Genomic DNA, 57,671 nt, shown 5'->3' with positions numbered 1-57,671 from the left:
TCAACTAATACCACTATTAGAGGATAATAAGTTATCACTTTTAGGTGTCTCGAAATGGGAGCAACAGGCAATTGTTGAGGCGATGAATGAGCCGATGAAAGCATTATTTTCCAAATGGAGATAAAAATGAGCAAAAAAGTGTTTTTGGTAGTGTTATTTGGATATACTACCTTATTTATATACTTAATATCATTTTTATTAAGAACACCGTTTATCGGTATTGAAATAGTGCAAGTGCAGCAAGATTGGAAAATTCAAGATTTTGCTCATCCTGAATGGGCCGAGAATTATAATATTGAGCGCGGAGATATCATACTGGAGATTAATCACCAGCCAATAAAAATTGCTGATGATGCCACGCAATATGTAATAAAGGGCGCAAGCAGCATACTTACCCAAAGTACACAAGGGGACAGTAAGCTTATCAAAATTTCATATCGCGATTTTCCGATACAATCGTTTTATTGGGTATTATTACCGATTGTTTATTTTATAATGAGTTTAATTATATGTATTTATTTGAAACTATATAGAAAAGAATCCTTTCAATCTATTAATATCTTTGTATTATTTATATTAACAGTAGCATTAACATACGGTGCTATAGGACCATCAGGATACTTGGGGAATATAAGTGTTTTTATTATGAGTAATGGAGCTATAGCAAGTATTATTTTATTACTACATTTTTTAATTAACTATCTACAATTATTAGATGTTAACCATAGATTGATAATTAAGCCTACTTACTTGTATGGGATTCTTATTATTAGCTGCTTGTTGACGTTATCAGAGAAAATTATTCCAACTATCTATGAATGGAATACAATTTTTATACTATTAGGAATAGCGTTTCTTATTTTTTATGCATTCCTAATGCTATTAATTGTCTACTTGAAATATCGTAAACAACAGCTATTAGTATTGCTCTTTTGCTTAGTAGGGCCCTTTTTACCGATGCTCTTACTATACTTGTTACCGATGCTGTTATTTCAACAGCATGTACTAGCTATGGCTTATTGCACCTTGTTTTTACTTTTGATTCCCATTTTGTTAATGCTCACACAGCTCCCAGACTATTTATTCGATGTCGATTATGAAATTTCAAAAATACGCTACTATAGTATGCTATCATTAGTTGCCTCTAGTATCGTTGTAATAGGCCTTTATTTTATACTGGATATAAAGCGATTAGATGCTTTTAAAAGCTTTCTTTTCTTATTTATTGTTATTTTTGGTTTGTTCTACGTAAAGGAACGAATCGATTATGCAAGCCGAAAAGTTTTATATTCTCCTAAAGGCGATTACGTGCATTTTGTGTATAAAACCATTGAACAAATTACGCATATGCCTTCAGTTGATAAGTTATTAAAGCATTTTAGTGAGGCATTGGCTCAGCAATTATCTGTGAGTCATGTTGAGGTACATACTTATTCCACTGCTAATCGGGTGGCAAATCCTAAAATAATTGAAAACTTAGCGTTAGGTACTGTGAAAAGGGTGGATGGTCGTTATATTGGCTGTTTGCATGAAACATTGGATAAAAAGTATATTGTGACGATTGCTAATGAGGGCGGTCTATATTTAAAAAAAGAAGAGCTATTATGCTTGGAATTGCTCATTATGTATGTTAGTAATTTCATTGATAACACGCAGTTTGTCGAAGGGCTTATTGAGCAACTTGATACATCGCAGCAAGGCAATCCAGCATGGCTGAAGAAATATATTTGGCTGCAGCTAGAAAATGAAAAATCCCAGCTTGCACAGGAACTACATGATACGATTTTACAGCAGCAACTTTATTTAATACGTGAGCTAGATGTAGCGCAAATAGATAAGCAGTTAATTAAACGTCAGCGGGAATATTTAATCCAATTAAATGTCGATTTGCGTCATTATTGTGAGCAATTGAAGCCACCTTTACTAGAGAAGCAAGGTTTACGGGTTGCATTGAATAAATTATTTGCGGAAATAGAGCGACAGGCGAACTTTACAATTATCCATGCAATAGAAAATGTCGTATTGGACTCCCCTGAACTACCACTATTAATTTATCGTACAATCCAAGAGATGTTGAATAATGCATTAAAGCATTCACAGGCAACCTATGTCAAAATTACACTAACCGCTTCGACGCAAGGTTTTGAATTAGTTTATTTTGATAATGGGGTTGGCTGTGATTTATCTGAAATTGATGGGAAAAATTCGATGGGATTACAAGGAATGAAAGAACGAGTGTATGCATATAACGGCTCGTTTGAGTTAACATCAGCCTTAGACGAAGGTATGCATATTGTTATCAAAGTTAAGGAGTAATGTAAGGATGATTAAATTATTATTAATAGACGACCATCCATTGATTTTAGAGGGAAGTAAGCAAATTTTTAGCAATGCACCTGATATAGTAGCTGATACGTTAGAAGATATGAAATCATTCTCAAAGGTGCTCACAGAAACACAGTATGATGTGTTTTTAATTGATATTAATTTAGGTGAGAGCAGTGGATTAGAGTTTGCGGAGCAGGTAAAGGCTAAGTATCCAGCAGCTATCATTATATTGTATACAGGTGAGCAAATAGAAGATTATTATTCACTTATTTTAGAGAAAAAAGTGGATAATGTCATTTCGAAAACAGCAACAAAGGATACTATTTTAAAAGCGGTATATGCTGCAGTGAATAATGAAGTGCTGTTGCCTAAAAGCTTTATTGATTACGTACAACAGAATCCAATGAAAAAGCAACTACAATTAAATCAGCGAGAAAAACGAATTCTAGAGCTAGTGAAAGAAGGCTATACGAATAAGGCAATTGCGTTAGAGTTAAATTTAGCGCAGCGCACAGTAGAAAGTTGTTTATCCCAAATGTATATGTTGCTAGATATAAATACACGTGCCGATGCTGTGCTGAAAGCTACGGAATTGAAGTTGATTTAAGTAGTTTTTTGAAAAACACCAAGTAGCTTAAACCCCTTTATTCTATAGGAGTTTAAGCTACTTAATCTATTTTTATTGAAATAAAACTAATCCTTTTTTAAAAAAAGTGATATAACGCCTATCGTTCCGGTGAAGGTTTGAATTATTCCTAAAAAAAGATAAAAATGGTTTTGGTTATTTGCGATATTCGTAAGACCATTTAAAATGAATAAAAAGTCACTAGTATCGCATAAATAACGTCAGAATCTTCAGATTGCGTTTCCCCCGATTTTAAAGAAAAATCGAAAACACCAAAACTGAGGTAGCGAACATCCATTTTTTTACTATAACCTTTGACGAGTGCAACGGAGACGAGAAAGCTTTTCGTGGCTTACGCCTTATGCAAGGAAAACCGTTCGCGCCACAAACCTATTACGACACTTTGCCTTTTCTATGAGCTGCCTAGTTGCGGCGAAGCTAGCCAAAGTGGCAGGTTTATCTATCAGCCACGATACATTATTACGTATTGTTTATCAAACAAATGTCACGCCACGAGCGATTTCAACCGTGATAGGTATTGATGAGTTTGCTTGGTGTAAAGGACATACCAAGTCATAGTTGACGTCATAAGAAAGTCAATCAGCATTACTAAACTATGAATAGAACTTCCAATACCAAACAAAAGACAAATAATAAATTTCTCTTTATATTCCATCAAATTCCCCCTACTCAAAACTATACACATTCACTACCGCATGTCTACTACGGGATTCCGCATTCACTATATGCGGAATCCCGCAATTGTTATTTAGACAGGAGTAAGAGTATTATGAAGGTGGCTCGAGTGTAAGTTTTCTTTCTAGAGTTGTGATGAATTAAAATTTGGGAAATAAAGGGGTAGTGAAAATGAAATCTAAGGAACTTTGGTGTAAGGTTTTATCAATGGTACTAGTTATTACGCTAATATACAATTCTACGGGAAGTATTGTTACTGCAAGTACAAATGATATTAGCACTACTGATGAACAAATATCAGAGAACGATGTTGAATTATTAGCTAAAATGTTGGAGTTGATTTATGAGTCCGGACAAATTACAGAAGGGAATAACATTATCGGATTTAATAGGGAATTATTTGAAGTAGAGTTGCAAGGATTAGAAGGTTATGAAGAAATAATTACAGAATTTGAAAAGAATGAACTATTTGTTGAAATGATAAGCCCTACTATGTCAACTTATGTAGCTGCATGTGGATGGTATTTAATGAAAGATAAACCTGAATATCTTGCAGCAGAAAATGAATGTATAATGGAAGGATTACAAGCAAACTACGGACCCGTGACAGTGCTTGCAACCATAGCCAATTTGATAGCAGATAAGGAATTTAAGTTAGCCGCTAAGAAGATACTAGCATTAGGTATAAAAAGCAATATAGCAGGTATTGTAGTCGTTTTGGCTTCTATTTTGGGGGAGTGCGGTAAGGAAATGGAGAAAAAATTCCCAGGGAAATCTAATTGTTATTAGAGGAATATTATAAAAAGTCTACAGAAAACTAAAAATGCTTTTCTGTGGACTTTATAAGTACAACTTGATTTTGGTTAATTGTACTTTTTTTGTGATACAAAAAGTTCTGTAAAGTTTGCTCATTGTAATAATCAGGGCTAGCAAATCAAAAGAATTTAGTTGGGATAAATCATAAATAAAAATTATATTGTCAATTAAGGATTTGTAGGGATTTAGTATGTTTATAATTACTTCTATCACAGGGAAGCAATTATTACTTTATGGTGTGGAATAGTTCAAACGGAAATCTATCGATAAAGTATAGAAAGTGGGGTGAATATTATAATTCGCAATATTACCGTTTTTGTAATCGGCTTTATATCAACATTTTTAGTGTTCAACAATATATTTAGTGAATATAATTTAGTTTTAAGCTTACTTTTCCGAGTTTTATTTGCTTCTTTTTTCCTTTTTGTTATTTATTTGATTAACAATCCTATAAAAACAAGGAAATAATACCATTTTGAGTGGAGATTTGGGTAATATTGTTCATTTGTAAACGCTAAAATATAATTAACAGTACGACCATCCATTGTTTTTAGAGGGGAGTAAGCAAATTTTTAGCAATGCACCTGATATAGTAGCTGATACGTTAGAAGATGTGCAATCATTCTCAACCCATTGCTTAGGGGCATTCTTAATTAGGATTTCATTTTCTTTCGAAATCTTTCTGCTTCTAATATTTAAATAAATGATAGAAACAATGAAACCAATACTAACACAAATCATTGTAATTGTTAGATTACCCAAATTACGGGACATGTTTTTCCATCCAATTTACTACAGTATTTTTGATTCTGACCTGTTTGTTGACTAGAATGATTAACGTTTTAAACACCTTTAATCTTTTCCGAATTATTTTATTAGAGCTTTAATACAGGTGTGTTGATTATTTATATAAAAATTTACGCGGCGCTAGTGGTATTAAATATATACATAATTTAGGTAATTTTATTATCTATGTGAAAGAAAAGATTTAGCATATATTGCTGCGTTCTTCACATTAGATAGAGGTTTGATTAGTAGTTTCATTTCAATTGTTCAGAATCTTCTTGTATACAAAATTTTTCTGAAAGACGAGTTTATTGAAACTACACAATAATGGATATACAAGTAAAGGAGTAGGTAGTTTATATGATTCAAGTAATGATAGAAGAAGCTGGCTATGAACAATCTAAAATTATAATTGAGAATATTGATTTTTCAATTCCTAGTGGTCAAATGGTAGGTTTGATTGGAGGAAATGGTGCGGGGAAAAGTACAACAATTCAAACTTTACTAGGAGTAATCCCATATTATAAGGGAAATTTGTCTGTCCCAGAATGTGGATTCGTTCCTGAAAGACCTATTCTGTATACATACTATACTTTAAGAGAACATATACATTTGCTAGTTAACTTAATTCAAAAAGCAGGTTTATGGAACCGTGCATTGGAACTTTGTAATCTATTTAGATTAGATAAGCATTTAGATGAATATCCAACTAGTTTTTCAAAAGGCATGCAACAAAAAGTAATGTTGATTTTGGCATTTACACCGAAATATGATTTTTATATATTGGACGAACCGTTTATGGGGCTTGATCCACAAGCAATAAGACGTTTATTGATTTTGCTTGAACAGGTAAAAACAGATGGTGCAGCAATTTTAATATCAACGCATGCATTAGATACAGCTCAACAAATATGTGATAGCTTTGTTTGCTTACACGAAGGAAGATTGATTCGTCGAGGAACACTTAAAGAGATGCAAGAAAAAGAGGGACAAACTTTACTAGAAATTTTTGATGAGCTTATTGAAGGTACAAGCGATGCAATTATTTAAGGAACGCTTTAACAGGCAATGGCTTGAAAACACAGATTTTATTAAAAAAAATATGGATGGTGTCACTTGGCTGTATCTATTAGTACCTAGTATTTTATTTATTACCTTCTTTTTAAGAGAAACTGTATTTAAATTAGAGTATGGAATCCTAACAGATATGAATCCTTATATCTTAATTCTTCTTATTTTATTTTGTTGTAGTCTATTGAAAAGTAGGTTATTTATAGAACCAGCAGACGGAGTTTTTCTTATTCAACATACGGCAGTGTTCACTAAGTTGAAACGCACTGCATTTTGGTATTCTTTATTTAAAAATACAGTATTAATATTATTGATTTATACTATATTGTTTCCCTTGTTCTATATTCTTCTGAATTTTACATTTTTACAAATCTCATTAATAATTACTGGGATGTTCTGTTGCTATTTACTTTGCGATTTAACAGATTTATTACAGCGTAAATGGCTACGTAATATAGTAAAAGTGCTTACTATATTATTATTGACGATTGCTTTAATGATGGTATATTGGTGGATGTTGGTGATTTTAAGTCTTTTAGCATTAATCTGTATATATTTCTTTGAAATATATGCAATCCGTAACCACCGGTTGTTTCACCATCAACTAGAATTAGATATAACTCGAGCAAATAGAATTTACACTTTAATATTTAAACTAAATAAAGATATGAGATCAGTGAAAATTAGACATTTTAGTAAAAGGGCTCCAAAATTGTTTGTTTTACCACTTTCTAATAAAAAGCAAAGCACCTTAGTTGAGTTAGTTTTAAAGACGATATGGCGGAATAAGGGGCATTTATCGGAATTTTTAATACTTATAACAATTATGTTGCCATTATTAATAATTTTTCCTCTAGGGATAAATATCGTTCTCATCATCTTTTTTTACTTTGGGATTAATAGTTATTTAAATTCCTTAGTTATAAAATTAAAGGATAGCCCTATTTTCATCTTGATTAGATATTCGGATCATGATTGGATATCTGCTCTTAAAAAGATAAAGCAATATGTGGTAATACCTACTATTACTTTATATATTTTTGTACTTTTTATAAAAGTTATATTATTTTAAATACTAAACACTAGTGTCGCATTAAAATAATTCAACGTAAGTGAGGTACTGTATTCAGACGACCTACGAAAAGCTACGGACTTAGAATCGATTAGCTTTTCGCAACGTGGACGCCGGTTAAATCAAGTGCCGACAGAGATTTTTCAACAGGTATTTCTTGATTTAGTTGCCCAAATTCACAAGAAATCGCAGTATGAGCAGCGAAGAAACACGACGACACCGCTGAAAATCATTGATTCGAGTACGTTGCCGTTGAATTTGAACAATCACAAATGGGCAGAATTCCGCAAAACGAAGTCGGGCATTAAGCTACATTTGCGTCTTGTTTTCGCAGAAAACGCCTTTCGTCTCCTCAAAGTGCTCGATTCAAAAGGAAACGAACTACATTTGATCACCAATCGATTTGATTTGAGTGCGGATGAAATCTCGGAGCTGTATAAATCACGTTGGGCAATCGAATTGTTTTTCAAGTGGATGAAGCAGCACTGAAATATCAAAAAATTCTACGCGCAGAGTGAACAGGGCGTGCATAATCAGGTGTACATCGCAATGATTGTGTACTGTCTGTATGTGCTGGCACAGCTGAACACGAATAGTTCAAAAGCGTACTTGTAAATCAGTCGTTTATTGAAGGCAGCCTCGTGGAAATCGGCTCGGCTCTGGATTCGTAAAATCGCAGGGAAAGCTGTTCCAGTGTCTTCGTTTTTCATCTGAAACGGAAAAACAAAAAACAGAAAATTGCGTCAAAATTTATGCGACGCTAGTGAATAGAGTAAAATAAAGAAATTTTTGAAAGAGGGTGAGAGAGTTTATGAAAATGAGTATAAAACAGGAGTTTATGGCTACTGTTGCTATTGTTTTGGCTATATTATTATTTGGTTTCTTTGCATTACCGAAAATGGAAAGCCTTATGCTTATTGTACCGATTGTGCTGGTGATGGTTTTAGCAGGGGGCACTCTTCTAGGTAAAGTTTTAACGATGAGAGCGACGTTGAGGTAAAAATGGTTGTCTGAAAGTAGGCTAGCACGCTACTGCCAGACAGCCGTTTGTTTTTTACGTTAAAATTTTTACATAATTACTTGCTTTGATTAGTAAATATTCAAGCCGTATGTACAAAATAGTAATTATCTGAAAAGAAATTTCAATTAGGGGCTGTCCAAAAAGCCGTGCATAGCCGGCATTTTGGACAGTAGCAATGATGTTTCACAAAATGTTGATTCATATAAACAGAAAGCGCCTCTTTTAAAAATGGGATGAACATTGGCTTTAGCAGTGTTAGCTTTCAGTAAAAGTGAAGCGATGAAAACATTGATTTCAATGCGGTGGCAAAACAAAATGTACTTTTCGGACAGCCCCCGTAAAGATATGCTATTTTTATATTATGGATTCGTATTTTTCATTTTCTTAGGATTTTTTTATTATATTTGATTATGAAATCAGATGGGGGTGTAAGAAAACATATTAAAGTGAAGTATGGAGTTAAAGGCGAAGATTTAGCTCTCAATGAGATTATAAGGGCAATCAACACGCTATAAATATTGCTATCTGGCAGTGACATTTTGCTGTGCTCCCTGTTCGATGATGTAGATTATCTAACTAAAGGTATTCCTTTAATTAAGAGCAAAAGACATTACCAAAATAAAATTAGGAATCACTCTTTTATTTTTGAAAGTAGATAGGGGATATTTACCTGTAATGTCTTTGCCTTTACTATAAAACTATAGCGCGTTACTTACCGCAAAAACAATTGCGTGATTCCGTATGAATTTTATGCGGAATCACGCAATTGCTTTTTTAGTAAAGGTCATGTTTTTCTTTCTATGCTAGAATTAATGAAAAATAATTGATATTTTAGTCTGATATTTTTCAGTTACATATATACGAAAATTCTTACGAAAAGGTTGGTGAACGGTTCTAGAATCATGGGCGGCAACTTCATAGTAAAATAATCGAACTACAGTGGTTACTTGATGCGGTGAAGGAATTAAATTCAAATTTGGAGCTTCGAGATGCATTTCATAATATTCTTTATCAAATGATGTATGTGATGAAAGCGGAGACAGGGAGTTTATGGGTTATTGAGCAGGGGAGTGGCGATGTGGTTGTGAGTGCGGCGAAGCGGAGCTCGTTAGTGATGTACGCACACACCCAAATTGGGCACAGCGCATAGATGAATCAACGCAGTTCACAACAACCTCGATGATGACCGCCCCCCTTAATGCAAAAAGTAAGGTGCTCGGGGTATTGCAATTGCTAAATAAACAGGGGGCAAGTTTTTCGATGATGATATAGCATTGGCGACAACTTTTGCGAATCAATCAGCGCTTGCTCTACAAAATGGGCAAATGTTTGAGGAAATTCAACAAATGTTTTTAAGTATGATTCAAACGCTTGTCAAGTCGATAGATGCGCGCGACCCATATACAGCAGGCCATTCGGAGCGTGTTGCGATGCCTTCACCGCTATTTTACTAGAGAAAAACTATGAAATAGATGCCAGCGCTATAAGCGCAAGCAGGGGAGCCGTAAGCACCGCACTATATGCGCTGAATATGTGAAATAGAGGATAGCTGAAAAGGGGAAGAAAGGCAATAAGCATGTCTAGCATTCCTACTTTTCGGTTATCACCCTTCTTCAGCTTTAAAAACATATAAATAAATTAAATAGCCAAAACGAAGAAATAATGTTTAGCTGGTGCTTCTGTGGCAATGGCAAGGTAACTACATGGAATCGTTGCTAGCAAAAAAATATACGGTGTGTAATTCTTCAATATTGCTTCGCTCGGCTCTTTTGTAAATTACCCCATTGCTCAATAGCATGATGCCTAGAAGCGTTGATAATATAAAGGATGTTTTATTAATTTCGGCTTTTAAAAAGATTGCCGCACTGTTATTGATAAAAATGAATGCGCATAAAATAAAACTTAAATTGCCAGTAAATTTATTATTTTTCATAGCTATTTTGACTGTTTTCCTTCCTTTCATTTACTCTTTTGCGAGTATCGTTCGTATACCATAAAAAATAAGCTGACGATAAAGCTAAAACAAAAGGGGGACCAATTAAATTTTCCAGCTAAAATTGCTGTATATAAAGTACTCGTTATACCAAGCGCACATATTACCCCAAGTATAATCATTAATTTTTTGTATTCCATATGAAAATCACCTCTTATACAGTCATTTTATAAAGGGCAAGATTGAAAAACAATTGCGTGATTCCGCACTACTTTTATGCGGTATTGCGCAATATATAATGGAAAATCAACAACAAAGGACACTTGTCAATTTCTATGGTAGAATAGGCTAGAATTGTTGTAGTTAGATAAAACTAAAAGGGTGAACATAGATGAAATTGATAATTGGTTTAGGCAACCCTGGCAAACCATATGCTCATACACGCCATAATATTGGCTTTGATGTCATTGATGCAGTGGCAGAAAAATGGGGAGCACCGTTAAACCAAACGAAATTTAATGGTATGTATGCGACTGTGCATCGTCCTGAAGGCAAGGTGATGCTATTAAAACCGTTAACATATATGAATTTATCGGGTGAATGTGTGCGTCCAATGATGGATTATTTTGATATTGCAATAGAGAATCTTATCGTTATTTACGATGATTTAGATTTAGATACAGGTAAGCTACGTCTGCGCCAAAAAGGCAGTGCTGGCGGGCATAATGGGATTAAGTCATTGATTCAACATTTAGGTACACAAGAGTTTAACCGCATCCGTGTTGGCGTCAGCCGCCCGCCGGCAGGCATGAAGGTGGCAGACTATGTGCTGTCGAAATTTTCAAAGGATGAAGAGCCAGTTGTAGAGGATGCAATAAAAAAATCATGCGATGCAGTGGAACTCGCATTATCAAAAAGCTTTTTAGATGTAATGAATGTTTTTAACGGTGCATAAATAAACAGGAGAAAGCCTATACTTTGAATACATAGCTTTATCATGATTTAGAACATCTATACTGTTGAATATTCGGTATAAAGTCAACTGAACCATGATTAAGCCCCTAGTGCATGTGACAGGTTTTTTAGTGCATTCGAGAAAATAGCCGTGGGGTAATTGATTCAAAGGAGGACTTGCCTTGTCAGTTCGTTATCGTTGTAGACATTGTGAAACAGAGATTGGCACATTGCCATTTGATGCAGATGAAACTATTCGCAAGCTTCACCAATTTGAAATTGGGGAAGTGGATGACTATGTGGAAAGGGACGAACGAGGGGATACGACGGTGCATTGTATATGTGAGCACTGCGAAAATTCCTTAAGACAATTTCCAGATTACTATGCATTGAAAAAATGGCTGCAATAATGAAATGCTTTGGCTGATGAGGCCAAAGCTTTTTCCACTTCCTACTTATTTAATCAATTAAATAGAGGTGTGATTGCATTCAGATTTTTTTGAGTAGGCTCGAAAAAACCTGTGACATCTACTCGAGGCTTAATTTGAACTAGCAGGGAATTTGGCACACCCTATGATTTAATTACTTCTCCACCTATAGAAGTGGGGGGCTTCTGTATCTGTCGCTTTGCTGTTGGTATAAAAAAATGTGCTCCTGCGGTAGTCACAATAGAATTGTCACTATCCTCGACGGAGTAAATAATTCTGAATCAAGTTAAACTATTGAAAGGAGGCTTTGCTATGGATATTTTCCATCAACTATTCTCGCAAGATAAGCATATAAATCCTTTTTTGCAGCAAGTAAAAAAGGATAGTAAAGTAAGCCAATTGGTTACAGGCTTAACGGGTGGCGCAAGACCAGCGTTATTGCAAGCCATTTATAAAGAAACAGAGCGTCCGCTATACGTGTTATCGCCCAATTTATTGCAGGCTCAAAAGCTTGTGGATGATTTAACAGCACTTGTAGGCGAGGACGAAGTGCATTATTATCCAGCGGAGGAGTTTATTGCGGCAGGTATGTCAGTGGCGTCTCCAGAGCTACGCGCGCACCGTATTACGACATTAGACAATTTAGTAAATCGGAAACGCGGTATTTATATAATTCCAATTGCAGGTATGCGTAAAATGATGACGCCAATGACAGTCTGGCAGTCACATTTACTGAAAACAGCAGTGGGGGAGGATATCGCCATTGATGAATGGCTAGTGCAGCTCGTTACGATGGGCTATAGCCGCAGTCAAATGGTAACGACGCCTGGTGAGTTTGCGGTGCGCGGGGGTATTTTAGATATTTACCCACTCGATGCAGAGGCGCCTGTTCGTATCGAGCTATTTGATACAGAAGTAGATTCAATCCGTACATTTTCAGCAGATGACCAACGCTCAATTGATAAACTAGATCATGTGCATATTTTGCCTGCTGCTGAGCTGCTTTTAAACATTGACCAACGTATTCAACTTGCAAATCGTTTGGAAATAGCACTCACGAATAGCTTAAATAAAGTTAAGAAACAGGAAATTCAGGAGTTACTTTATCAATATATTCAGCAGGACATTGCCCTACTAAAAGAGGGGAATTTGCCTGATACTGTAGCAAAATATGGTTCCTTATTATTTGAGCAGCAAACATTTTTAGGTGATTATTTTGCGCAAGATGGCATCGTTTTTTGGGATGAGCTTGGACGTATTCAGGAAGTAGCAGATGCATGGGAGCGTGAGGAGACAGAGTGGTTTTTATCGCTAATTGAAGAGGGGAAAATGCTACACGATGTGAAGCCATCCTTTACTTTAAAGGAAATCGATGCAATGCTAACATTACCAAAATATTATTTTGCATTATTTACTAGGACGTTTTCTGGTTTCAAATTTACTAAAACAATCAACTATTCTTGTAAGCCGATGCAGCAATTCCATGGGCAAATTGCGTTATTGCAATCAGAGCTTGTGCGCTGGCAGCAGGAAAAATATACGGTTTTATTTGTTGCGGAAGGTAAGGAGCGTCTAGCCTCTATCAAGCGCACATTAGAAGACTATCAAATTCATGCGCAAATAGGTTTAGGACAGACTGGCGGTATTTATTTAATCGATGCCGCATTATCAAATGGCTTTGAGCTCCCATTGCAAAAGATAGCCGTTGTAACAGATGATGAGCTATTTAAGCAGCAAGCAAGAAAAAGGGTGCGCTCGCAAAAAATGTCCAATGCGGAGCGTATTAAAAGCTATTCGGAAATTAAACCTGGTGATTATGTTGTGCATGTGCACCATGGTGTCGGGAAATATATCGGGATTGAAACGCTCGTTGTAGGCGGGCAGCATAAAGACTATTTGCATATTCGCTACAGAGCGGATGACAAGCTATACGTATCAGTAGATCAAATTGACTTAGTGCAAAAATTTGTAGGGTCTGAGGATAAAGAACCGAAGCTACATAAGCTTGGCGGGCCAGAATGGAAAAAAGCTAAGGCTAAGGTTGCCTCTGCTGTACAGGATATTGCAGATGATTTAATTAAGCTTTATGCAAAACGTGAGGCAGAAAAAGGCTTTGCCTTCTCGCCAGATTCTGATGATGTACGCGCATTTGAAGATTTATTCCCATATGAGGAGACAGAGGACCAACTACGTAGCATTATTGAAGTGAAGCGCGATATGGAGCGCGAGCGACCAATGGATCGACTTGTTTGTGGTGATGTTGGGTATGGTAAAACAGAAGTGGCAATTCGTGCAGCATTTAAGGCAATCCAAGATGGGAAGCAGGTTGCTTTTTTAGTACCAACAACAATATTAGCACAGCAGCATTTTGAAACATTGCAAGAGCGCTTTACAGAGCAAGCCATTCATGTAGGTTTATTAAGCCGCTTCCGCACGAAAAAGCAGCAAACCGAAACATTAAAGGGTTTGCGTAATGGAACGGTTGATATTGTCGTCGGGACACACCGCATGTTATCGAAGGATGTTGTTTATAACGATTTAGGCTTATTAATTGTCGATGAGGAGCAGCGTTTCGGTGTAACACATAAGGAAAAAATTAAGCAATTAAAAACGAATGTGGATGTATTGACATTAACAGCTACACCAATTCCACGTACATTACATATGTCAATGGTCGGTGTACGCGATTTATCGGTTATTGAAACACCACCACAAAACCGTTTCCCGGTGCAAACATATGTGATGGAACATAATGGGGCGCTTGTACGTGAAGCGATAGAGCGAGAGATGGCACGCGGTGGGCAGACATTTTATTTATATAATCGAGTAGAGGATATGACACGTCGTGTAGAGGAAATTCAAATGCTTGTTCCAGATGCACGCATTGGCTTTGCACATGGTAGAATGACAGAGTCAGAGCTAGAGTCTACGATTTTAGCGTTTTTAGATGGTGAATACGATGTGCTTGTAACGACAACAATTATTGAAACGGGTGTCGATATTCCAAATGTCAATACGTTAATCGTACATGATGCAGACCGGATGGGGCTTTCACAGCTTTACCAATTGCGTGGACGGGTTGGACGTTCCAATCGTGTAGCTTATGCATATTTTATGTACCAACGCGACAAAGTATTGACAGATGTTGCCGAACAGCGTTTACAGGCAATTAAAGAGTTTACTGAATTAGGCTCGGGCTTTAAAATTGCAATGCGTGATTTATCAATTCGGGGTGCAGGTAATTTACTAGGTGCCCAACAGCACGGCTTTATTGATGCAGTCGGCTTCGATTTATATTCACAAATGTTAGAAGAGGCGATTGCTCTACGTCAAACAGGTGTGAAAAAAGAGGAGAAGCCAGAGGTAGAAATCATTTTGCATACGGAAGCCTATATTCCAGATGCCTATATTCCAGATGGCTATCAAAAAATTCAAATGTATAAGCGTATTAAAGCAATGGACCGTATAGAAGATTATGAGGAAATAATTGATGAGCTACAAGACCGCTTTGGTGATGTGCCAACCGAAACGATTCGTTTATTGCGCATTGCACGGATGAAAGTATGGGCACTAGCAGCAGGCATCGAGGCGATTAAAGAAAAGCAAGGCATTGTTTCGATTCATCTATCAGAGCAAGGAACTACACAAGTAGACGGTGCGAAAATTGTTTCTGAATCGATGAAATATGAGCGTGCAACAGGCTTTAGCATGGACGGTATGAAGCTTACTGTCACAGTCGACAGCAAACGCTGTAATAAGCATACACCCTTCGATGTTTTAGAAGGTATGATGCAAATTATTGCCGAGGCAATAAAGGTGGGCGATCCAAAGGCTGTGCAGTAGCCGGCCTTCGGAACGCTATCGATGATGTTTTTTCAAAGAGTGCCCCCGTTAAAATAGCAAGAGGATTCTTTGAAAATAGGTGAAACACTTGGTTCGGAGGATTTTCTTCCGAATGAAAATTGACTTTTTTCCTTTAAAACATAGATAATCATTACATTTCACATCCTTATAAAAAAGATGTTTGAAGCTAGGGTCATTCAACTGTGAAAATAATACTTGTTTAGCTCGTCCAAAACCAAATGTATTTGATTCAAGAGACTGCTTTATCAATAAAAGCAAGATTTATATAGAACGCAAATTGTTTTGAAAAGCTTGAATTAAAGGGCTTTGGCTTTTTAAGTGTCGTTATTGGCTTACTAGGTGTAGAGTCCCTTTCAATCCATAATAAACTTAATCTGTTATCAAAAATTAGTGCGAGTCTCCCTGACTGTTCAAATTTTTCTTGTGTTAATAATGATTTATCAACTAAAACAGAATCTGTTGAAGTAAAATTCGCTTCAAATAGAGGCTGGGACATAGCTCTATTATTTCGAAAAATGTCGAAAATAGATAACAACTTTTTCGCTTCAAAGAGTTAAATAGTCCTTTTTGAATCAAAAAAATGTTAGACCGCAACCTACTTGGTCTAACATTTTTTCTTTTTGTCCCAGCCTCACTTCCTGTAGTTTGCCTCTGAAATCATAAGGCTAATAACAACCAAAAGATGTTTCATCATGTCAGATATACTAATAATCCATACTGCGTCGGCAGGTATATGAATAATCCCTATATTTATCCTGTTTGTCTTAATAATACAGCCAGACAAAAAACATTTCATAAACAGTACAGCAATTTTTTTGGTCCGACTTGCATACATTTCAACTTTTTACACCATACTACTTTAAAGTGCAGTTTGAATTTGTTGAAAGTGAGGCAATTGATAATGAAAGCAACAGGAATTGTACGACGTATTGATGATTTGGGACGAGTTGTTATTCCGAAAGAAATTAGACGCACGATGCGTATTCGCGAGGGAGATCCACTTGAAATTTATACAGACCGCGAAGGCGAAGTTATTTTAAAAAAATACTCACCGATTAACGATTTAGGCGAGTTTGCACAAGAATATGTGGAATCACTTTATGAAACATTCGGCACACCAGCACTTATTAGTGACCGAGATGAAGTAATTGCGATTGCAGGCGTGTCGAAGAAGGAATATGTCAATCGTAGGCTATCCGCTTTTGCGGAGGATTGCTTAAAATCTCGCAATACGACACTTGAAAAGATGGAAACAACTTTAGAAATTGTGCCGGGGCAATTTGAACAGGTTAAATCCTATTGCATCGTACCTATCGTTAACAATGGCGATATTATCGGGGCAGTATACCTATTTTCAAAGGCGCATTTTATCGGCGAAGTCGAACAAAAGGCAGCTGAGCTAAGTGCAACATTTTTAGCAAAGCAAATGCAGCATTAATTCCAAAGCCACTAGATGCAGCGAATGAGCTCATTTGGTGGTTTTTTAGGGAATTATAACATTGAGAATTGGGAATAAAATAATTATTAAGGGCAGCTCAGTCTATATCGAAAATAATTAGTATTTTTTATGGTTGATTTTCTGCAAAACTAATATTTTAAAAATAAGAGCTGTTTGAAAAAGGATACATTCTCCTATTTTTCAAACAGCTTCTAATGTTCTTATTTGAGCTTTTTTATAATATTAATTTTTATTACTTTTTCTGAAACATAATGGCAGTAGCTATAGCAGAAAGACCGACTACGATAGCTAGTGGGGTAGCACTAGCAGTTAATACTTCCGCTATATAATTTTTTTGATAAACAACAATCAAACTAATTGTCGAGACGATAAGGATAATAAGTAAAATCCATCTAGTTATTTGTTCAAGCATTAAAATCTATCTCCTATCAACCGAATAATGTTGGATAGCTGGCTTTCCTACACTGCCATAAGAGGTCTTTGTCCAGAGTACACCATCCCAATTGGATCTGTGTTCCTGCACAATTTTCACTCTATGTGTGTGTCTACCTTCTTTATAATAAAAATCTCTGCTTGAATACCCTGCATCTGGGCCTGAAAGTGTGATTTTATGGGTTATTTTTGTGCTACCGGATGTATTAAAACCAAAAGAACTTTTAACTGCAGGTAAAGAAGCGCTTGGAATCTCATTACTGAATGTGCCTGATATAGTGGCAGCCACTTCTTTGGATTTTTCATAAACCATTCCTCTTGCAATACTTACAATAAAATAAGGGTTCGATAAATATGACCAGCTTTGCGTAATTCCCTGATCATACACATACCATCTATCATATTCTCTATAGTTATCTAGTGAACCAGCTCCGCTTGGATTCACTTCAATTATTGGTTCATAATAACCTAGCAAAACTTCGTTAGTACCATCATAATCTTCAACCACAGGATTAGAGAATCTAATAAAGTTGTAGCCTTCTAAGCCACTCCCTATAAGAAATTCATTTTCACTATCTGCTATTTTAGTATTAGTAAACTCAGTCGTTGCTTTAGCATGATTTAATGTCCCGAATGCAATAAACATTATAAATGTTACAATAAATAAAAAGCGTAGGTTTTTTAAATCGATTGCCTCCTTAGATAAGATTAATACAATCATACAGTTGAACCATAATTTTTATTTGTTATAACAAATAACGCAATACCTAGGATACTTTTATGATACCATAAATAATTTCTTTTGCACCGCCAGTATACCGTCACTTTTTTGTCGGTATCATTGAATTCTTTGTCGCTTTAGAGAGGAGAAAATTTTTATCCCTTTATTACAAATGTGATCTTATTTTTCAGTAATTTTTATAAAAGTATTATACTATATTCACTCATACAATATGAGGAAGAGGTGTAACGATGACGCAATATGGAATGAAGAAATATATGAGAGGCGCACTATTATTGACGCTGGCGGCACTTGTAGTGAAGGTGCTGAGCGCTGTTTATCGTGTGCCTTTTCAAAATTTAGTTGGGGATGAAGGGTTTTATGTTTACCAGCAGGTGTACCCATTCATCTCATTTTTTGTTGTATGGACATCCGGCGGGTTTGCAATTGCAATTTCAAAAATGCTGGCAGACACTGCTGATATAAATAGAAAACGGTCGATTTCAAAGATAATTTTCAGCTATTTAACTGTGCTGTCACTCGTGTTTTTCAGTTTATTATTTTTCGGTGCACAAATGCTAGCATATTGGATGGGTGATGAAAAGCTAGCGCCGTTGCTGCAAACGGGCGCTTTTGTTGCGCTCTGTATGCCGACACTCGCTTTATTAAAAGGAACGTTTCAAGCGAAGGGAGCAATGGAGCCAGTTGCTTATGCACAGGTATTTGAACAGCTAATTCGTGTGCTCGTCATTTTAGGTGGCACGGTTTTAGTCATGCACACATCGAAGTCTATTTATGCGGCAGGTAATGTAGCGGTACTTGGTGCGGTAGTAGGAGAAATCGCAGGTATTATGCTGCTATTATTTTATATTCGTAAGCAGTTAAATGGCAATTGCCATGTTATCAAAATAAATATATGGGCAGTTATCAAAGATGTGACGCTGTTCAGCCTAAGTGTTAGCTTAAGTAGCTTAATGTTGCTCGGCTTTCAATTAGTTGATTCCTTTACAGTTTATACGTCATTGCTTGAGCAAGGAATGCCTATGGAGCAGGCGATGGTGCAGAAAGGTATTTATGATCGTGGGCAGCCGCTTGTACAGCTTGGTGTCGTTATTGCATCATCGCTGTCACTAGCAATTGTGCCCCTCATCGCACAAAAAATAAAAACAGCGGGTCGCGGGGCGATGCCATTTGTGCAATTAACATACCGTACAGCATTATTATTTGGTACGGCAGCCACATTTGGTTTAATTATTACAATGCCATATGTCAATGAACTTCTATTTACTACCGCTGATTTATCGGCTGTATTAATGGTCGTAGTAGTACAAATTATCCCATTTTCACTTATTTTGACATTTACAGCAATTTTACAAGGTTACGGCAAATTAAAAATACCAGCATTGATTGTTGCAGCAGGTTTTATCGTAAAATGGCTGAGCAATATATGGTTGTTGCCAACAATCGGCATTATCGGTGCAGCATTGGCGAGTAATTTTGGCTTGTTCCTTAGTGCTATTTTCCTTATGCTATATATAAAGCGAATCGTCAATGTCAGTCTAGCACCGCTTGTTTTTTATAAAACACTGGCGGCGGCAAGTATAGCAATGGTCATAGCAGTGAAAGTAAGTGCCTTTCTTTTCCACGTGTTACTAAGTGCAATAGATGGGCGTACGCAAGCTGCAATAATGAGTGGCGTTTTGATTTTAATAGGGGCATCTACCTTTATTACGATTATTGCCAAAAGCCGTATATTGAAAGAAAAAGAATGGTTTTTAATCCCATTTGGTCGACGTATGGCACTATACCAACTATGGCTAAATAAAAGAAAGTAGGAAAAATAATGAATGAATTAACCGTAATCGGCTTAGGGGCATCTGATTTGGAGCAGTTGCCATATGGCGTTTATAAAAAGCTTAAAGCGGCTAAAAAAATATATGTGCGCACACTAGAACATCCTGTAATACAGGATTTGACAACAGAGGATATTCAATTTCATAGTTTTGATGGCGTTTATGAAAAGTATGACACATTTCAACCTGTCTATGAGGAGATAGCCGCGTGTTTAATCGAGGTTGCACAGCAGGAGTCGGTATTGTATGCAGTGCCAGGGCACCCGCTAGTGGCTGAGCAAACGGTACAGCATTTAATTGAGGCAGCAAGGAATGGGGAAATTAAGCTCAAAATCGAGGGTGGGCAAAGCTTTCTAGACCCGATTTTTACAGCGTTAAAAATCGACCCAATCGAAGGTTTTCAATTATTAGATGGTACAAGCATGTCTATGGACGAGTTGAATATGCGCCAGCATACTTTGATTGCACAAGTGTATGATGAGTTTAGTGCGTCAGAGGTGAAGCTGACATTAATGGAAAAATATCGTGATGATTATCCTGTAACAATTGTGACAGCAGCAGGCTCTTCACAAGAAAAGATAGTGACAGTCCCTTTATACGAGTTAGACCAAGTGGCAGAGCTTAATAATTTAACGACAGTTTATGTGCCTCCTGTGGCATCAGACGAAGATGCGCTGCGTGATTGGACAACTTTGCGTCGTATTATTGCTGTTTTGCGCGGACCGGATGGCTGTCCTTGGGACCGAAAACAAACACATGAATCCTTGAAAAAATATTTAATTGAGGAAACGCATGAATTTTTAGCAGCTGTTGATGCAGAGGATGACTTTGCGATGGTCGAGGAGCTAGGCGATGTTTTGCTTCAAGTGTTTTTACATGCGCAAATTGGCGAAGATAATGGCTATTTCAATTTAGAAGAAGTGCTTGCGTCGGTTAGTGAAAAAATGATTCGCCGTCATCCGCACGTGTTTAGTGACGTAGCAGCAGAGGATGCCGATGCGGTCATTGCTAATTGGGAGGCAATAAAGCGTCAGGAAAAGGGCGAACAGCTAGAGCCGCTTTTAGCAGGTGAGCACCGTGCGGAGTCTTCGCTGCAAACCTCTTATAATTATCAGAAAAAGGCTGCGACAGTTGGCTTTGATTGGCCAAATGCAGAGGATGTATGGGCAAAGTTTGAGGAGGAGTGGCAGGAGTTTCGTCAGGAAATTACAGAGGGCTCTGCTGCTGCGCAACTTGATGAATTTGGTGATGTGTTATTTACACTTGTGAATATCGCGCGCTTTTATAAGATTTCGCCAGAGGAAGCGATGATTCATGCAAATGAAAAATTTGCTCGACGCTTTGGCTATGTGGAGCAACGAGTGAAGATGAGTGGACAGGGTTTCACCGCATTCACACTAGAACAATTAGATGCCTTCTGGAATGAGGCAAAAAAGCAGGAAAAGGGAGAATAATATGCGATTAGATAAATTTTTGAAAGTATCGAGATTAATTAAACGCCGCACATTAGCAAAGGAAGTTGCTGTGCAAGGTCGTATCACAATTAACGACAAGGTCGCAAAGGCGAGCAGTACTGTAAAAGTCGGTGACGAGTTAGCGATTCGCTTCGGACAAAAAATCGTCACAGCACGTGTTGAGCAGCTAAATGAAAATGCCCGCAAAGAAGACGCGGCAAATATGTTCACCATTTTAAAGGAAGAGCGCCTAGAAAAAATTGAGCCAGAATTCATTGACGACGAGGATTGAGCAAATGGCAGATGAAAAGGAATGCCCGCTATGTGGCGGCAGTAATAACTGTGGCGTTGCGAGCAAGCAAAGCGACTGCTGGTGTATGACCGTGAAATTCCCAAAGGAAATACTCATAGAAAATCCAACAAGCTGTATTTGCGAGAAGTGCTTGGAGGAATATGGGGAGCGTAATGTATGAGAAAATTAGGTATTTTATTTTCTTAAGTTTAATAACTAAGTCAAGTTGGAATTTGCTATCTCTTTTTTTGCCGGATAATGACTAAAAAACAGAAACCATAGCGACAACTAGCCTAAATGGTTCACTCTACTGTAAAACAGAAGAACCCCCAACAGGTGCAACTGCTGGGGGTATCTGGTGCTAAATCTTTTTTTGCTAATGCCAATATAACATCAGTCATCAGCTTTTTAAAGTATGTTCCCTTCCCTTTTATCTATTCAAAATATTTTTCTACTTGAATCAATTTCATAAATCGATTTTTTTCAAGATCTTAGACTGCTCCGTTGTAAAAACGACCGTTTTTAAAAATTATGCAGTTGCTTGTCATTTGCTTAATTGCTCGCTGATATGATCGACTGCTATCTTGCAGGCATTATAAATAAACGTCACGAGACTGAAATGGATCTTGGCCTTTCTACCTGTTTTGTGACGGACGTTGTTTAACTGAAAGGATTGTTTTAAATACGCATTTACCCGTTCTACGGCGGTGCGTTCTTTATAAAGCTTTTTCCATAAATCTGAGCCACGTGCTGGATTCGTATACTTCCGAATATCGGTTTCACACTTGATTTTAAACACCTTTTGACAGAGCGAATCCTCGCGTAATGGACAGGTTACACATTCCTTTGGGCGTGTAAATTTCAAGGCTTTGTACTTTCCTTTCCGGTGGGTTGTTTAGTCGCTACCATTATACCGAATTTGGGGAGGTGCCTCATTTTTATTTAGTTGGAACCCTTGATACCGAAGGGATTGGAATTATGAAATTAACTCATTTATCCTCATTTTTCTTAAACAAATATACAAATGCAACAGCTAAAAAAGATATAGATAAGACCTTTGTGAAACTTTTATAATCAGGAGCTATAAATTGGTTAATAATAAAAGCTAGCATCGCCATAACTCCATAAGAAAGAATACGGTATAATCGCGTTGTTTTAATTTTAAGTACAGTCATAAGTAGCTCAACAATTAGAATAATCGCAAATAAAATAAGAATACATAGTAGCATATACATCAAAATACCGCCCTCCTTTAAAATAAATAGATATTAATTTTTTTAGTGTATTGATCCTCCTTTATTTCACAGAGAGTACCTGTGGGTTTGTTGATTTACGTTGTAAGGGACGTTTACCATGAATACAGCTTCACACTAATTTATTTTGACAGGAGCCAAAATAAAGGGATTTTCAGCTTGTGTGCTTCTCACTGGGGCCGCCCCTCCATTTTAATTGACAAGTAAAGGTTTTATAAAAAGGGTTTTCTTCTATAAAACATGTGGTTTAATAACTAATGTTTATATAATCAATAAAACTGTAATTTCTTTGTGATTTTAGATTTTTTTATAATCTTCTCTTGCGTCTAGCCATTCTTGCCCATATTGATATATAGTTAAAGCCGCACCAAATGGACCTACTTTAACAGCTCCACCCACAATCTTTTTAATTAAAGACCAGCTCAATAAATTACCTGCTTTTAGTGCATTGATTATATCATCAGCAAAACCTAGAACTCCAAAGGTAATTAAATCTAGTTCTTTACTTTTTAATGCATCAGCATGACCTTGAAATCTAATAAAATTAGCATTATTTTTTGTAGTATTTTTATAATAAGGGTTTTGCCCAGCCATAATGGCCTCTGCAGTTCCATCAGTAAATACTCTATATCTAACATCTGAAACATAAGAGCCACCATAAGATGCTGATTTAAAAGCAGTAATTGAAGAGTTATTAGAGTCAAAAAGTACTTTTTCGCCATCTTCTGATGTTAATTCTAACATGCCAGATGTCAATTCTGAAACAACAGTAGTTCCATTATCAATTAATAATTTTTCATTCCCTTCAATTTTATAAATCTTAATACTTATTATTTCTGTATTATCTACTTTTTCAACATGCTCATGAGTTTCGTATGAAATACCATCTTTTTCATATTGATATATAACAAGTTCAGGGGAATCTATAATAAAATTTACCCCTATATCATTTGCTATTTCCTTAGTAATCTCTGCATTTTCTGCATTTATATATAGTGGTACGGTTGTTGCAAATAATAACAGGAAACAGAGTATTCTGGATGTTATTTTCATAGTTCTCATCTCTCCTCAATTAATATTTTAATATTTGATATAACTGAACAAGTTTATCATTATTGTTCAGTTATGAAATTTGAGCATGCTTAATTCATTTATCCTCGAGTTAACTTCATCTTAGCGCTATACATACTGCATTCACAATTGCGTGATTCCGTATGTATTTTATGCGGAATCACGCAATTGAACTTATTTTTTTGTTACTATTTGCAGTTTTACACTATTAAAATAAACATATCTATCTGTTATTCTTGCTGTTAATATGAGACAATGGTACTATAATATCGGTGTAAATGAAGTGATAAAGTTGGTATATAAAAATGAAGTCATGGAGAAGATGAAGGCAATTGTTCTATAAGCTAATTTAGATCATAACTTCCAAACAACTTTATTAAGTTACATAAATGAAAAGCAAGAATTTTTGAAAGTATCGAGATTAATTAAACGCCGCACATTTCTTTTCGAGGACAAGTTACTTCATGATATTATTTCGAAATTAAGTGCTAAACAGAAAGAAATTCTTTATTTACTTTATATTGAGGGAATACCTGAAATTGAAATTGCTCATAAATTAGCCATTACAAAACAAGCAGTTAACAAAACAAAAAACCAGACCTTAAAGAAAATCAGAAAAAATTATCAACAAGGAGAGAGCTAATTGCCCCATTTAAAAACAAAAAATGCCCCATTCCAACAAGAAATTTTAGATATGTTATAACCTAAAATTCATGCCGTATTACGTCAAACCCATCCACAAGAACGGGAGGACCTAAAACAAGAAATTCACTTAATGATTATTCACACCATCCAAACGAAAAAATTCAAAAAAGCACCTTCATTTTTTGAACTAGTAGAAATAGAAAAATTAAATCAAAACCAATCTTAAAAACACCTATAAAAATATTTTTCATTAAGGTTGTCAAAACAATGATTTATCTCCCTTTAGATTATAGAAAGCAATCATCCTAGGTAATTTAATTGCTTTTCAATAACAAAAAGAAAAAGGAGAGATTGATAATGGGATGGACAAAAATTAGTTCAACAGTAGAACACATTACTTTGGAGGATTTCCGACAACAACAAGCACAATCTGCAGGCTTTAATTATCAGTCATTCACGATTATGGTTGCAGGTCTAGGAGTAGCAGCTGTGTCATCTTTACTTGCGAGATATATCGGACCTACACTTGCTCAAAGATTGACACATGCAGGGTTTGGTTTATCTATAGCGTCGGCATTAGATACTTATCTAAAGTCATCAAATCAAGCTAGTCTAGAAGCTGCTGTACGCGACGCAGACCTAAATAAGAAAAAGTATATGCGTATTCATTCGGAAATGTGGTACTATGAAAGTGCTAATGGTAACTCTTCCACTTGGGATTGTCGAACAACATATATAGCTTATTAGTCCTTTGCTTTTTTATACATTAATAAAAATATTTTCGTTGTAAAAACTAGTATTAGAAAAATAGAAAAAAAGATGAATATTAACTCTTCTTTCAATATGGAAAATACCAAAATTGGTATAGATAGTATTAATTGTAAAATATTAATTGAAATATTCACTCTTTTGGGAATGTTACCAAAAATCTCTAAACCACCATTGATAAGCAGAAGCAGATAGACAATTATAGTGCCATATATCAATGTTTTCATATGGGTAGGTAAGTGAGGCATTTGCAAACTCACAAAAATAAATATAATAAATGTGAGCCAAACCATAGCATAATTATAAATTGGAGAATAAGAAATTGAAGGTTTATTTTTTTTATCCATTCAACCGTTCCTTTCTAAATTTAACGTAATCCGCTAGAAGTCGCCTACTTTAAGCACAGCTAAGTGGGGTGCAGTTCACTTTAGCTTTTATATAAGCTTATCAAATTCTAATAAAAAATTCCCGTTTTTTTCACTTCAAGTGCCAACTTTAAATTAATAGTTCGATTCTGTATAAATTTTTTCAACTGCAGGAACAGATTTTCAATTACACTTATCATAAATTGTAAGAACCAATTTATGTATTTTTCATTATCGTAGCCAAGGCACGCATAATTTTTCCATTCAATTTCTGATGACTGTGCTTCCCAAACTAAATGACTTAGAAACTGCAAACGGCTTCCATCTGCTTTTTTGTCAAACCATCCCCATTCATTTTCGGGAAGTGTCAGAGAAACTTCTTTCTTAACTCCACCTGATGGACAATCAACAGGATTTTCTCAGGTAAAAATTTCTGCCTAACAATTTTGCTAATACACTTTCGGTTCGTCATTTTGCACTTGCCAATTCTAAAAAGCAACAACGGAGTATACTTTTTCTTCAACGTCTGAATTTTCGTCATCTACTCGAATCCAATGGATACGAAAACGTGAACTACTGATTCCTTATACACATTATCGAAAAGAGCAAACATCGTTAGAAACCGTGTTTACCATACTTTTAAAAGAGGCGCTCGCTTTTGTGAAAGATAATCGCCACTGTCCAAAATGCCGGCTATGCATGGCTTTTTGGACAGCCTCCTCGATATTAGTCTACAACGATAACGCCCATTAATGAAGCTAGCTGAATTGCCTGAGAAGAGGATACTTTGCAGCCATTTAAGCTATTAATCGAAATGGTTAGTGTTTCAAAAGTAGATGAGCTAATATCGATGCCTTTTAATGAAGTTTGCTCGAAATTGGCGTCATTCAAATTGCAGCAATTGTATTCAATTCCTTTAAATTTGCATTCGTAAAAATCGCTATTTGTTAAGAGTGTTTTGTTGAATATCACTTTTTCAAGCTTTGCGCTGTCAAATGTTACTAAGTGTAAAATGCAATTGTCAAAACGTACATTGCCTAAAGAAGATGTAGGAAACTGGCTTCCTAACAGTTTGCAATTGATAAATTCCACGCGATGAATCGAGGATTTGCTAAAGTTTACATTGGACAAATCACAATTTTCAAAGCGAACATCGGTTAATTGGATATGGCTGAAATTTGTATAATTAAAGTGACTATTTTTCAGAATGGCTTTGTCGATACGAACCCTCTCTATTGCCTCATTCGTAAATGTAGAGTCAATAATTTCACACATTTCTAGCTCTGGATATTCCTCATACAAAATATCAGAGAAGTTTCTCGCAGTTAATTGTGCTGGGATTTTAGGTAAAGTAATTTTCATTAAAGGCTCCCTCCAATTGGTAAGTGAAGTTTACAAGCTGTTGCTGTTTTTTCAAAAAGCTTGTTAATTTCATTTGCTGGTAAAGGCCTGCTAAAATAAAAGCCTTGTATACTATCACAGCCGAATTGTTTTAATATATTCCATTCTTCTTGTGTTTCAACACCTTCTGCCACGACCTGTAAATCAATTGTTTTTCCTAGTTGAACGATTGTTTGGACGATATCTGCACTGTTTTGATTGATGCTTATATTGCGTATAAACTGACGGTCAATTTTAATTTGATGGACAGGGAGGTTTTGCAAGTAGGCAAATGATGAATAACCTGTTCCGAGGTCATCGATTGAGATAGAAAAGCCCATAGCTCTAAGCTCTACCATTCGATTTTAGCAGCATCACGGTCTTCAATTGTTACATTTTCAGTAATTTCTAGTATTAAGCTTTGTGGGGCAATACCGGCTGTTTTAGTGCAATTCAATAAAAAATCGGGTAAAGTCGTACTCAAAAAATGAATGGGCGATAAATTAATCGATACCGTTAAATGCGCTTTGCCTTCAATCTGCCATTTTTTTTATTGAAAAATCAATTGAGCAATCCATATACTAAACCTCTCTCCTATCACGCAAGTTTTTTTATTAATTATAGCATTTTCCTTTTTTTATTTAGCAATGAGTTAGTTATATTATTTTCTTCTAATAATTTTAGTCATGCCTTTCCCATATGCTGCATAAAGTGTGACAGAAGCAAAAAGGAGGGGATGGACATGACATTGCATCAAGAAAGTAATCGTTATACAATTCCGTCGGGTGAGCATTTAGTGACAATTCGCAACCGCAAGCGAATGGACATGACATCAATTAAAGCAATTGAGCGTTTTGATCAGGAGGAATTTTTCATTCACACATCTCAAGGACATTTGCTAATTCGAGGTGAAGAGCTACGCATTGTGCATTTAGATGTGGACAAGGGGCTACTTACATTAGAGGGCAATGTGAAGCTCATGCAGTACGATGAGGAAGACGGTGCGGCAAAGGGCTTTATTCATAAATTGTTCGGATGACGATTTCAGCACAGCTAATGAGTGCTGTCATCATGTTGGCAAGTGGACTATTTGTCGGCTGTGTTATTGACAGTACTCGAGCCGTATTGGGAGGGCTATCTGGGCGACAATGGATTCGTCAGTGCGCTGTAGTGCTAGAGCTTATGGTATGGGTTGCTCTCGGATTTTGTACATTTTATTTTTTATATGTGACAAAGGGAGGGCAGTGGCGCGCGGTTGATCCACTATTTCAGCTAGTTGGTATTTTTGCGTATGATAAATTATTCAGACGCTTTTTCCGATTTGTCGGTCGTGTATTTGTATTGCTCTTTATTCGTCCAATTTATTGGATTATTTATATTATCGGGCGCTTTTTCCTGATGTGTTGGCATTTGTTCAGGTCGATAGTCTTATTCATACTTACACCTTTCATGAAACTGTACAAAGTAACAATTGGAAACCGCTTTAAAAAATAGTTTTTACAAAGTATAATAGCTGTATTATTCAAAATCGTGAGGTGAACAAAATGGCAAGGCGAGATTACCAAGAACCATCACCTAACAGAGTAAGAGCGTTAGATAATGATTATGTTCGTTCTAGTGAAATTCAGGCGAGCAATAAACCTTCAAAGCAGCAGATTGTTCGCCGTCGTCGCAGGCTGGTAGCATTCTTTGTTATAGCAAGTGTAGTCATTTTTGGACTAGCTAGCATGCTAATGAAGCAGTATGAGCGCCTTGATGCGAAGGAGCAGAAAAAGGCAGAGGTTTTAGTGGAGCTAGAGCAAATACAAGAAGTGCAGGATATGTTAAAGCTGCAAATTGCAAAGCTTGAGGATGATGAATATATTGCGAAGTTGGCACGTAAAGAATATTTTATGTCTGAGGAAGGCGAGATTATTTTTACAATTCCCAAAAAGAAACAATCGAATGAACAACAAGAAGATGATGATGAGTAAGGGTGAGGGCGAATCCGTGAAAAGTGTTGGGTCGCCCTCCTTGCTGTGAAACGAATCAGATTTAGCGCAGTGTTGTTGACACGATTATCCTGTTCGTTATAATAGAATAGAAACTGTTATTAATGATAAAAGTTTCAGTATACTTAGTACATGACTTATGAAGTCGCTTAATTTTTAAGGAGGAGCATTTTTTTTATGTCAATTGAAGTAGGCAGCAAATTACAAGGTAAGGTAACAGGCATCACAAATTTTGGAGCATTCGTTGAGCTGCCAGATGGCAAAACGGGTTTAGTACACATTAGTGAAGTGGCAGACAACTATGTGAAAGACATCAACGAACTTCTAAAAGTAGGGGATGAAGTTGAAGTCAAAGTGATGAATGTTGAAGCTGACGGTAAGATCGGTCTTTCAATCCGCAAAGCGAAGCCTCAACCAGAGCGACCAGAACGTCCTCAACGTCCACGTCGTGATAATCGATCAAATGAGCGAAATGATCGTCAACCGAAAGAGACTTTCGAGCAAAAAATGGCACGTTTCTTAAAAGATAGCGATGAGCGTCTTGCAACATTAAAGCGTGCAACAGAATCAAAACGCGGTGGCCGTGGAGCTAGACGAAGTTAGTTTACTGGCTATTTCAGGCGTAGAAAAGATGTAATATAAGGGCGTCCGAAAAGTGTGCAATGCACTGCTTTTCGGGCGTTTTGTTTGTATTTTATGAAAATGAATTCTTATAAATAAAAGTAGGTAGCCATTTTAGCATCTTTCAGGAAGATTTTCTGCGACAGGGCTGTTCGAAAAGGTGGCTCCATTTTACGATGCAATGAAAATTTCAATTACTTTTATTCGGAGGGAAATCCGCTAAACGTAGTGTTGCTCCGGATTTCAGGGAACCCTCTATAAGTGCGCTCTTTGAAGAAGCACTGCCGAGGGCATTTTAAGCGCCTCTCCCCATTTATTTTTTCTCTTGCTTTATTAGCATGCGAATGAGCGAAATGAAGCAAAAAATTCCAGAAATAAGACCGACACTAATCATAAGTGTTTGCACGATGAGGGGTAATTTTGTTAAGAGTACACCACCTACAATGAGCAGCATACTAAAAGAGCAGAGCAATGTTAGGTATGTAAATTGTTGGGTCATGATTTATAATCTCCTATCTATTTCGATATATCTAGTATAATCAATAACTTACTTTTTTTCATATGGTGCTTTGTCCCGCATTAACGGGCAGTAAGACTTAAGTGAAAATACGCTAAAGGATAAGTGAGAGATGAGCTCCCCGTAAAAGCCCGATTGATTCAACTAACAATCAATGGGGATGAGGAAAACCTCCACTGATTGAGGTTTCACTTTATTGGACATATCCATCCTTTTTATGACAAAGAAGTAAATCAGATATTCACCAATTCACTCATTTTTCCCACTATTTGCTAACAATTCGTCGAAACATTTTTTCTAGTTGCCTATATGAACAGACAAATTTTACACTTTAATTTTTATATAATGGCAAAAAAGCTAGAGGAGATGACTATATGACACGAGTGGAAATGCTAGAAACACCTTCTATGTGGCAGGGGATGAAGGGGTATGCAAAAAATAAAAAAACTATCTATAGTTTGCAAGCTACCTTTTTCATTATTGCTTATTTTTTAGCACAAGCAGTATTTTTTGATGCGACACTACCTTTTTTATTGCCATTTTGGGCAATTGTGCGACTGCGCTATGACAATATGCGGACAGCTGTTATTATTGGTGGCTTGTTAGGTTCCTTATCGTTTGGATTAGGACAGGCAGTGATTTTATGTTTGCAGCTCATCGTCTTTGAGCTGTTATGTCGCTTCAAATATTATAAGATGCCAGCTTCTTTGGCGATTGGTTTATCCATTTTACTTATCCAATTGCCATGGCAAAGCGTGTCATATGGGGGAGTGCCGCCATTTTTAGTGCTCTTATACGTCGGCTATGAGGTAGTATTAGCTGTGTTAATGACATTATTTATTCAGCTTTTCTTCGTGCGTCCACACCAATTTTGGCAGACAAATTGGTCGTATGAGCGCATTGGGGCTGGTTTTGTCATTGCGGCCGCCTTGCTTGGCGGGATGCAGTCTGTTGTTATCTATTCTTTGTCTTTAACGATTTTTATGCTACATCTCATTATTTGCATTGCAGCTAGAGTGGCAGGTGTCCAAGTAGCAACGATGACCGCTACGATTTTAGGAACGTTGCTAGGTGTTGCAAGCCTATCCTTTACGGGAATGCTTGCTTTGTATGCAGTGACAGGTGTTGTTACGGGAAGCTGTAAGCAACTAGGACGGCTAGGTGTTGCACTAGGTAGCATAATACCTAGTGCGCTATTCTTTTTTTATGATGCGACATTACCGCTCGATCTCGTCTATTTCTTCTCCATTGTCGTAGCAGCAACTTTATTTTTGCTACTTCCACAATCATTATTTACAACATTGCATGATTTGTTTTACCCAGAGCGAGATGAGGTGCTATTAAAAAGACAGACGTGGATGACAGAGCATGCGACAGAAAATTTAATGCAATTTCAGCATTTTGTTGATTTTATGAAGGAGCTTGTATTCGATCGGTTTACTGCGGATTATGTGGAAAAGAAAAAAATTGAGCCATTGGCTACATGTATGAGCTGCTTTCGCTATGATCGCTGCTGGGCTGATGCAGAAATGAGTCAGACGATTGAGGGCTGGTGTGTGGCGAAAGCGGCTTCGAAGCCAGCGGAGGTTGTGCGTACAGAGGAGCAGGTGAAACAAAAATGTGTGAAGTCAACTAAATTGCTAGAGGAGCTGGAATTGCAGCTCTATCAGGAGCAAATGAATGGGCAATTTTATCATGGAAAAAAAATGATTGCATTGCAGTTGCGTGATTTGAGTCGCCATCTGCAGCGACTTATGCAGGAAATTAAAGAAGAAGCACTATCCTTTCAGTCTGTGGAGGAAGAGCTAATGACTGCGTTCAAGCAAGCTTATGTGCCTTGCTTTCAAATAGATGTGTTACAAAGTAAACCTGGCGAGCGTATCGTCGTGTGCTCACTGACACCGAAAAATAGTAATCAGTATGATATGCTACAGCTTTGTGAGCGGCTTATTGTGCCGATTTTTTATGATGTTTGGCAGGAGCCTCTTTACGTAGAGCATTATGAAATGAGGCAAGAACCATTCCGTCATATGCAGGTGCGTTTTCGTTCAGCTGTCCGTTATGAATTAGCGCATGATAGCTATAGTCAAGCGAAGGAGCTAGTAAATGGCTCAGGAGATTCGCATGCTATTTTTCCGATACATGCTGGGCTGACAGCGGTTATGCTTTCAGATGGAATGGGACAAAATAAAGAAGCGCAGCGTGAGAGTAGAAAGCTGATTCGCATGATGCGCGAATGTTTATTGTATAATATGAATCCAGAAACAGCGATGCATACGTTACACTATGTTATGTCGTTAAAGCGTGAGATAGACATGTATGCAACGATTGATTTTGCGCTAATTGATTTACAAGGTGGCACACTTTGGTCATGGAAGGCTGGTAGCATGTCGACATATATAATTCGTGGTCAAACGGTTATGAAAATTGATGGGACAAGTGCACCTGTAGGCTTTATGCCACAGTTTTCTGTAGAAACACAAAAAATGAAGCTGAGAGCAGATGATGTTATTTTTATGGTGTCGGACGGTTTATTTTCAAGCGAATTGAATTGGGACGAGCAGGAGTCTTATTTTTTGGAGTTGATAAAGCAAAGAATTGCCGAAAAAATGCCGATTGATGTGTTATTGTATGATGTAATGGCGCATTATAAAGGGCGTTATGATATTGAGGATGATTGTACATTGATTGGTCTGACATTGCAGCATATTATTCCACAATGGGCAACTGTAAAGGCGAATTAGTATAGAAGAACGGAGGTGAGAAGGTGGATTCATTCGAAATAAAGGTGATGCATAATATTCGAAAGCAGCAATTAGTAGTAGCAGGAGACCGTCTTCTCATCGCTTGCTCTGGTGGCGTTGACTCGATGGGCTTACTGTATTTTTTCCGAGCAATGTGTGCGCAGCTAGAAATAGAAATTGTCGTAGCGCATGTTGACCATATGCTAAGGGCGGAAGCCTCGGCAGCAGACCGAGAATTTGTTGAGGCGTTTTGTGTAGAAGAAAATATTAGGGTACATAGTACGGCGATTCCAATAGCCGATATTCTTGAAAAGGAAGGTGGCAATTTGCAGACGACTTGTCGCAGTGAGCGTTATCGTTTTTTAGCGCAAATTATGCGGCAGGAAAAGTGCACGAAGCTTGTTACAGCACATCATGCAGACGATCAGCTCGAGACGATGCTGATGGCTCTCGCAAAAGGCGCGACGATTAACGGCTTACAAGGAATGATGGCAAGTCGTTCATTTGCAGATGGTGAGCTTATTCGTCCCTTTTTAGCAGTAACGAAGGCAGAAATTTCTAGTTATTTGCAAAGTCAGAATGGAGTATATCGTGAGGATGCAAGTAACGCGAAGGATGATTATACAAGAAATCGCTTCCGTCAGCGTATTATTCCTTTATTAGTTGAGGAGAATAATCATATAGCCGCACATGCTGTTCAATTAGCTAGCCAGCTACAGCAGGATGATGCATACTTAATGGAGTTAGCAAAAGGAGCATATGCACGAGTAGTTAAGGAAAATACGGCAGAAATTTATACGATTGATGTTCATGCTTTTCAAAGAGAATCACCTGCTTTACAAAGAAGGCTCATTTTAATACTATTAAACTATATTTATAACGATTCAAGTACACTTTTTAGTCAATCATTATTATCATCTATCTACGCCTTATTTGAAACTACAAGTGGTAGTGCGACAATCCATTTACCGAAACATTACATGATGCAACGCGCATATGATACTGTGACTGTTTATCCACATAAAGTATTCGAGGTGCGTGAAGCGAAAGCATTAGCGTTAAATAAATGGCTCGATTATGGGCATATCTGGCTATTTGTAGGGACTTATACAGGGCAGCACGATGGCGAATGCTACTATTTTCAGTCAAAAGCAGTAAACTTCCCATTACATATTCGTACAAGACGAGAGGGCGACCGTATACAGCTTGCTAATATGATGCAAGGAAAACGGTTATCAAGGTTATTTATTGACTGTAAAATCCCTTTAGCGAAACGCGATAGCTGGCCGTTGTTAGTCGATGCAGAGGATGAGGTATTAGCTGTACTCGGTGTGCGTGTAAATAACAAATTTTCCAAGCAGCGACGCGGGGAGGATGATTGTGTTCTCATCGTGCGTAGCGCTCGTTAAAATTTGCAACAATTTGAGGGGGAATCACATATGATTCAAAACGATATTGAAAAAATTATGATTTCGGAGGAGCAGATTCAAGAACGCATTCGAGAGTTAGGCGCACAGCTAACAGCTGAATACGACCATAAATTCCCGCTTGCTGTCGGTGTTTTAAAAGGTGCAATGCCTTTTATGACAGACTTAATGAAGCGTTTCGACTCTTATGTTGAAGTGGACTTTATGGATGTATCGAGCTACGGCAATGCGACTGTTTCTTCTGGCGAGGTAAAAATTTTAAAGGACTTAAACACAAGTGTGGAAGGTCGCGATGTTATTATTATCGAGGATATTATCGATAGTGGCTTAACACTTAGCTACCTTGTCGAGCTATTTAAGTATCGCAAAGCTAAATCAATTAAGATTGTAACGCTATTAGATAAACCTTCAGGGCGCAAGGTGGATTTAAAAGCAGATATCGTAGGCTTTGAAGTTCCAGATGGTTTTGTAGTAGGATATGGATTAGATTACGCAGAAAAATATCGTAACTTACCGTACATTGGCATTTTGAAAAGAGAAGTGTATTCATTCTAAAATCAGAACATATGTAACGATTTTGACATAAATCGACTTTCACATATATTCTTTAGGGCTTTTCATTGTATCAAAAAATGAACGTATGTTAAGATTTTATCTATAGTTTTTCTGTTATGTTGTGAGGAGGCTGGGGATGAATCGAATATTTCGATATACCATATTTTATTTATTAATTTTTCTCGTAATAGTCGGGATTTTTGGCACTGTCAATGGCAGCAACTCTGCTGTTGAGGAGCTAGATTACAAAAAGTTTTTTGCGGAGCTGGAGTCTGGTAATGTTGATTCAGTGATGATACAGCCAGCAAAGGGCGTACTCTCAGTTGTTGGGGAATATAAAAAAGCTAACGATGATGAGGCAAGCAAAAAATTCACGCTGAATATTTTACAAAATGATGAGCAGGCAAAGGAGCGCATTTTTAATCTTGAAGAGGACTACGGTATCAAGGTTGAGCATGCGCCAGAAACAAGTGGATGGGTAAGCTTCTTTACAGGTATTATTCCATTCATCATCATTATCATTTTATTCTTCTTCTTGTTGAGTCAATCACAAGGTGGCGGTAATAAAGTGATGAACTTCGGTAAATCAAAGGCTAAGCTATATGATCAAGATAAGAAAAAGGTTCGCTTCAACGATGTAGCTGGTGCCGATGAAGAAAAGGCAGAGCTTGTCGAAGTAGTAGACTTTTTAAAGGATCATCGTAAATTTACTGAAATTGGCGCGCGTATTCCGAAGGGGATTTTACTTGTGGGTCCTCCGGGTACGGGTAAAACTTTACTTGCACGTGCAGTTGCTGGTGAGGCTGGCGTCCCATTCTTCTCGATTTCAGGTTCTGATTTCGTAGAAATGTTTGTTGGTGTTGGGGCATCGCGTGTACGTGATTTATTTGAAAATGCGAAGAAAAATGCGCCATGTATCATTTTCATTGACGAGATTGATGCAGTAGGTCGTCAACGTGGTGCGGGTCTTGGCGGTGGTCACGATGAGCGTGAGCAAACGTTGAACCAATTATTGGTAGAAATGGACGGCTTCGGAGCGAATGAAGGAATTATCATTATTGCTGCAACGAACCGACCAGATATTTTAGATAAGGCGTTATTACGTCCAGGTCGTTTTGACCGTCAAATTACAGTAGGGCATCCTGATGTAAAAGGGCGTGAGGCGATTTTAAAAGTGCATGCACGCAATAAGCCACTAGCGGATAGTGTGGATTTAGGAGCGGTAGCACAACGCACGCCAGGTTTCTCAGGTGCAGACCTTGAAAATCTGCTAAACGAAGCAGCACTTGTAGCAGCTCGTAAAAGCAAAAAATCAATTAATATGGCAGATATTGACGAAGCGTCTGACCGCGTTATTGCGGGTCCAGCGAAAGCAAGTCGCGTTTACTCGGCAAAAGAGAAAAAGCTTGTTGCATTCCATGAAGCTGGGCACGTAGTTGTAGGGCTAGAACTTGATGAAGCAGATACAGTGCATAAGGTAACGATTGTTCCTCGTGGGCAAGCGGGTGGTTATGCTATTATGTTACCGAAGGAAGAACGTTTCTTTACAACACGTCAAGAGCTGCTTGACCGTATCGCTGGTTTATTAGGCGGGCGTGTTGCAGAGGAAATCGTACTTGGCGAAGTGTCAACAGGCGCACATAACGACTTCCAAAAAGTAACGAGCATCGCACGTGCAATGGTAACTGAGTACGGAATGAGCGACAATCTTGGAGCAGTTCAATACGGTTCAAGCCAAGGGGGCAATGTTTTCCTAGGGCGTGATTTCAACTCGGACCAAAACTACTCTGATAAAATCGCTTATGAAATTGACAAAGAAATTCAAAATATTGTTGATGCTCAGTATGAGCGTACAAAACGCATTTTAACAGAAAAGCGTGAGCTATTAGATTTGATTGCTAACACATTAATGGAAAAAGAAACATTAAATGCACAGGAAATCGAGCATTTACGTGACTTTGGTAAATTGCCAGAAGTAGTTGAAGAGATTGTAAATGAAGTGCCTTCTGAAGTAGTAACAGAAGCACAGCCGACAATCGAAAAAGCTGGTTCTGCAACGGTTAATGAAGAGGTTGTAAGTGAGCAAACACCACCAACAACAGAAGATTTACCTGGGGAACATAAACCTTTAGGTAAGCTATCTAACGAACAACCACACAAGCCTCTAGGCAAAACTGTACAATCAGACGAAGAACACAAGCAATAAAATGGAGGCTGATGGGAAACTTACTTTCCCATCAGCCTTTTATAGTTAGCTAATGTTCACATAAGTTGAAGAAAGCACAGATAATTCAGAGTAAAGTGCAGATAACTTGAGAAAAACGCAAATAATATGAAAATAATGCTGGTCAAAATAGCATAAGTTTTTGCTTTCGTATGGTATGATTTTATGTAAAAGTGAAAATGAGCTGGTAGGTGTCGTATAGATGATTTTAGTAATGGATGCGGGCAATACGAATATTATTTTTGGCATATATAATAATCATCAGCTTCTGCATAATTGGCGTATTGTAACGGAGCGCAGTAAGACGGAAGATGAATATGCGATGCAGTTGAAAGCCTTTTTTTCTCATGAGGGCATTTCATTTGAACAAATTGAAGGAATTATTATATCCTCAGTTGTGCCACCAATTATGTTTGCTTTGCAGCGGATGTGTGAAAAATATTTTCGCATTAAGCCGCTGATTGTTGGACCGGGCGTTAAAACAGGATTAAATATTAAATATGAAAATCCCCGTGAGGTTGGAGCGGACCGCATTGTCAACGCCGTAGCGGCCTTAGTGGAGTATGGCATAGGTCGCCCAATAATTATTGTTGATTTTGGGACTGCTAATACCTATTGCTATTTAAACGAAAAAGGTGACTATATGGGTGGGGCGATTGCGCCGGGAATTGCGATTTCCACAGAGGCGCTGTATACGCGCGCTTCTAAGCTACCGCGCATTGAAATTGCACGACCTTCACAAATCGTTGGCAAAAATACGGTTGCCGCAATGCAGGCAGGAATTGTTTATGGCTTTATTGGTCAAGTGGAGGGCATTGTCAGCCGTATGAAGCAGCAGAGTGTTAAAGAGCCGTTAGTGATTGCAACCGGGGGCTTTGCCGAACTAATTGCAAATGAGACGCAATTGATTGATATTGTAGACCCATTTTTAACATTAAAGGGGCTTTATATTTTATATCAACGAAATTAAAAGGAAAGAGGATTTAACATGAAAGATTATTTAGTAAGAGCGATAGGCTTTAATGGACAGGTGCGTGCCTTTGCGGTTCGCACGACAGAAACAATTGGAGAAGCACAGCGTCGTCATAGCACATGGCCAACAGCTTCGGCGGCACTTGGACGTTCGATGACAGCAGCAGTTATGATGGGAGCTATGCTGAAGGGCGATGACAAGCTAACGGTAAAAATTGAGGGAGATGGACCAATCGGACCAATCATTATCGATTCGGATGCGAATGGTAATGTGCGTGGCTATGTCACAAATGGACAAGTACATTTTGATTTAAACGAGCAAGGAAAATTAGATGTGCGACGCGCTGTTGGTACAGAAGGGGCATTGACGATTGTAAAGGATTTAGGTTTACGTGATATGTTCTCAGGTCAAACGCCAATTGTATCTGGTGAAATCGCAGAGGACTTTACTTACTATTTTGCGACAAGTGAGCAGGTGCCCTCATCTGTAGGACTTGGAGTACTTGTCAATCCAGATAATACAATTTTAGCTGCGGGCGGCTTTATTTTGCAATTAATGCCGGGTTGTGAGGAAGAAACAATTGATGCGATTGAAGCGCAGTTGGCGTCAATTGAGCCTGTATCAAAAATGATTGAAAAAGGCTATACACCGGAGCAAATTTTAGAGACAGTGCTAGGGGAAAAGGGCGATATTTCAATTTTAAGTGAGGCGCCTGTACAATTTAAGTGTCAATGTTCAAAAGAGCGTTTTGGTGCGGCAATTATCGGTTTAGGTGCGAAAGAAATTCAAGAGATGATTGCTGAAGATGGAAAAGCGGAAGCACAATGTCATTTTTGCTTAGAAACATATAATTTTAGCCAGGATGAATTGGAAGGCTTCATTGATGAAATCAACGCGTAATATTCGCACAACACCAACACCACCAATAAAAACGCCACTTTCACAACGTCGATTAAAAACAAAACCGGCACTAATGATACTAGCAATTTTACTAGCAGGAAATTTGTTTTGGTTTATTATGTGGCTCTTGCCATCGAAAGATAAATCGAATAACGATGAGGTCGTTGCAACGATTGATGGAGATAATATCACACGTCAGCAATGGCTTGCTAAAATGGAAAGTATGTATGGAAAAGAAACACTACAAGGCTTAGTCAATGAAGCTGTTATGGAAAAAGCAGCGAAGCAACATAAAATTAGCGTATCGGATGAGGAAGTTGATTTAGAGCTAGCATTAATGCACTCAACTCAGGATATTACAGACAGAACATTCCAAAGTCTTTCTGATAAGGAGCTGCGTCAAAAAGTCCGAACGCAATTGATTTTAGAAAAGGTATTAGCGAAGGACATTATTATTACAGAAGAAGCAGTTGAAGGCTTTTATCAGGATAATCAATCGCTCTACAATATACCGACATCGTATAGGACGAGCATGATTGTAGCAGATTCTAAAGAAAATATAGATAGTGTGTTGCAGGAGTTACAAAATGGCTCTGAATTTTCTGTGCTAGCAAGAGAGCGCTCAATTGATACCCCATCAGCTAGCTTAGGTGGCGATATAGGCTTTATTACGGAGCAGCAGGCGAATATTGATGCCGCTATATTGAAAGCTGTCGCCAAGCTAGAAAAAGGGACAACGAGTGAGGCGATTGTTTTAAGTGATGGTCGCTATGCTGTTTTGCATGTAAGCGAAGTTAAAGAGGGGCAATCCTTTACATTTGAAGATGTGGCAGCGCATATTAAGCGTGTGTTAGCTGTGGAGCAATTATCGGCTAGCATAACGCCAGAAATCTTCTGGACAGACTATGATGTAAATTGGTTTTATGGGGAAGCGAAATAGCAGCTATAGCGTATTGAAAAAGTGAGGGGAGTGTCCGAAAAGTCGCCCCATCACTTTTTCTTTTTACTCTACAGAAAGGGAGGTGTTTTCCAAAATAAACTGTAATTATAGCGAATTAATTAACTGAATTTTCTGTATCTGTTACTTTTATATTCTTTAATAAGGGTTTAACGAAAGATGAATATTTTGAATGAGTTGATTCAAAAAATAGAAATGGCGATGCGATGTTGAGCCATTTTAATACAACGATAGAACCAGTTTATATTAATACAGATACAGTATTTATATTAGTAGATAATTGGTGGCGCGGAAAAGACAGCCGAGATTACGGTTCAATTTCAATAAAACAACTGAATGGAAAAGTTTTGGGTTATGAGAATTAAAGGTGGCGTCCCAAAAAGCATGCGTGGTGCTGCTTTTTGGGCGTTTAGGTTATGTTTTATTATTTTTAAATAATTTCAAAGGGTTGGAAACAGTGCTTTAAAAATCGAACTGAAACGTAATTTATTTTCTAAAAACAAACAAATATTTGTCTTTTTTGTGTCAAATCTATTTTAAAAAGCATATTATTGAAGAAAATTAGAATTCCTATTGATTTTATAAGAATTGACGAATATAATAACTTTATTGAAAATTGATTCGCGAATTTCAATGGAAAATAATATACATAGAAATTACTAAATTTTTTTTGTGTAAAACCAAGTAAATTTATATGTTAAATAAAATTAGAAGGAAGGTAAAGTTTAATGAGTTTGAAAAAATTTATTAATGTAGTAGGAATTATTGGTTTAAGCGCATTCCTTGTAGCTTGTGGTGGAAATGATTCGGCTACTGAAACGAATAAGCAAGATGTTTCGGCGGAGCAATCGGAAGGCGGACAAAAAATAGTTGTTGAAGATGCGGTTATTCCAGCAGAAAACCCAGCAGCTTCACCAGAAACGGCAATTAAACGTGGGGATACAGTTGTAGTTGGCTTGCAAGAGCCTGGCGGTGTATTTACGCCATATTTTAATACAAGTGGCTATGATGGAAACGTACAGTCTGTTATGTTTGAGCCTTTAGTAGATATTAATGCAAAAGGTGAAACGGTAGCAGGCTTAGCAGAGGACTGGGTTATTTCAGAAGACGGCTTAGTATACACATTTACTTTGCGTGATGGGTTAAAATTTGATGACGGTACACCTTTAACAGCGGAAGATATCGAATTTACATTAACTTTATTACATGACCCAGCGTATGCAGGTAACACAGATATTACAGAAGCAAGCATCGTTGGCGGGTTAGACTACAAAAATGGTGATGCGACAAGTATTTCGGGTATTACGGTAATTGATGAGCGCACAATTGAGATTACGACGGATAAAGTAAGTGCTCGTACTTTACGTTTACTAGGCGGTGCAGTGCTGAAAAAGGATTACTATGGCAATGGCTATGTGAAAGGTAATTTAGATTATTTAGCCGCATTACATCAAAAGCCAATTGGGGCGGGTCCATACCGATTTGTTGCTTACTTACCGGGGCAAGAAATTCGTTATGAGGCGAACGAGCATTATTATGGTGGTGCACCAAAAGCAAAAGGCTTTATTTATAAAACAACTGTTGGGGATGCACAGCAATTCTTCCAAACAGGTGAGTTAGATTATAGTGCATTAGCGGCAAACCAAGATAATTTTGAGTTTTTACAAGCATTAGGCTTCGCAGATATTAATATTTATACATCTTCAGCTTATGGCTATATGGTATTTAATCATGAAAAAGAGGTGTTTAAAGACCCGAAAGTGCGCCAAGCATTTTCATTGGGACTAGACCGTCAAACAATCATTAGCACATACTATCAAGGTTTTGCACAAGTAGCAAACGTACCTGTATCTCCGACATCATGGGCATATACTGCTGATGTAGGTTCGACTGATTATAATCCAGAAAAAGCGAAAACTTTATTAGAAGAGGCAGGCTGGATTGTCGGGTCAGATGGTATTCGTGAAAAAGATGGTAAAAAGCTTACAGTATATTACTTTACGACAGCAGGTGGCCTAGGCGATACGTTAATTCCAATTGCGAAGGAAAACTATAAAGAAATCGGCATCGATTTACAAGTGGAGCAAATGGACTTTAATGCGTTGTTAGCACGTGTAGATAAAGGTGACCATGATTTAGCTTCTTTCACAACAACAATGTTACCTGACCCGTATAACGGTGTTGAAGGCTTCCATTCGAAAAGCAATAACTCAACATTTAAAGGCTATGGTGATGAAGAGATTGACGCATTAATCGAGGCGACAATTGGAACGAATGATATTGCAGAACGTACAGCTGCATTCCATGAATTATACGAGGCATTAGAGGAAAATCCACCAGTGATTTATATGGCTTATACAAAGGTATTAAGTGGTGCTAATGCACGTATTGAAGGTTTCGAGCCAAATGGCTACCGCGGTATTGCAAGTAGCTTGCGCAATTTACAATTAGCGGAGTAATTAATTAACTTAATTCAGCATTCGTTGGGGCTGTCCAAAAAGCTGTGCATAGTCGGCATTTTGGACAGTAGCGATGATGTTTCACAAAATGATGATTCATATAAACAGAGAGCGCCTCTTTTAAAGATGTGATAAACATTGGCTTTAGTAGTGTTACCTTTCAGAAAAGTGGAGCGATGTAAACTTTTATTTCAATGGAATGTCAAAACAAAATGGACTTTTAGATAATCCCGACGAATGTGGGAAATTCAATTCAACGAGGGGTAGTTCCATACTTCCTGTTGCAAAGAGGAACCCAGTCTAAGACTATTGCATACTAAGATAACGATTAAGTGATCAACGTCATGTTGTCCAGACTTGCGGCGGATGTTACAGATTTTGAAGGAAGACCTGCACGATGCAGGTCAGTTGACCGTTGTCACACGACGTGGCGGTTTTAGGTTAACTTCCACCACCGAGCCCGAAAAAATCTGGACGCAATTACGCCGGGGCGTAATTGATTTTTGTAAAAGTAATGAAAAATCCGCTTTACTTGTCGGAGAGAAGCGCTGTAATCCTCTTTTTTGGGGTTACTCGTTCCACTTTCTGAATAAGTGGGAGCGGATTTTTCTTTGAAAATTTTAGAAAGCAGAAAGGAATGAGCTAATGAAGGGCTATGTTGTGAAGAGACTTCTTTACATGATTCCAACATTATTTGGGGCATCGATTTTAATTTTCTTTTTATATTCCTTAGTACCGGGAAATTTCATTGATGCAGACCAAAATCTAACGGCTGAACGAAAAGCAGAATTGTATGAATTGCATGGATATAATGAGCCAGTCGTTATTCGTTATTTTATTTGGCTAAAAAATTTATTAAAAGGTGATTTAGGCTATTCGCTACAGTTTCAATTACCTGTTGGTGAAGTAATCGGAAATTACATATGGAGTTCGTTTATCGTAGCGCTGGCATCGTTAATTTTGACGTGGTTAATCGCTATTTTAGTTGGAATCATATCAGCGATTCGACAATATTCAATATGGGATACATTTATAACAATTATTGTCTTTGCTGCAATGGCAACACCATCTTTTTTCCTAGGGTTAGTAATTATTAAAATATTTGCGGTTGATTTAGGGTGGCTGCCTGCTGGGGGCATGATTACTACTGGCAGTAACTTTACGGGCTGGGATTATGTAAAAGATGTGGCAGAGCATATGATTTTGCCCGTTCTCGTCTTAACAATGCTTGGTATAGGCGGCTTAACGCGTTATTTCAGAACGAATATGCTGGAAGTGATTAAGCAGGATTTTATGCGGACTGCTCGGGCTAAAGGATTGAAGGAGCGAGTTGTTATTTTTAAACATGGCTTACGAAACGCATTATTACCTGCGATTACTCTGTTTAGCTTTGAGCTACCGGCTTTATTTGGCGGTGCGATTATAACAGAGCAAATTTTTAACTGGCCGGGCATAGGTGCGATTTATATGCAGGCATTTTCAGTACGTGATTATCCGCTGTTAATGGGCTTCACGATGTTTATCGCGGTGCTAACAGTGCTTAGTAATTTACTGGCGGATATTTTGTACGCAATTGCTGACCCACGAGTACGGGTGAAAAAATAAGCGAGGAGTTGAAATTGTGGAAAGTAGTGCTGCAACGCTAAAGAAAAATAAAAAACTACCGAAGCCTTCTTCATTATTAAGGCAAATCGTAAGGCGTTTTTTGCAAAATAAAATGTCGCTTATTGGATTAGCGTTTTTAATATTTATTATTTTATTGTCTTTTATAGGACCTTTTTTTTCGCCGCATATAAATTTAGGCGTTGACCCAACGAAAATAAATCAAGCACCGAGTGCCGAGCATTGGCTTGGAACGGATAAATTAGGGCGCGATGTATTAACGCGCTTAATGTTAGCTGGACGCATTTCGCTATTAGTCGGATTAGGTGCGATGGTTATGTCCGTTGTCATTGGGGGCGTGTTAGGCATTGTCTCTGGTTTTTATCGCGGTATTGTCGACCAAATTATTATGCGCATTGCTGATGTGTTAATGACATTGCCTGGATTGCCATTACTATTTATTATGGCGGCGATTTTATCAGAATGGAAAGTGCCTACGGAGTACCGCATTTATATCGTCATGCTTATGTTAAGTATTGTCGGTTGGCCGGGCTTGGCACGACTTGTGCGCAGTCAAATTTTGAGCCTAAGTGAGCGTCAATTTATGCAGGCAACAGAGGCGCTCGGCTTGCGTGATAGCCGTAAGTTATTCAAGCATTTATTGCCGAATATAGTGCCCCTCTTAATTGTCTCGGGTACATTAAGCGTTGGTGGCGCAATTTTAAGTGAATCAACATTGAGCTTCTTTGGATTAGGTGTTGTGCCACCAGATGCCTCGTGGGGGAATATGATTACTTCCGCCAATTCACTTATTGATTTTCAAAAAAGACCTTGGCTATGGATTCCACCAGGTTTAGCTATATTTTTAACAGTTATTAGCATTAACTTATTAGGTGATGGGCTGCGTGACGCAATTGATCCAAATATGAAAAGGAGGTAGGGACTGTTATGGAAAATGCGGTGTTAGACGTTAAAAATCTTTTAACTCAATATTATACTGGCGATGGCGTTATTAATGCTGTTCATGATGTTAGCTTTTCGATTCCAAAAGGGCAGACGGTATGCTTAGTAGGGGAGTCGGGCTGTGGAAAAAGCGCAGTCGCTATGTCCATTATGGGATTGATTGATGCGGGTTCAGGTGGCATTAAGGACGGCGAAATTTTATTTGAAGGCAAAGATTTGTTAAAGATGAAAAAACATGAGCTACGTCAGCTCCGTGGTAATGATATTTCAATGATTTTCCAAGAGCCAATGACCTCTTTAAATCCCGTCTTAACAATTGGCGGTCAAATAATCGAGCCGTTAATGGAGCATGAGCTCATTTCGAAAAAAGAAGCGAAAAAAAGAGCATTGGAGCTAATTGAGCTTGTTGGCATCGGGCGTGCAGAGGAAATTTTTAATAGCTATCCTCATGAATTGAGTGGTGGTATGCTACAGCGTATTATGATTGCCATTGCGTTAGCATGCTCGCCTAATTTGCTTATTGCGGATGAGCCAACAACGGCTTTAGATGTAACGATTCAAGCGCAAATTTTAGATTTGCTTCGTTCATTAAAAGAGCAAAGAGATATGTCGATGCTATTGATTACCCATGATTTAGGGGTAGTGGCAGAGGTGGCAGACTATGTCATCGTTATGTATGCGGGGAGGGTGATTGAGGAAGGGCCTGTTGTGGAGCTTTTCCAAAATCCTAAGCATCCATATACGAAAGGCCTGCTAAAGGCAAAGCCGGTTATTAATCAAAGGCAAGAGGAACTATATACAATTGCAGGGCAAGTACCGAATTTAGCTACTTTAACACCTTCTTGTTATTTTAGTGAGCGCTGTGAGCAGTGTATGGCGATTTGTAACGAGCAAATGCCGGAAATCAAGGACTTGGATAATGGGCAAAGGGTAGCTTGCTGGCTATATGAAGAGGTGACAACGGTATGACGAACGAAGCGCCATTAATAGAAGTGAAACATTTGAAAAAATATTTCGGTGAAAAGGGCGGATTATTTCAGCGTAACGCAAGTGTAGTAAAGGCTGTGGATGGTGTTAGCTTTCAAATTCACCGCGGTGAAACATTTGGTCTTGTAGGAGAATCAGGGAGCGGTAAAAGTACGATTGGGAAAAGCATTTTGCGCCTTCAATCTATTACGGAGGGGGAGGTGTTATTCGATGGCAAGGATTTGCATAAGCTTTCCAATGCAGAAATGCGCTATTTACGACCTAAAATACAATTTATCTTCCAAGACCCGTATAGCTCTCTAAATCCACGCATTCGTGTTGGTGATGCTATTGGGGAGGCATTGCTAGACCATGGATTGTGCGAAAAGCATGAAGTGGCTGAGAAAGTGAAGGAAGTACTTGAAATATGCGGACTCTCTGAATACCATATGGAGCGTTATCCACATGAATTTAGCGGTGGTCAGCGTCAGCGAATCGGCATTGCACGTGCGATTATTTTGCAACCAGATTTTATTGTGGCGGATGAGCCTGTATCAGCATTAGACGTTTCCATTCAAGCTCAGATTATTAATTTATTTAGCAAATTACAGCGTGAAAGAAATATTACTTTTCTTTTTATTTCGCATGATTTGAGTGTTGTGGAGCATTTATGTTCACGCATTGGCGTGTTATATTTAGGAACGATGATGGAATTAGGTAGCCGCGACCAGCTATACAGCAATCCGTTACATCCATATACAAAAGCACTTTTATCGGCTGTACCAATCCCAGACCCGACATTAAAACGTGAGCGCATTATTTTAAAGGGAGATATTCCGAATCCTGCGAATCCACCAAGTGGCTGTAAATTTCATACGCGTTGTCCATTTGCGACAGAGCGCTGTCAAGTAGAAGTGCCTGAATTTAGGGAAGTTGAGCGTGGTCGCTTCGTTGCCTGCCACCTTGTGTAAAAAAATTTTGTATTAGGCTTATGAATGCGTTGACAACTTCTATACTTAATTGGTAATATGTGAGTTAGGTAAAGTCTATAAACTTAGTAGGAATTATAGAGGGGATGAATGAGATGAGTAAATTAGCAAATTCAATTGCAGATTTAGTAGGTCGTACACCGATTGTTAAGTTAAATAACGCAACTGGTGAAAACGAAGGCACAGTATATGTTAAGTTAGAATACTTCAATCCAGGCAGCTCTGTAAAGGATCGTCTTGCTTTAGCGATGATTGAAGCAGCGGAAAAAGACGGAACATTGCAAGCGGGCGGTACGATTATTGAGCCGACAAGTGGGAACACAGGTATCGGTTTAGCGATGATTGCAGCAGCAAAGGGCTATAAAGCAATTTTAGTTATGCCTGAAACGATGAGCTTAGAGCGCCGTAACTTACTTCGCGCGTATGGTGCAGAATTAGTACTTACACCGGGTCCAGAAGGAATGAAAGGTGCAATTGCTAAGGCGGAGAGCTTATCGAAGGAGCATGGTTATTTCTTACCGCAGCAATTCGAAAACGAAGCAAATGCTGAAATTCATCGTTTAACGACGGGTCCAGAAATCGTAGAGGCATTTGAGGGCTTAAAGTTAGATGCATTTGTAGCGGGCATCGGTACAGGTGGAACAATTACTGGTGCAGGGGAAGTGCTAAAAGAGAAGTATCCAGAAATTGAAATTATTGCAGTAGAACCGCAGGATTCACCAGTGCTTTCTGGCGGTAATCCAGGTCCACATAAAATCCAAGGTATCGGTGCAGGTTTCGTCCCTAAGGTATTAAATACAGAAGTGTACAGCTCTGTATTTACTGTTGAAAACGAAACGGCATTTGAAGTAGCTCGCAAAGTAGCTCGTGAAGAAGGTATTTTATGCGGTATTTCTTCGGGCGCAGCGATTCACGCAGCAATCGAAACAGCTAAGCGCCTAGGTGCAGGAGCAAATGTATTAGCTGTTGTTCCATCAAATGGCGAACGTTATTTATCGACACCGCTTTATCAATTTGAAGATTAATTTTATTGAATGGGGTGTGGGAGGCAACTGTCTCTCACACCCCTTTTTTTGGAAACGGGTGTTTCAATGACTTTATATCATTTTTTTGTGACAAAATCAAAATAGCTGCATCAAGTTTTTAGTGCAAAAGAAACTGTCTACAGAGGAATTCCTCTATAGACAGTTTCTATAATTTTCGGGTTTAATAATAGTATACGTAAAGGGGTGTTACCATATGGATAAATTACAATGTGTTACTTTATTTATGACAAAGGATGCGTTTTTTTATAGCTATAAAGAGCAAACAATATTAGAGAAAAGCCATGTGTTTTTAGAGAGTGGTCGTGGTGGGCGTTACTCGATTGCTGCATGGAATCCATTTGCAACGTTATATGCAAAAGAGGGCGGTTTACAAATTGAGGAGCGAAACGGTGCACGCTTTTTGCAGGGAGACCCATTAGTATTATTAGAGCAATACCTGCATGAGTACGAAATAAAAAAAGAGGACGAGCTACCTGATTTTCAGGGCGGGGCAGTTGGCTTCGTATCGTATGATTATGCTCGTCAAATCGAGCGCTTGCCAACGATTGCACTAGATGATTTGCAAGTGCCAGATATTTATTTTTATGTTTTTGAGCATTGGGCAGTGTTCGATGAAGAGACGAATCGTGTGACATTAATGAAGCGTCCTGAAAGTGAGATGGACTTGCAAGAGTGGGCACTTAAATGGCAAGAGGCCGCGGAGCAGGGGTTAGGCAAGCGTTTATTCCATGCTGAGAAGGCGGCTGAGGTAAAGAACGATGAAAGTGAGCTCTCTGTATCATTTTTAGGTGAGGAGTTTGAGCAAGCTGTGCGCAAAACACAGGAGTATATTGCACAGGGCGATGTATTTCAAGTGAATTTATCTGTGCGTCAGGCAAAGCCATTGCATGCAGCACCGATTGTTATGTATGAGGCGGTACGCTCATTTAACCCATCTCCGTATATGGCCTTTATTGCAGCACCAGAGTTTGCGGTTGTAAGCGGTTCGCCAGAATTGTTAGTGAAGCGCAAGGGTACAGCGTTATCAACACGCCCTATTGCTGGAACGCGTCCACGTGGTCAGTCAGAGGAAGAGGACATTCGTCTAGCACACGAATTAATTGATAATGAAAAAGAGCGTGCAGAACATGTGATGCTCGTTGATTTAGAGCGCAATGATTTAGGGAAAGTTAGCCGCTATGGCACTGTAGAAGTGGACGAATTTATGGTGATTGAACGCTATTCACATGTGATGCATATCGTGTCCAATGTGCGCGGCGAAATAGCGGATAACAAGACCAATGCTGATGTGATTCGCGCGATGTTCCCAGGAGGCACGATTACAGGGGCACCGAAAATTCGCACAATGGAGATTATTGAAGAGCTTGAGCCAGTGCGCCGCGGCTTATATACAGGCTCAATTGGTTGGCTCGGCTTTAACGGAGATATGGAGCTAAATATCGTCATTCGCACAGCTTATATTAAGAATGAAACGGCGTATATTCAAGCGGGTGCGGGCATCGTTATTGATTCCGTACCAGAAAATGAATATATCGAATCGCTTACGAAAGCGAAGGCGATGTGGCAAGCTAAAGGAATGGCTGAAGGGGTGTTAAAATGATTTTAATGGTTGATAACTATGATTCATTTATTTATAACTTAGTGCAATATTTAGGTGAACTGGGAGAAGAGCTCATGGTTGTGCGTAATGATGTGATTACGCTTGCGGAAATTGAAGAACTTGCACCAAAAGTAATTGTTATTTCTCCGGGCCCTTGCACGCCAAATGAGGCGGGGGAGAGTTTGAATATTATTCGCCATTTCGCTGGAAAGATTCCGATTTTAGGTGTTTGTTTAGGGCATCAAGCGATTGCGCAGGCTTTTGGGGGCAATGTTATTCGTGCAGAGCGCCTAATGCATGGCAAAACATCACCTGTTTATCATAGCGGTGTAGGTTTGCATCGTAAAAATGCCAATCCTTTTGCGGCGACACGTTACCATTCATTAATCGTAGAAAAGCATTCATTGCCGGATTGTCTAGAGGTAACATCGTGGACAGAGGAAGGCGAAATTATGGGCTTGCGTCATAAGGAGCTTGCGGTGGAAGGTGTGCAATATCACCCAGAATCAATTATGACAGAGGATGGTAAGCAGCTGCTCAAACAATTTTTAGAACTGTACTGCAAGGAGTGAGGTCGTATGATTTGCTGGATGAATGGTCAATATATAGGGGCAAATGAGCTGATGATATCGCCATTTGACCACGGTTTTTTATATGGCTTAGGCTTTTTTGAAACAATGCGTACATATCAAGATGTGCCCGTATTTTTGCAGGATCATTTCCATCGTTTGACTGAATCTTTGAATATGTACCGTATTTATATGCCGTACACACTAAACGATATAGCGGAAGTGATGCATCGTTTAAATGAGTTAAATGGCGGGGGTGATGGTTATTTTCGCATAAATGTATCTGCTGGCGTACATGATTTAGGTCTTGCTACTGCTGACTATCCACAACCAATTGTAATTATTTTTCGAAAGCCTCTTGTGCTGCCTGAGCGTGGGACAGAGAAGCAAGCTGTCTTATTAAAAACGGTGCGCAATAAGCCGGAAACCGAAGTGCGCTCGAAAAGTCATCATTTTGGCAACAATGTATTAGCGCGTATGGAACTGCCAAACTTATCTAGCTATGAAGGTGTTTTTTTAACAGAGGAAGGTTATGTTGCGGAAGGGATTACCTCAAATATTTTTTGGGCTAAGCATGGTGTGCTTTATACACCAGCTTTAGCTACGGGCATATTGCCGGGCATTACACGTAAAATCATCATGACGCTTGCAAAGGCGCAAGGGTATGAAGTGCGTGAAGGCCTATATGACCGCTATGATATACAAGAGGCACATGAATGCTTTGTAACAAACTCGATACAGGAGCTTGTTCCAATTTCATCGCTTGAGCATAAATCCTTTGCGGGGGCGGAAGGGGCTATTTATCAGCGCCTACACCAATCGTATATAGCGGAAATTCGGGATATTATTAAAGGGAGATAAACAATGCTAGAACATTATAAAACGCCGCTTGTATTAAACGGCATTCCACTAGATTTTCAAAAGGAAACAGTTATTATGGGTATTTTAAATGTGACGCCTGACTCGTTTTCTGACGGAGGTAAATATGATTCAATTGATGCGGCTATTACACAAGCGAAGCGCATGGTAGCAGAAGGTGCAAAAATTATAGATATCGGTGGAGAATCTACAAGGCCGGGGCATATACCTGTTTCTGAGCAAGAGGAGCTTGAGCGTATTCTCCCAATTATTCGCGCACTAGCGAGTGAGGTGCCGGCAATTATTTCTGTCGATACTTATAAGGCGAATGTGGCGCGTGCGGCAATTGAAGCGGGTGCGCATATTATTAACGATATTTGGGGTGCGAAAAAAGAGCCTAAAATCGCACAAGTTGCTGCTGAATTAGGTGTACCTATTATTTTAATGCACAATCGGCAGGATGAGGATTACGTCGATTATTGGGCGGATTTTAAAAAAGATATGCAGGAAAGCATTGGTATTGCAAGACAGGCAGGGGTGCCGGATGCCCATATTATGCTAGACCCAGGCATCGGCTTTGTGAAAAATTTACAGCAAAGTATTGAGACGATGCAGCGCTTAGACGAGCTAGTGGCGTTTGGTTACCCGGTGCTTTTAGCGACATCTCGCAAGCGGATGATTGGCACAATACTTAATCTACCTGTTGATGAGCGTGTTGAGGGAACGGCTGCAACCTGTGCATTTGGCGTGCAAAAGGGCTGCCATTTAATGCGTGTACATGATGTGAAGGAAGTAGCTCGCACAGTGAAAGTGATGGACGCATTAGTAGGCAAGTTCGAAGTGAAGGGGGAGTTGTAATGGATTATATACATTTACGTGATATGCAATTTTTCGGCTATCACGGTGTTTTAAAGGAAGAAAATGTGCTTGGTCAACGTTTTCGTGCCTCGGTTTCCCTTGCTGTCGATATACAACAGGCTGGGCAAACGGATGATTTGGAAAATACAGTGAGCTATGTTGGTGTTTACGATATTTGCCAGGAAATACTTGAGGGTAAGCCGTTTCAACTGATAGAAGCGGTGGCAGAAACCGTAGCAACAACTATTTTGCAACGTTATAAGGGGCAAATTTTCGGGTGTCGTGTGGAAATCATTAAACCAGACCCCCCAATTCCGGGTCATTATAAAGAAGTAGCTGTTGAAATTGTGCGAGGTAAATTTTATGAATGATGTATTTTTATCAATCGGCACAAATATCGGTGAGCGAGAAGCAAATTTACAACAGGCTGTGCAATTATTGCAGGCACAAGTTGAAGTAGTAAAAGTTTCATCGATTTACGAAACGGCACCTGTCGGCTATACAGACCAGCCGTCCTTCTTAAATATTGCTGTACATGTCCGAACAACGCGCAGTGCTACGGAGATGCTTGCCCTATGCCAAGGGATAGAGAACGAGCTTGGTCGAGTGCGTGATATTCGCTGGGGACCTCGCATTATAGACCTCGATATTTTACTTTTTAATCAGGAAATAATTGCGACTGAACACTTGCTTGTGCCGCATCCACGTATGTATGAACGTGCATTTGTTGTCGTGCCTTTAGTCGAAATTAGCGAAAGTTTTGAAAGTGAGCAAATGGCGCTAGCCCGTGATACACTAGACAAGTTAGATTTACAACAAGAAGGTATTATATTGTGGAAAAAATTTGAATAAAATGGGGCGTCCTCAAAGCTAGCAACTGCACAGATTTGAGGACGCAACGAGCTTGATGGTGCTTTTCCTAAGTGGAAAATTGAGATTTTCCCTCCGATGCGCTACCAAAACAAAATTGCCTTTCGGACAACTTCTAGCGATTTAGTGAAGGGGGCTTGCCCGTAGATACCTTTGCACCTGAAAGAAAGAGCTTAAAGTATAAAGAGGGAGGATACTCAAAGTGAATATTGCACAGCAAAAGCCATTTCAAATTGCAGACATCGTTATGGAAAATCGCGTCGTATTAGCCCCGATGGCTGGAATTTGCAACTCGGCTTTCCGTTTGACGGTAAAGGAGTTTGGTGCAGGTTTAGTTTACGCCGAAATGATTAGCGATAAAGGTATTGTTCAACGCAATGCCAAAACATTGGGCATGCTTTATATTGATGAGCGTGAAAATCCATTATCATTACAAATTTTTGGCGGGGACAAAGAAACGTTAGTAGAAGCGGCAAAATATGTAGAAGAAAATACAACAGCAGATATTATCGACATTAATATGGGCTGTCCTGTTAATAAAATTATTAAATGTGAAGCGGGCGCACGTTTATTATTAGACCCGAACAAAGTATATGAAATGGTCGCAGCTGTTGTCGATGCAGTAAAAAAGCCTGTCTCGGTAAAAATGCGCATTGGCTGGGATGAACAGCATATATTGGCGGTTGAAAATGCACAGGCGATAGAACGTGCAGGTGCATCCGCAGTAGCTGTCCACGGTCGCACGCGTGTGCAAATGTATGAGGGTAAGGCAAACTGGGACATTATTCGTGACGTCAAGCAAAGCGTCAACATCCCTGTACTTGGCAATGGTGATGTCGAAACACCACAAGATGCCAAGCGCATGCTTGAAACAACTGGTGTAGACGCCGTAATGATTGGACGAGCGGCATTAGGCAACCCATGGATGATTTACCGTACGGTACAGTATTTAGAAACAGGCGAACTAAAGGATGAGCCATCGATTCGTGAAAAAATGGATGTATGTTTACTACACTTCGAACGTTTAATGCAACTAAAAGGTGAAAGAGTCGCCGTGCGTGAAATGCGCAGCCATGCTTCATGGTACTTAAAGGGTATTCGTGGCAACGGTAAAATCCGTAACGCCGTTAACCAAGTGGAAACGAAGGAAGAGCTATATATGCTACTAAACGGCGTCGCAGCCGACTATGAAACACAAGAAAAATCGGCTTCCCTATAAATCTAATGGGAAGGCCGATTTTCGTCTTTCATATAAAGAGGGTAGAAGCCCAATTCTCCGATAGGACAAGGAAAATGCCAATTAATAAGAGTGAACCTCCGACTAGAACAGCAAAAATCACCAAAAGTCCCCCCTGATAGCCAAACCAATGGGACTTTCTCAAAATGTTCATCTACAAAAATTGCAAAAAAGATGAATCCCCTCTCGAAATTGTGTACAATAATAAAATATGGACAAAGCAGACCAATCAACTATAGGAGTGAATAACGTGTCAAATATAGAAGAATTAAACGATCAGCTTTTGGTGAGACGCCAAAAGATGACTGATATTCGCGAGGGTGGGCTTGACCCATTCGGTGGCCGCTTTGAGCGCACGCATTTATCAAATGAAGTAGTAGCAGAATTCGATGCTTTCGATAAAGAGCAGTTAGAGCAGGAGCCAAAAAGCGTAACGATTGCAGGGCGTATTATGACGAAGCGCGGCAAAGGAAAAGCGGGCTTCGCACATCTGCAAGACTTAGGTGGTCAGATTCAAATTTATGTGCGTAAAGATGCTGTTGGTGATGAGGCATATGAATTATTTAATAAAGCCGACCTTGGGGACATCGTTGGTGTGACAGGAAATGTATTCCGTACACAAGTAGGCGAACTTTCTGTTAAAGCGACAGAATTTATATTTTTAACGAAGGCGTTACGACCAATGCCAGAAAAATTCCATGGCTTACAGGACGTAGAGCAACGCTACCGCCAACGTTATTTAGATTTAATGACGAATGCAGAAAGCAAGGAAACATTTATTGCACGCTCTAAAATCATTCGCGCCATTCGCAACTACTTAGATAACAATGGCTATCTAGAGGTTGAAACACCAATGCTACATACAATTGCTGGTGGAGCTGCGGCACGTCCGTTTATTACGCACCATAATGCACTTGATATGGAGCTTTATATGCGTATCGCAATTGAGCTACACTTGAAGCGATTAATCGTTGGTGGCTTAGAGAAAGTATATGAAATTGGACGTGTCTTCCGTAACGAAGGGATTTCAACGCGCCATAATCCAGAGTTCACGATGATAGAATTGTACGAAGCGTATGCGGATTACAATGACATTATGAACTTAACGGAAAACTTAATTGCGCATGTGGCACAAGAAGTACTTGGCACGACAACAGTGCAATACGGTGAGGATACAATCGACTTAGCTGTAGGCTGGAAACGCATGCATATGGTAGATGCAGTCAAAGAGGCGACAGGCGTGGACTTCTGGCAGCCAATGACAGTTGAAGAAGCACGTGCATTTGCAGCGGAGCATGGCGTGGAAGTGCAAAATACACATGAAGTAGGCCATATTATTAATGAGTTTTTCGAGCAAAAAGTGGAGGAAACATTAGTACAGCCGACATTCATTACAGGTCACCCTGTGGAAATTTCACCATTAGCGAAGAAAAACCCAGAGGACGAGCGTTTCACAGACCGCTTCGAACTATTTATCGTGCGTCGTGAGCATGCTAATGCCTTCACGGAGCTAAACGACCCAATCGACCAACGCGAACGCTTTGAAGCACAAATGGCTGAAAAAGCAGCGGGTAATGATGAAGCACATGAAATGGATAATGATTTCATCGAAGCATTAGAATATGGCATGCCGCCAACAGGTGGTCTAGGTATCGGTATCGACCGCCTCGTAATGCTATTAACAAACGCACCATCAATTCGGGATATATTATTATTCCCAACGATGCGTCATACAGGGAAATAAAACAATAACGGCTATCTGGAAGTAGCGTGCTTGCCTACTTCTTTAGATAGCCTTTTTTTATGTAGACATATTTATTGAAATATTTAGTTGAATACACAGTAGAAAAGAACTGTTATTTGCTAAAATTATACTAAATTTGAAGTTTTAATAATGGGGGACGGGAAGGAATGAAGTGGCTATCAATTATGACAGTAATATGTACGTTACTAATAATAATCGGTTGTGCAGAGTTTTCGGAAGAAGAACAAGTGCTAGATAATCTAGCTGTTACAGAAGGAAGTGTCATTGATGTGGCTGCCACAAGCGATGAGACCCTAGCGAACGGCTGTTTAATGGGAGAAGTTTATATAGCATCCGAGGATACTTGTACATTGCCTTTGAATTGCAATGATGATGCTTCTTGCGTGGCACGTGGGGATGAGCTTGTCATAATGCTTGAAGAAGAGTACGGCTCGTTAATAGCAGAAGAATCGGTATCAACAGATTTAGAAGGCATTTACGAACTTTATGTATATGAAATTGATAACGAAGAGGAAATGATTCTGACGGATGATGACGTGACAGATGAGGATATGAATTATCATGCGGAGTTATGGTTTGATTTTGCGTGGCTAATACCCGAGACAGAGCGCCAGGGAATTAATCAATTTATTGTGTTTGAAAGTGGCGATACATTGGCCTATGTGCAGCAACATGATGATAGTGGTCAATATTGGACGCTTGGTATGAATGAGGAAAATATTGAGTTGGCATCCGAAACGATGATTACCTATCTACACGAATATGCGCACTATTTATCATTGAAAGATGGCGAACAAAATATGGGGGTAGAACTAGATGCTTGCGAGAATGTTTTAATTGAGGACGAGGGTTGCTTTTATGAAGATGCGTATTTGGTCTCTTTTTATGAGCAATTTTGGAACCCCTCGAGTGAAGATATAGATGATTATGTATCAGATTATGCAACAAGCTCTGTTTCAGAGGACTTTGCAGAATCCTTTGCACATTTTGTGTTAACAACAAGACCAGTTGAGTTAGCTACTATAGTAGATGAAAAAGTTGAGTTCTTTTATGACTGGCCTTATTTTGTAGAGTTACGTGCGCATATTTTAACTCGAGTAGCAACATGGTTAGTGCGTGCTGTAGAATGATTCTAGTTTTTTGCATTTTATGTGTTTAAATAAAGAGAAATAGAGTATAATTTTCTAGTCTTTTATTTTTTGTGCCAAAGTTAAATTGTAGGACACTGAAAATTTCTACCTTTAATCTGCTCGAGAAAGATGTAGACAAGAGTTAGTGGAGACGTAGTATAAGAAGAAAGTTTTAGTGGGGGTCTATAATGAATTATAGAATTATGAATAAACAAGTATTTGAGCAGGCGCAGCTTCGTTCTGTAGCGGATGTGGTATTCACAGAAGAAGAGCTAGAGAATGGCATGAAGCTAGCCACTTCTAAGAAAGATCCAACACTGACTTTATCTTTAGTGGATATAGATGGGCATAAGAAGTTTGATGTTCGTTGGGATGATTCGTCGGAGATTTTCAATGGCTGGTATTCTGCGTGGGATAATTTTTTATGGTGTTTAAGTATTGTTGAAGGTCAAGGCGAGTAATATTTGCAAGTGATAAAATAGGAATCTAAGTATAATAGAGGCTAAGATTCCTGTTTTGATTTGTTACGTGAATACTAGCGTTTAAAATGACTAATATTATT

The 57,671-nt window shown here is 38.5% G+C and carries 53 protein-coding genes and 3 pseudogenes (1 of these 56 running past the window's edge); 47 read left to right on the top strand and 9 right to left on the bottom strand.

Features of this window, described 5'->3' with window-relative positions; all coding sequences use genetic code 11:
* The 14 genes and pseudogenes from comX to spoVT all read left to right on the top strand — a co-directional run.
* Window positions 1-124: the 3' portion of a competence pheromone ComX gene (comX, locus tag MHB51_RS11295; protein WP_107943690.1), read on the top strand. Its footprint begins 38 nt before the window's first position; only the last 124 of its 162 coding nucleotides appear in the window; its start codon lies beyond the left edge, outside the window; it ends in the stop codon at window positions 122-124.
* A 2-nt stretch (window positions 125-126) separates the two neighbouring features.
* Entirely contained in the window at window positions 127-2,316 is a 2,190-nt protein-coding gene (locus tag MHB51_RS11290) for an ATP-binding protein (protein ID WP_342558177.1), read from the top strand.
* Between the two features lie 7 nt (window positions 2,317-2,323).
* Window positions 2,324-2,935 carry a response regulator transcription factor gene (locus tag MHB51_RS11285; protein WP_342558176.1) on the top strand — a complete coding sequence of 204 codons (612 nt, stop codon included), beginning with the start codon at window positions 2,324-2,326 and terminating at the stop codon, window positions 2,933-2,935.
* A gap of 432 nt (window positions 2,936-3,367) precedes the next feature.
* Window positions 3,368-3,532, top strand: a complete 165-nt coding sequence (locus tag MHB51_RS11280) for a hypothetical protein (RefSeq protein ID WP_342558175.1) — start codon at window positions 3,368-3,370, stop codon at window positions 3,530-3,532.
* Between the two features lie 288 nt (window positions 3,533-3,820).
* Window positions 3,821-4,438, top strand: a complete 618-nt coding sequence (locus tag MHB51_RS11275) for a hypothetical protein (protein WP_342558174.1) — start codon at window positions 3,821-3,823, stop codon at window positions 4,436-4,438.
* 1,173 nt (window positions 4,439-5,611) lie between these two features.
* Entirely contained in the window at window positions 5,612-6,301 is a 690-nt protein-coding gene (locus MHB51_RS11270; protein WP_342558173.1) for an ABC transporter ATP-binding protein, read from the top strand.
* Window positions 6,264-7,316: pseudogene (locus MHB51_RS11265) on the top strand (ABC transporter permease); the annotation flags it as partial. The gene MHB51_RS11270 and the pseudogene MHB51_RS11265, both read left to right, overlap by 38 nt.
* A gap of 54 nt (window positions 7,317-7,370) precedes the next feature.
* A pseudogene (locus MHB51_RS11260) lies at window positions 7,371-8,108 on the top strand (transposase); the annotation flags it as partial.
* Window positions 8,109-8,211: 103 nt separating this feature from the next.
* On the top strand, window positions 8,212-8,394 hold the full coding sequence (locus tag MHB51_RS11255) for a hypothetical protein (protein ID WP_342558172.1): 183 nt from the start codon (window positions 8,212-8,214) through the stop codon (window positions 8,392-8,394).
* A gap of 1,295 nt (window positions 8,395-9,689) precedes the next feature.
* The gene (locus tag MHB51_RS11250) at window positions 9,690-9,869 is read left to right on the top strand and encodes a hypothetical protein (protein WP_342558171.1); all 180 of its coding nucleotides are present in this window, start codon (window positions 9,690-9,692) and stop codon (window positions 9,867-9,869) included.
* An 870-nt stretch (window positions 9,870-10,739) separates the two neighbouring features.
* Window positions 10,740-11,303 (top strand): aminoacyl-tRNA hydrolase, encoded by a 564-nt coding sequence (gene pth, locus MHB51_RS11245; protein ID WP_107943697.1) that lies wholly within the window; start codon window positions 10,740-10,742, stop codon window positions 11,301-11,303.
* 181 nt (window positions 11,304-11,484) lie between these two features.
* On the top strand, window positions 11,485-11,712 hold the full coding sequence (locus tag MHB51_RS11240; protein WP_066165583.1) for an anti-sigma-F factor Fin: 228 nt from the start codon (window positions 11,485-11,487) through the stop codon (window positions 11,710-11,712).
* A 330-nt stretch (window positions 11,713-12,042) separates the two neighbouring features.
* Window positions 12,043-15,573, top strand: coding sequence for a transcription-repair coupling factor (gene mfd, locus MHB51_RS11235; protein WP_342558170.1), 3,531 nt, complete (start codon window positions 12,043-12,045; stop codon window positions 15,571-15,573).
* Window positions 15,574-16,495: 922 nt separating this feature from the next.
* Window positions 16,496-17,032, top strand: coding sequence for a stage V sporulation protein T (gene spoVT, locus MHB51_RS11230; protein WP_066165578.1), 537 nt, complete (start codon window positions 16,496-16,498; stop codon window positions 17,030-17,032).
* Window positions 17,033-17,285: 253 nt separating this feature from the next.
* Here the strand turns inward: spoVT and MHB51_RS11225 are convergent, their stop codons facing one another.
* Window positions 17,286-17,465, bottom strand: coding sequence for a hypothetical protein (locus MHB51_RS11225; protein ID WP_342558169.1), 180 nt, complete (start codon window positions 17,463-17,465; stop codon window positions 17,286-17,288).
* Between the two features lie 6 nt (window positions 17,466-17,471).
* Entirely contained in the window at window positions 17,472-18,206 is a 735-nt protein-coding gene (locus tag MHB51_RS11220) for a hypothetical protein (RefSeq protein ID WP_342558168.1), read from the bottom strand.
* A gap of 251 nt (window positions 18,207-18,457) precedes the next feature.
* Between MHB51_RS11220 and MHB51_RS11215 the strand changes: the two genes are divergently transcribed.
* The 4 genes from MHB51_RS11215 to MHB51_RS11200 are packed head-to-tail and all read left to right on the top strand — an operon-like array spanning window position 18,458 to window position 21,986.
* Complete coding sequence (locus MHB51_RS11215; RefSeq protein ID WP_342558167.1) at window positions 18,458-20,041, top strand: polysaccharide biosynthesis protein; 1,584 nt, start codon at window positions 18,458-18,460, stop codon at window positions 20,039-20,041.
* An 8-nt stretch (window positions 20,042-20,049) separates the two neighbouring features.
* Entirely contained in the window at window positions 20,050-21,513 is a 1,464-nt protein-coding gene (mazG, locus tag MHB51_RS11210) for a nucleoside triphosphate pyrophosphohydrolase (RefSeq protein WP_342558166.1), read from the top strand.
* A gap of 1 nt (window position 21,514) precedes the next feature.
* Window positions 21,515-21,805, top strand: coding sequence for an RNA-binding S4 domain-containing protein (locus MHB51_RS11205; protein WP_066165569.1), 291 nt, complete (start codon window positions 21,515-21,517; stop codon window positions 21,803-21,805).
* A 4-nt stretch (window positions 21,806-21,809) separates the two neighbouring features.
* On the top strand, window positions 21,810-21,986 hold the full coding sequence (locus MHB51_RS11200) for a cysteine-rich CWC family protein (RefSeq protein ID WP_342471485.1): 177 nt from the start codon (window positions 21,810-21,812) through the stop codon (window positions 21,984-21,986).
* A 363-nt stretch (window positions 21,987-22,349) separates the two neighbouring features.
* Here MHB51_RS11200 and MHB51_RS11195 read toward each other — a convergent pair.
* From MHB51_RS11195 to MHB51_RS11185, 3 genes and pseudogenes are all read right to left on the bottom strand, one after another.
* Window positions 22,350-22,682, bottom strand: a pseudogene (locus tag MHB51_RS11195) (transposase); the annotation flags it as partial.
* A 112-nt stretch (window positions 22,683-22,794) separates the two neighbouring features.
* Complete coding sequence (locus MHB51_RS11190; protein ID WP_342558165.1) at window positions 22,795-23,043, bottom strand: hypothetical protein; 249 nt, start codon at window positions 23,041-23,043, stop codon at window positions 22,795-22,797.
* A gap of 312 nt (window positions 23,044-23,355) precedes the next feature.
* Complete coding sequence (locus tag MHB51_RS11185; protein ID WP_342558164.1) at window positions 23,356-24,111, bottom strand: hypothetical protein; 756 nt, start codon at window positions 24,109-24,111, stop codon at window positions 23,356-23,358.
* A gap of 424 nt (window positions 24,112-24,535) precedes the next feature.
* Between MHB51_RS11185 and MHB51_RS11180 the strand changes: the two genes are divergently transcribed.
* Complete coding sequence (locus MHB51_RS11180; RefSeq protein ID WP_342558163.1) at window positions 24,536-24,772, top strand: sigma factor-like helix-turn-helix DNA-binding protein; 237 nt, start codon at window positions 24,536-24,538, stop codon at window positions 24,770-24,772.
* A gap of 359 nt (window positions 24,773-25,131) precedes the next feature.
* Entirely contained in the window at window positions 25,132-25,521 is a 390-nt protein-coding gene (locus MHB51_RS11175; protein WP_342558162.1) for a hypothetical protein, read from the top strand.
* Here the strand turns inward: MHB51_RS11175 and MHB51_RS11170 are convergent.
* The 3 genes from MHB51_RS11170 to MHB51_RS11160 all read right to left on the bottom strand — a co-directional run bounded on the left by MHB51_RS11170 (window position 25,518) and on the right by MHB51_RS11160 (window position 27,646).
* Window positions 25,518-25,889, bottom strand: coding sequence for a hypothetical protein (locus MHB51_RS11170; protein WP_342558161.1), 372 nt, complete (start codon window positions 25,887-25,889; stop codon window positions 25,518-25,520). The genes MHB51_RS11175 and MHB51_RS11170 overlap by 4 nt on opposite strands.
* Window positions 25,890-26,633: 744 nt before the next feature.
* A complete protein-coding gene (locus MHB51_RS11165; protein ID WP_066165558.1) occupies window positions 26,634-27,269 on the bottom strand; it encodes a pentapeptide repeat-containing protein in 636 nt (211 codons plus the stop codon).
* Window positions 27,269-27,646, bottom strand: coding sequence for an EAL domain-containing protein (locus tag MHB51_RS11160; RefSeq protein ID WP_107943703.1), 378 nt, complete (start codon window positions 27,644-27,646; stop codon window positions 27,269-27,271). Before MHB51_RS11160 ends, MHB51_RS11165 begins: the two co-directional genes overlap by 1 nt.
* A gap of 383 nt (window positions 27,647-28,029) precedes the next feature.
* On the opposite strand from MHB51_RS11160, the gene yabP reads away from it, so the two are divergent.
* From yabP to MHB51_RS11100, 12 genes are all read left to right on the top strand, one after another.
* Window positions 28,030-28,326 (top strand): sporulation protein YabP, encoded by a 297-nt coding sequence (gene yabP / locus MHB51_RS11155; protein ID WP_066165552.1) that lies wholly within the window; start codon window positions 28,030-28,032, stop codon window positions 28,324-28,326.
* Window positions 28,323-28,781, top strand: coding sequence for a spore cortex biosynthesis protein YabQ (yabQ, locus tag MHB51_RS11150; protein ID WP_342558160.1), 459 nt, complete (start codon window positions 28,323-28,325; stop codon window positions 28,779-28,781). Before yabP ends, yabQ begins: the two co-directional genes overlap by 4 nt.
* A gap of 50 nt (window positions 28,782-28,831) precedes the next feature.
* Window positions 28,832-29,260: a septum formation initiator family protein gene (locus tag MHB51_RS11145; protein WP_107943706.1), complete on the top strand. Its 429-nt coding sequence runs from the start codon at window positions 28,832-28,834 to the stop codon at window positions 29,258-29,260.
* 195 nt (window positions 29,261-29,455) lie between these two features.
* Window positions 29,456-29,881, top strand: a complete 426-nt coding sequence (locus MHB51_RS11140; RefSeq protein WP_066165543.1) for a S1 domain-containing RNA-binding protein — start codon at window positions 29,456-29,458, stop codon at window positions 29,879-29,881.
* Between the two features lie 909 nt (window positions 29,882-30,790).
* Complete coding sequence (locus MHB51_RS11135) at window positions 30,791-33,160, top strand: SpoIIE family protein phosphatase (protein ID WP_342558159.1); 2,370 nt, start codon at window positions 30,791-30,793, stop codon at window positions 33,158-33,160.
* A 23-nt stretch (window positions 33,161-33,183) separates the two neighbouring features.
* Entirely contained in the window at window positions 33,184-34,569 is a 1,386-nt protein-coding gene (tilS, locus tag MHB51_RS11130) for a tRNA lysidine(34) synthetase TilS (protein ID WP_066165534.1), read from the top strand.
* 30 nt (window positions 34,570-34,599) lie between these two features.
* The gene (gene hpt, locus MHB51_RS11125; protein ID WP_066165531.1) at window positions 34,600-35,142 is read left to right on the top strand and encodes a hypoxanthine phosphoribosyltransferase; all 543 of its coding nucleotides are present in this window, start codon (window positions 34,600-34,602) and stop codon (window positions 35,140-35,142) included.
* A 136-nt stretch (window positions 35,143-35,278) separates the two neighbouring features.
* Window positions 35,279-37,348 (top strand): ATP-dependent zinc metalloprotease FtsH, encoded by a 2,070-nt coding sequence (gene ftsH, locus MHB51_RS11120; protein WP_107943709.1) that lies wholly within the window; start codon window positions 35,279-35,281, stop codon window positions 37,346-37,348.
* A 220-nt stretch (window positions 37,349-37,568) separates the two neighbouring features.
* On the top strand, window positions 37,569-38,336 hold the full coding sequence (locus MHB51_RS11115; protein WP_066165525.1) for a type III pantothenate kinase: 768 nt from the start codon (window positions 37,569-37,571) through the stop codon (window positions 38,334-38,336).
* 18 nt (window positions 38,337-38,354) lie between these two features.
* Window positions 38,355-39,239: an Hsp33 family molecular chaperone HslO gene (gene hslO, locus MHB51_RS11110; protein WP_107943711.1), complete on the top strand. Its 885-nt coding sequence runs from the start codon at window positions 38,355-38,357 to the stop codon at window positions 39,237-39,239.
* Window positions 39,202-40,179 (top strand): peptidyl-prolyl cis-trans isomerase, encoded by a 978-nt coding sequence (locus MHB51_RS11105; protein WP_342558158.1) that lies wholly within the window; start codon window positions 39,202-39,204, stop codon window positions 40,177-40,179. The genes hslO and MHB51_RS11105 overlap by 38 nt, the downstream gene beginning before the upstream one ends.
* Before the next feature lie 746 nt (window positions 40,180-40,925).
* On the top strand, window positions 40,926-42,656 hold the full coding sequence (locus MHB51_RS11100) for an ABC transporter substrate-binding protein (protein WP_342558157.1): 1,731 nt from the start codon (window positions 40,926-40,928) through the stop codon (window positions 42,654-42,656).
* Window positions 42,657-42,660: 4 nt separating this feature from the next.
* Here the strand turns inward: MHB51_RS11100 and MHB51_RS11095 are convergent, their stop codons facing one another.
* Window positions 42,661-42,795 carry a hypothetical protein gene (locus MHB51_RS11095; protein ID WP_342558156.1) on the bottom strand — a complete coding sequence of 45 codons (135 nt, stop codon included), beginning with the start codon at window positions 42,793-42,795 and terminating at the stop codon, window positions 42,661-42,663.
* Window positions 42,796-43,301: 506 nt separating this feature from the next.
* Here MHB51_RS11095 and MHB51_RS11090 point away from each other — a divergent pair.
* From MHB51_RS11090 to MHB51_RS11020, 15 genes are all read left to right on the top strand, one after another.
* A complete protein-coding gene (locus MHB51_RS11090) occupies window positions 43,302-44,261 on the top strand; it encodes an ABC transporter permease (protein WP_342558155.1) in 960 nt (319 codons plus the stop codon).
* Window positions 44,262-44,277: 16 nt separating this feature from the next.
* Window positions 44,278-45,198, top strand: a complete 921-nt coding sequence (gene opp4C / locus MHB51_RS11085; protein ID WP_066165511.1) for an oligopeptide ABC transporter permease — start codon at window positions 44,278-44,280, stop codon at window positions 45,196-45,198.
* Between the two features lie 8 nt (window positions 45,199-45,206).
* Window positions 45,207-46,190 (top strand): ABC transporter ATP-binding protein, encoded by a 984-nt coding sequence (locus tag MHB51_RS11080; protein WP_066165508.1) that lies wholly within the window; start codon window positions 45,207-45,209, stop codon window positions 46,188-46,190.
* On the top strand, window positions 46,187-47,158 hold the full coding sequence (locus MHB51_RS11075; protein WP_342558154.1) for an ABC transporter ATP-binding protein: 972 nt from the start codon (window positions 46,187-46,189) through the stop codon (window positions 47,156-47,158). The genes MHB51_RS11080 and MHB51_RS11075 overlap by 4 nt, the downstream gene beginning before the upstream one ends.
* A 113-nt stretch (window positions 47,159-47,271) precedes the next feature.
* On the top strand, window positions 47,272-48,201 hold the full coding sequence (gene cysK / locus MHB51_RS11070; RefSeq protein WP_066165503.1) for a cysteine synthase A: 930 nt from the start codon (window positions 47,272-47,274) through the stop codon (window positions 48,199-48,201).
* A 214-nt stretch (window positions 48,202-48,415) separates the two neighbouring features.
* Entirely contained in the window at window positions 48,416-49,822 is a 1,407-nt protein-coding gene (locus MHB51_RS11065; RefSeq protein ID WP_342558153.1) for an anthranilate synthase component I family protein, read from the top strand.
* On the top strand, window positions 49,819-50,394 hold the full coding sequence (gene pabA, locus MHB51_RS11060; protein ID WP_066165498.1) for an aminodeoxychorismate/anthranilate synthase component II: 576 nt from the start codon (window positions 49,819-49,821) through the stop codon (window positions 50,392-50,394). The genes MHB51_RS11065 and pabA overlap by 4 nt, the downstream gene beginning before the upstream one ends.
* A gap of 6 nt (window positions 50,395-50,400) precedes the next feature.
* A complete protein-coding gene (gene pabC, locus MHB51_RS11055) occupies window positions 50,401-51,252 on the top strand; it encodes an aminodeoxychorismate lyase (protein WP_066165495.1) in 852 nt (283 codons plus the stop codon).
* A 3-nt stretch (window positions 51,253-51,255) separates the two neighbouring features.
* The gene (gene folP, locus MHB51_RS11050; protein WP_066165492.1) at window positions 51,256-52,107 is read left to right on the top strand and encodes a dihydropteroate synthase; all 852 of its coding nucleotides are present in this window, start codon (window positions 51,256-51,258) and stop codon (window positions 52,105-52,107) included.
* Window positions 52,107-52,478 (top strand): dihydroneopterin aldolase, encoded by a 372-nt coding sequence (folB, locus tag MHB51_RS11045; RefSeq protein ID WP_066165489.1) that lies wholly within the window; start codon window positions 52,107-52,109, stop codon window positions 52,476-52,478. The genes folP and folB overlap by 1 nt, the downstream gene beginning before the upstream one ends.
* Window positions 52,471-52,959, top strand: a complete 489-nt coding sequence (gene folK, locus MHB51_RS11040; protein WP_342558152.1) for a 2-amino-4-hydroxy-6-hydroxymethyldihydropteridine diphosphokinase — start codon at window positions 52,471-52,473, stop codon at window positions 52,957-52,959. Before folB ends, folK begins: the two co-directional genes overlap by 8 nt.
* A gap of 220 nt (window positions 52,960-53,179) precedes the next feature.
* The gene (dusB, locus tag MHB51_RS11035) at window positions 53,180-54,196 is read left to right on the top strand and encodes a tRNA dihydrouridine synthase DusB (protein WP_107943718.1); all 1,017 of its coding nucleotides are present in this window, start codon (window positions 53,180-53,182) and stop codon (window positions 54,194-54,196) included.
* Window positions 54,197-54,455: 259 nt separating this feature from the next.
* Complete coding sequence (gene lysS, locus MHB51_RS11030) at window positions 54,456-55,958, top strand: lysine--tRNA ligase (protein WP_342559484.1); 1,503 nt, start codon at window positions 54,456-54,458, stop codon at window positions 55,956-55,958.
* 167 nt (window positions 55,959-56,125) lie between these two features.
* Complete coding sequence (locus tag MHB51_RS11025; RefSeq protein WP_342558151.1) at window positions 56,126-57,109, top strand: putative zinc-binding metallopeptidase; 984 nt, start codon at window positions 56,126-56,128, stop codon at window positions 57,107-57,109.
* A gap of 188 nt (window positions 57,110-57,297) precedes the next feature.
* The gene (locus MHB51_RS11020) at window positions 57,298-57,570 is read left to right on the top strand and encodes a hypothetical protein (protein WP_342558150.1); all 273 of its coding nucleotides are present in this window, start codon (window positions 57,298-57,300) and stop codon (window positions 57,568-57,570) included.
* Window positions 57,571-57,671 lie beyond the last annotated feature (101 nt).

Origin of the sequence: Metasolibacillus sp. FSL K6-0083 (assembly GCF_038630865.1) — a bacterium.
In the GTDB taxonomy this organism is placed as follows: domain Bacteria; phylum Bacillota; class Bacilli; order Bacillales_A; family Planococcaceae; genus Metasolibacillus; species Metasolibacillus fluoroglycofenilyticus.
This window is presented reverse-complemented; position numbering and strand designations above follow the sequence as displayed.

Bases quoted from the DNA above. Each gene is read 5' to 3' on its own strand.
- MHB51_RS11290 (WP_342558177.1), top strand. From the start codon at position 127: ATGAGCAAAAAAGTGTTTTTGGTAGTGTTATTTGGATATACTACCTTA.
- MHB51_RS11285 (WP_342558176.1), top strand. From the start codon at position 2,324: ATGATTAAATTATTATTAATAGACGACCATCCATTGATTTTAGAGGGA.
- MHB51_RS11280 (WP_342558175.1), top strand. From the start codon at position 3,368: ATGAGCTGCCTAGTTGCGGCGAAGCTAGCCAAAGTGGCAGGTTTATCT.
- MHB51_RS11275 (WP_342558174.1), top strand. From the start codon at position 3,821: ATGAAATCTAAGGAACTTTGGTGTAAGGTTTTATCAATGGTACTAGTT.
- MHB51_RS11270 (WP_342558173.1), top strand. From the start codon at position 5,612: ATGATTCAAGTAATGATAGAAGAAGCTGGCTATGAACAATCTAAAATT.
- MHB51_RS11255 (WP_342558172.1), top strand. From the start codon at position 8,212: ATGAGTATAAAACAGGAGTTTATGGCTACTGTTGCTATTGTTTTGGCT.
- pth (WP_107943697.1), top strand. From the start codon at position 10,740: ATGAAATTGATAATTGGTTTAGGCAACCCTGGCAAACCATATGCTCAT.
- mfd (WP_342558170.1), top strand. From the start codon at position 12,043: ATGGATATTTTCCATCAACTATTCTCGCAAGATAAGCATATAAATCCT.
- spoVT (WP_066165578.1), top strand. From the start codon at position 16,496: ATGAAAGCAACAGGAATTGTACGACGTATTGATGATTTGGGACGAGTT.
- MHB51_RS11225 (WP_342558169.1), bottom strand. From the start codon at position 17,465: ATGCTTGAACAAATAACTAGATGGATTTTACTTATTATCCTTATCGTC.
- MHB51_RS11220 (WP_342558168.1), bottom strand. From the start codon at position 18,206: ATGATTGTATTAATCTTATCTAAGGAGGCAATCGATTTAAAAAACCTA.
- MHB51_RS11215 (WP_342558167.1), top strand. From the start codon at position 18,458: ATGACGCAATATGGAATGAAGAAATATATGAGAGGCGCACTATTATTG.
- mazG (WP_342558166.1), top strand. From the start codon at position 20,050: ATGAATGAATTAACCGTAATCGGCTTAGGGGCATCTGATTTGGAGCAG.
- MHB51_RS11205 (WP_066165569.1), top strand. From the start codon at position 21,515: ATGCGATTAGATAAATTTTTGAAAGTATCGAGATTAATTAAACGCCGC.
- MHB51_RS11200 (WP_342471485.1), top strand. From the start codon at position 21,810: ATGGCAGATGAAAAGGAATGCCCGCTATGTGGCGGCAGTAATAACTGT.
- MHB51_RS11185 (WP_342558164.1), bottom strand. From the start codon at position 24,111: ATGAAAATAACATCCAGAATACTCTGTTTCCTGTTATTATTTGCAACA.
- MHB51_RS11175 (WP_342558162.1), top strand. From the start codon at position 25,132: ATGGGATGGACAAAAATTAGTTCAACAGTAGAACACATTACTTTGGAG.
- MHB51_RS11170 (WP_342558161.1), bottom strand. From the start codon at position 25,889: ATGGATAAAAAAAATAAACCTTCAATTTCTTATTCTCCAATTTATAAT.
- MHB51_RS11165 (WP_066165558.1), bottom strand. From the start codon at position 27,269: ATGAAAATTACTTTACCTAAAATCCCAGCACAATTAACTGCGAGAAAC.
- MHB51_RS11160 (WP_107943703.1), bottom strand. From the start codon at position 27,646: ATGGTAGAGCTTAGAGCTATGGGCTTTTCTATCTCAATCGATGACCTC.
- yabP (WP_066165552.1), top strand. From the start codon at position 28,030: ATGACATTGCATCAAGAAAGTAATCGTTATACAATTCCGTCGGGTGAG.
- yabQ (WP_342558160.1), top strand. From the start codon at position 28,323: ATGACGATTTCAGCACAGCTAATGAGTGCTGTCATCATGTTGGCAAGT.
- MHB51_RS11145 (WP_107943706.1), top strand. From the start codon at position 28,832: ATGGCAAGGCGAGATTACCAAGAACCATCACCTAACAGAGTAAGAGCG.
- MHB51_RS11140 (WP_066165543.1), top strand. From the start codon at position 29,456: ATGTCAATTGAAGTAGGCAGCAAATTACAAGGTAAGGTAACAGGCATC.
- MHB51_RS11135 (WP_342558159.1), top strand. From the start codon at position 30,791: ATGACACGAGTGGAAATGCTAGAAACACCTTCTATGTGGCAGGGGATG.
- hpt (WP_066165531.1), top strand. From the start codon at position 34,600: ATGATTCAAAACGATATTGAAAAAATTATGATTTCGGAGGAGCAGATT.
- ftsH (WP_107943709.1), top strand. From the start codon at position 35,279: ATGAATCGAATATTTCGATATACCATATTTTATTTATTAATTTTTCTC.
- MHB51_RS11115 (WP_066165525.1), top strand. From the start codon at position 37,569: ATGATTTTAGTAATGGATGCGGGCAATACGAATATTATTTTTGGCATA.
- hslO (WP_107943711.1), top strand. From the start codon at position 38,355: ATGAAAGATTATTTAGTAAGAGCGATAGGCTTTAATGGACAGGTGCGT.
- MHB51_RS11105 (WP_342558158.1), top strand. From the start codon at position 39,202: ATGAATTGGAAGGCTTCATTGATGAAATCAACGCGTAATATTCGCACA.
- MHB51_RS11100 (WP_342558157.1), top strand. From the start codon at position 40,926: ATGAGTTTGAAAAAATTTATTAATGTAGTAGGAATTATTGGTTTAAGC.
- MHB51_RS11095 (WP_342558156.1), bottom strand. From the start codon at position 42,795: ATGTTTATCACATCTTTAAAAGAGGCGCTCTCTGTTTATATGAATCAT.
- MHB51_RS11090 (WP_342558155.1), top strand. From the start codon at position 43,302: ATGAAGGGCTATGTTGTGAAGAGACTTCTTTACATGATTCCAACATTA.
- MHB51_RS11080 (WP_066165508.1), top strand. From the start codon at position 45,207: ATGGAAAATGCGGTGTTAGACGTTAAAAATCTTTTAACTCAATATTAT.
- MHB51_RS11075 (WP_342558154.1), top strand. From the start codon at position 46,187: ATGACGAACGAAGCGCCATTAATAGAAGTGAAACATTTGAAAAAATAT.
- cysK (WP_066165503.1), top strand. From the start codon at position 47,272: ATGAGTAAATTAGCAAATTCAATTGCAGATTTAGTAGGTCGTACACCG.
- MHB51_RS11065 (WP_342558153.1), top strand. From the start codon at position 48,416: ATGGATAAATTACAATGTGTTACTTTATTTATGACAAAGGATGCGTTT.
- pabA (WP_066165498.1), top strand. From the start codon at position 49,819: ATGATTTTAATGGTTGATAACTATGATTCATTTATTTATAACTTAGTG.
- pabC (WP_066165495.1), top strand. From the start codon at position 50,401: ATGATTTGCTGGATGAATGGTCAATATATAGGGGCAAATGAGCTGATG.
- folP (WP_066165492.1), top strand. From the start codon at position 51,256: ATGCTAGAACATTATAAAACGCCGCTTGTATTAAACGGCATTCCACTA.
- folB (WP_066165489.1), top strand. From the start codon at position 52,107: ATGGATTATATACATTTACGTGATATGCAATTTTTCGGCTATCACGGT.
- folK (WP_342558152.1), top strand. From the start codon at position 52,471: ATGAATGATGTATTTTTATCAATCGGCACAAATATCGGTGAGCGAGAA.
- MHB51_RS11025 (WP_342558151.1), top strand. From the start codon at position 56,126: ATGAAGTGGCTATCAATTATGACAGTAATATGTACGTTACTAATAATA.
- MHB51_RS11020 (WP_342558150.1), top strand. From the start codon at position 57,298: ATGAATTATAGAATTATGAATAAACAAGTATTTGAGCAGGCGCAGCTT.